Annotated in this window: 59 protein-coding genes, 1 tRNA gene, 2 pseudogenes and 1 riboswitch (2 of these 63 running past the window's edge); of the genes and pseudogenes, 25 read left to right on the forward strand and 37 right to left on the reverse strand. The window is 67.2% G+C overall.

Translation table 11 applies throughout. From position 1 onward, the window contains the following. From dnaK to CFB52_RS03620, 3 genes are all read left to right on the forward strand, one after another. Window positions 1-524: the final stretch of a molecular chaperone DnaK gene (gene dnaK / locus CFB52_RS03610; RefSeq protein WP_059574284.1), read on the forward strand. Its footprint begins 1,429 nt before the window's first position; the window shows 524 of its 1,953 coding nt (coding positions 1,430-1,953); the start codon falls outside the window, past its left edge; its stop codon occupies window positions 522-524. Window positions 525-791: 267 nt separating this feature from the next. Continuing rightward, a complete protein-coding gene (dnaJ, locus tag CFB52_RS03615; protein ID WP_006476837.1) occupies window positions 792-1,928 on the forward strand; it encodes a molecular chaperone DnaJ in 1,137 nt (378 codons plus the stop codon). 5 nt (window positions 1,929-1,933) lie between these two features. Next, window positions 1,934-3,916: a chorismate-binding protein gene (locus CFB52_RS03620; RefSeq protein ID WP_099316090.1), complete on the forward strand. Its 1,983-nt coding sequence runs from the start codon at window positions 1,934-1,936 to the stop codon at window positions 3,914-3,916. A 5-nt stretch (window positions 3,917-3,921) separates the two neighbouring features. Here the strand turns inward: CFB52_RS03620 and CFB52_RS34115 are convergent, their stop codons facing one another. The 10 genes from CFB52_RS34115 to hda form a co-directional block, all read right to left on the reverse strand. Further along, a complete protein-coding gene (locus CFB52_RS34115; RefSeq protein WP_306532394.1) occupies window positions 3,922-4,359 on the reverse strand; it encodes an STY0301 family protein in 438 nt (145 codons plus the stop codon). After that, window positions 4,284-4,457, reverse strand: coding sequence for a BPSL0067 family protein (locus CFB52_RS34975; RefSeq protein ID WP_226224193.1), 174 nt, complete (start codon window positions 4,455-4,457; stop codon window positions 4,284-4,286). The genes CFB52_RS34115 and CFB52_RS34975 overlap by 76 nt, the downstream gene beginning before the upstream one ends. 23 nt (window positions 4,458-4,480) lie before the next feature. After that, entirely contained in the window at window positions 4,481-4,927 is a 447-nt protein-coding gene (locus CFB52_RS34125) for an STY0301 family protein (RefSeq protein WP_144029716.1), read from the reverse strand. Beyond that, window positions 4,924-5,304, reverse strand: a complete 381-nt coding sequence (locus tag CFB52_RS03630; protein WP_099316092.1) for a BPSL0067 family protein — start codon at window positions 5,302-5,304, stop codon at window positions 4,924-4,926. The genes CFB52_RS34125 and CFB52_RS03630 overlap by 4 nt, the downstream gene beginning before the upstream one ends. 158 nt (window positions 5,305-5,462) lie before the next feature. After that, window positions 5,463-6,278: a 3-methyl-2-oxobutanoate hydroxymethyltransferase gene (gene panB, locus CFB52_RS03635; protein ID WP_059642131.1), complete on the reverse strand. Its 816-nt coding sequence runs from the start codon at window positions 6,276-6,278 to the stop codon at window positions 5,463-5,465. A gap of 43 nt (window positions 6,279-6,321) precedes the next feature. Next, window positions 6,322-7,008 (reverse strand): deoxynucleoside kinase, encoded by a 687-nt coding sequence (locus CFB52_RS03640; protein ID WP_059642128.1) that lies wholly within the window; start codon window positions 7,006-7,008, stop codon window positions 6,322-6,324. Beyond that, complete coding sequence (folK, locus tag CFB52_RS03645; protein ID WP_060011420.1) at window positions 7,005-7,547, reverse strand: 2-amino-4-hydroxy-6-hydroxymethyldihydropteridine diphosphokinase; 543 nt, start codon at window positions 7,545-7,547, stop codon at window positions 7,005-7,007. The genes CFB52_RS03640 and folK overlap by 4 nt, the downstream gene beginning before the upstream one ends. A 35-nt stretch (window positions 7,548-7,582) precedes the next feature. After that, window positions 7,583-9,124 carry a polynucleotide adenylyltransferase PcnB gene (gene pcnB / locus CFB52_RS03650; RefSeq protein WP_059642124.1) on the reverse strand — a complete coding sequence of 514 codons (1,542 nt, stop codon included), beginning with the start codon at window positions 9,122-9,124 and terminating at the stop codon, window positions 7,583-7,585. 5 nt (window positions 9,125-9,129) lie between these two features. Then, window positions 9,130-9,807: an HAD family phosphatase gene (locus CFB52_RS03655; RefSeq protein ID WP_011656045.1), complete on the reverse strand. Its 678-nt coding sequence runs from the start codon at window positions 9,805-9,807 to the stop codon at window positions 9,130-9,132. An 11-nt stretch (window positions 9,808-9,818) separates the two neighbouring features. Then, window positions 9,819-10,553, reverse strand: a complete 735-nt coding sequence (hda, locus tag CFB52_RS03660; protein WP_059574276.1) for a DnaA regulatory inactivator Hda — start codon at window positions 10,551-10,553, stop codon at window positions 9,819-9,821. A gap of 253 nt (window positions 10,554-10,806) precedes the next feature. On the opposite strand from hda, the gene purM reads away from it, so the two are divergent. Next, entirely contained in the window at window positions 10,807-11,862 is a 1,056-nt protein-coding gene (gene purM / locus CFB52_RS03665) for a phosphoribosylformylglycinamidine cyclo-ligase (protein ID WP_059574275.1), read from the forward strand. Window positions 11,863-11,969: 107 nt separating this feature from the next. Here purM and tet read toward each other — a convergent pair whose 3' ends face one another. Next, entirely contained in the window at window positions 11,970-13,169 is a 1,200-nt protein-coding gene (gene tet, locus CFB52_RS03670; protein WP_060011421.1) for a Tet(A)/Tet(B)/Tet(C) family tetracycline efflux MFS transporter, read from the reverse strand. 56 nt (window positions 13,170-13,225) lie between these two features. Here tet and tetR point away from each other — a divergent pair, with 56 nt between their 5' ends. Beyond that, complete coding sequence (gene tetR, locus CFB52_RS03675; protein ID WP_060011424.1) at window positions 13,226-13,858, forward strand: tetracycline resistance transcriptional repressor TetR; 633 nt, start codon at window positions 13,226-13,228, stop codon at window positions 13,856-13,858. A gap of 4 nt (window positions 13,859-13,862) precedes the next feature. Here tetR and miaA read toward each other — a convergent pair whose 3' ends face one another. Both miaA and mutL read right to left on the reverse strand, forming a co-directional pair. Continuing rightward, window positions 13,863-14,837, reverse strand: a complete 975-nt coding sequence (gene miaA, locus CFB52_RS03680; RefSeq protein WP_060011425.1) for a tRNA (adenosine(37)-N6)-dimethylallyltransferase MiaA — start codon at window positions 14,835-14,837, stop codon at window positions 13,863-13,865. Continuing rightward, window positions 14,834-16,819 (reverse strand): DNA mismatch repair endonuclease MutL, encoded by a 1,986-nt coding sequence (mutL, locus tag CFB52_RS03685; protein WP_059574271.1) that lies wholly within the window; start codon window positions 16,817-16,819, stop codon window positions 14,834-14,836. The genes miaA and mutL overlap by 4 nt, the downstream gene beginning before the upstream one ends. Before the next feature lie 183 nt (window positions 16,820-17,002). Between mutL and CFB52_RS03690 the strand changes: the two genes are divergently transcribed. Then, window positions 17,003-17,686 carry a DedA family protein gene (locus tag CFB52_RS03690; RefSeq protein WP_059574270.1) on the forward strand — a complete coding sequence of 228 codons (684 nt, stop codon included), beginning with the start codon at window positions 17,003-17,005 and terminating at the stop codon, window positions 17,684-17,686. 90 nt (window positions 17,687-17,776) lie between these two features. Here the strand turns inward: CFB52_RS03690 and CFB52_RS03695 are convergent, their stop codons facing one another. The 5 genes and pseudogenes from CFB52_RS03695 to CFB52_RS03720 form a co-directional block, all read right to left on the reverse strand. Next, window positions 17,777-18,589, reverse strand: coding sequence for a mechanosensitive ion channel family protein (locus CFB52_RS03695; protein ID WP_060011429.1), 813 nt, complete (start codon window positions 18,587-18,589; stop codon window positions 17,777-17,779). 13 nt (window positions 18,590-18,602) lie between these two features. After that, window positions 18,603-18,938: pseudogene (locus CFB52_RS35360) on the reverse strand (mannose-1-phosphate guanylyltransferase/mannose-6-phosphate isomerase); the annotation flags it as partial. Window positions 18,939-19,023: 85 nt separating this feature from the next. After that, window positions 19,024-19,554 (reverse strand): adenylyl-sulfate kinase, encoded by a 531-nt coding sequence (cysC, locus tag CFB52_RS03710; protein WP_060011431.1) that lies wholly within the window; start codon window positions 19,552-19,554, stop codon window positions 19,024-19,026. A gap of 601 nt (window positions 19,555-20,155) precedes the next feature. After that, complete coding sequence (locus tag CFB52_RS03715) at window positions 20,156-20,989, reverse strand: class II glutamine amidotransferase (protein WP_011544669.1); 834 nt, start codon at window positions 20,987-20,989, stop codon at window positions 20,156-20,158. Window positions 20,990-21,190: 201 nt separating this feature from the next. Next, a complete protein-coding gene (locus CFB52_RS03720; protein ID WP_059574266.1) occupies window positions 21,191-21,520 on the reverse strand; it encodes a carboxymuconolactone decarboxylase family protein in 330 nt (109 codons plus the stop codon). 130 nt (window positions 21,521-21,650) lie between these two features. Between CFB52_RS03720 and CFB52_RS34985 the strand changes: the two are divergent. The 3 genes and pseudogenes from CFB52_RS34985 to CFB52_RS34990 form a co-directional block, all read left to right on the forward strand. After that, window positions 21,651-21,874, forward strand: a pseudogene (locus CFB52_RS34985) (AraC family transcriptional regulator); the annotation flags it as partial. A gap of 189 nt (window positions 21,875-22,063) precedes the next feature. Further along, on the forward strand, window positions 22,064-22,507 hold the full coding sequence (gene yiaA, locus CFB52_RS03730; protein ID WP_059642197.1) for an inner membrane protein YiaA: 444 nt from the start codon (window positions 22,064-22,066) through the stop codon (window positions 22,505-22,507). A gap of 37 nt (window positions 22,508-22,544) precedes the next feature. Beyond that, on the forward strand, window positions 22,545-22,922 hold the full coding sequence (locus CFB52_RS34990; RefSeq protein WP_230971919.1) for a glycosyltransferase family 2 protein: 378 nt from the start codon (window positions 22,545-22,547) through the stop codon (window positions 22,920-22,922). A gap of 242 nt (window positions 22,923-23,164) precedes the next feature. Here CFB52_RS34990 and CFB52_RS03740 read toward each other — a convergent pair. The 9 genes from CFB52_RS03740 to CFB52_RS03780 form a co-directional block, all read right to left on the reverse strand. After that, window positions 23,165-23,241 (reverse strand) — tRNA-Lys (locus CFB52_RS03740). Between the two features lie 108 nt (window positions 23,242-23,349). Then, window positions 23,350-24,099 (reverse strand): tol-pal system protein YbgF, encoded by a 750-nt coding sequence (gene ybgF, locus CFB52_RS03745; protein WP_006484965.1) that lies wholly within the window; start codon window positions 24,097-24,099, stop codon window positions 23,350-23,352. 19 nt (window positions 24,100-24,118) lie between these two features. Beyond that, window positions 24,119-24,631: a peptidoglycan-associated lipoprotein Pal gene (gene pal, locus CFB52_RS03750; protein WP_006484980.1), complete on the reverse strand. Its 513-nt coding sequence runs from the start codon at window positions 24,629-24,631 to the stop codon at window positions 24,119-24,121. Window positions 24,632-24,648: 17 nt separating this feature from the next. Further along, a complete protein-coding gene (tolB, locus tag CFB52_RS03755) occupies window positions 24,649-25,944 on the reverse strand; it encodes a Tol-Pal system beta propeller repeat protein TolB (protein ID WP_059574261.1) in 1,296 nt (431 codons plus the stop codon). A gap of 109 nt (window positions 25,945-26,053) precedes the next feature. Continuing rightward, complete coding sequence (gene tolA, locus CFB52_RS03760) at window positions 26,054-27,109, reverse strand: cell envelope integrity protein TolA (RefSeq protein ID WP_059574260.1); 1,056 nt, start codon at window positions 27,107-27,109, stop codon at window positions 26,054-26,056. Then, window positions 27,106-27,555 (reverse strand): protein TolR, encoded by a 450-nt coding sequence (gene tolR / locus CFB52_RS03765; protein ID WP_006484943.1) that lies wholly within the window; start codon window positions 27,553-27,555, stop codon window positions 27,106-27,108. Before tolR ends, tolA begins: the two co-directional genes overlap by 4 nt. Before the next feature lie 10 nt (window positions 27,556-27,565). Continuing rightward, window positions 27,566-28,243, reverse strand: a complete 678-nt coding sequence (gene tolQ / locus CFB52_RS03770; protein ID WP_059574259.1) for a protein TolQ — start codon at window positions 28,241-28,243, stop codon at window positions 27,566-27,568. Window positions 28,244-28,387: 144 nt separating this feature from the next. Next, entirely contained in the window at window positions 28,388-28,873 is a 486-nt protein-coding gene (gene ybgC / locus CFB52_RS03775; protein ID WP_059574258.1) for a tol-pal system-associated acyl-CoA thioesterase, read from the reverse strand. Between the two features lie 121 nt (window positions 28,874-28,994). Continuing rightward, the gene (locus tag CFB52_RS03780; RefSeq protein WP_060011433.1) at window positions 28,995-29,741 is read right to left on the reverse strand and encodes an SDR family NAD(P)-dependent oxidoreductase; all 747 of its coding nucleotides are present in this window, start codon (window positions 29,739-29,741) and stop codon (window positions 28,995-28,997) included. Between the two features lie 180 nt (window positions 29,742-29,921). Next, a riboswitch (ZMP/ZTP riboswitch) is annotated at window positions 29,922-30,022 on the forward strand. Between the two features lie 137 nt (window positions 30,023-30,159). On the opposite strand from CFB52_RS03780, the gene glyA reads away from it, so the two are divergent. From glyA to CFB52_RS03820, 7 genes are all read left to right on the forward strand, one after another. Beyond that, complete coding sequence (gene glyA, locus CFB52_RS03790) at window positions 30,160-31,407, forward strand: serine hydroxymethyltransferase (RefSeq protein ID WP_059574256.1); 1,248 nt, start codon at window positions 30,160-30,162, stop codon at window positions 31,405-31,407. 6 nt (window positions 31,408-31,413) lie between these two features. Then, a complete protein-coding gene (nrdR, locus tag CFB52_RS03795) occupies window positions 31,414-31,893 on the forward strand; it encodes a transcriptional regulator NrdR (protein WP_050011738.1) in 480 nt (159 codons plus the stop codon). Window positions 31,894-32,046: 153 nt separating this feature from the next. Further along, window positions 32,047-32,610: a GspH/FimT family pseudopilin gene (locus tag CFB52_RS03800; protein ID WP_059574255.1), complete on the forward strand. Its 564-nt coding sequence runs from the start codon at window positions 32,047-32,049 to the stop codon at window positions 32,608-32,610. Further along, window positions 32,607-33,020, forward strand: a complete 414-nt coding sequence (locus CFB52_RS03805) for a hypothetical protein (RefSeq protein WP_099316608.1) — start codon at window positions 32,607-32,609, stop codon at window positions 33,018-33,020. Before CFB52_RS03800 ends, CFB52_RS03805 begins: the two co-directional genes overlap by 4 nt. After that, window positions 33,010-33,843 carry a PilW family protein gene (locus tag CFB52_RS03810; RefSeq protein WP_099316094.1) on the forward strand — a complete coding sequence of 278 codons (834 nt, stop codon included), beginning with the start codon at window positions 33,010-33,012 and terminating at the stop codon, window positions 33,841-33,843. Before CFB52_RS03805 ends, CFB52_RS03810 begins: the two co-directional genes overlap by 11 nt. Window positions 33,844-33,986: 143 nt before the next feature. After that, window positions 33,987-34,514 (forward strand): hypothetical protein, encoded by a 528-nt coding sequence (locus tag CFB52_RS03815; protein WP_180278187.1) that lies wholly within the window; start codon window positions 33,987-33,989, stop codon window positions 34,512-34,514. Further along, complete coding sequence (locus tag CFB52_RS03820; RefSeq protein ID WP_180278188.1) at window positions 34,511-34,957, forward strand: type IV pilin protein; 447 nt, start codon at window positions 34,511-34,513, stop codon at window positions 34,955-34,957. Before CFB52_RS03815 ends, CFB52_RS03820 begins: the two co-directional genes overlap by 4 nt. Before the next feature lie 65 nt (window positions 34,958-35,022). Here the strand turns inward: CFB52_RS03820 and CFB52_RS03825 are convergent, their stop codons facing one another. The 3 genes from CFB52_RS03825 to CFB52_RS03835 all read right to left on the reverse strand — a co-directional run bounded on the left by CFB52_RS03825 (window position 35,023) and on the right by CFB52_RS03835 (window position 36,324). Beyond that, window positions 35,023-35,466 carry a DUF3318 domain-containing protein gene (locus tag CFB52_RS03825; protein ID WP_059574252.1) on the reverse strand — a complete coding sequence of 148 codons (444 nt, stop codon included), beginning with the start codon at window positions 35,464-35,466 and terminating at the stop codon, window positions 35,023-35,025. A 43-nt stretch (window positions 35,467-35,509) separates the two neighbouring features. Continuing rightward, window positions 35,510-35,899, reverse strand: a complete 390-nt coding sequence (locus CFB52_RS03830) for a phage holin family protein (RefSeq protein WP_059574251.1) — start codon at window positions 35,897-35,899, stop codon at window positions 35,510-35,512. 122 nt (window positions 35,900-36,021) lie between these two features. Then, a complete protein-coding gene (locus CFB52_RS03835) occupies window positions 36,022-36,324 on the reverse strand; it encodes a YqjD family protein (RefSeq protein ID WP_006494044.1) in 303 nt (100 codons plus the stop codon). 317 nt (window positions 36,325-36,641) lie between these two features. On the opposite strand from CFB52_RS03835, the gene CFB52_RS03840 reads away from it, so the two are divergent. Then, complete coding sequence (locus CFB52_RS03840) at window positions 36,642-37,280, forward strand: peroxiredoxin (RefSeq protein WP_006476788.1); 639 nt, start codon at window positions 36,642-36,644, stop codon at window positions 37,278-37,280. Between the two features lie 130 nt (window positions 37,281-37,410). Here CFB52_RS03840 and CFB52_RS03845 read toward each other — a convergent pair whose 3' ends face one another. Then, window positions 37,411-38,598, reverse strand: a complete 1,188-nt coding sequence (locus CFB52_RS03845) for an acyl-CoA dehydrogenase (RefSeq protein ID WP_060011435.1) — start codon at window positions 38,596-38,598, stop codon at window positions 37,411-37,413. 113 nt (window positions 38,599-38,711) lie between these two features. Between CFB52_RS03845 and CFB52_RS03850 the strand changes: the two genes are divergently transcribed. Together CFB52_RS03850 and CFB52_RS03855 are read left to right on the forward strand one after the other, a co-directional pair. Next, window positions 38,712-39,503, forward strand: a complete 792-nt coding sequence (locus tag CFB52_RS03850; protein WP_099316095.1) for an IclR family transcriptional regulator — start codon at window positions 38,712-38,714, stop codon at window positions 39,501-39,503. A gap of 152 nt (window positions 39,504-39,655) precedes the next feature. Next, on the forward strand, window positions 39,656-40,066 hold the full coding sequence (locus CFB52_RS03855) for a GFA family protein (protein ID WP_059574248.1): 411 nt from the start codon (window positions 39,656-39,658) through the stop codon (window positions 40,064-40,066). Between the two features lie 218 nt (window positions 40,067-40,284). On the opposite strand, the gene CFB52_RS03860 is transcribed toward CFB52_RS03855, so the two are convergent. Then, the gene (locus CFB52_RS03860; RefSeq protein WP_059574247.1) at window positions 40,285-41,088 is read right to left on the reverse strand and encodes an EAL domain-containing protein; all 804 of its coding nucleotides are present in this window, start codon (window positions 41,086-41,088) and stop codon (window positions 40,285-40,287) included. 354 nt (window positions 41,089-41,442) lie between these two features. Between CFB52_RS03860 and CFB52_RS03870 the strand changes: the two genes are divergently transcribed. Genes CFB52_RS03870 through fahA form a run of 5 tightly spaced genes read left to right on the forward strand, consistent with a single transcriptional unit; the run spans window position 41,443 to window position 47,399 of the window. Continuing rightward, a complete protein-coding gene (locus tag CFB52_RS03870; RefSeq protein WP_089464567.1) occupies window positions 41,443-43,104 on the forward strand; it encodes an FAD-dependent oxidoreductase in 1,662 nt (553 codons plus the stop codon). 28 nt (window positions 43,105-43,132) lie between these two features. Continuing rightward, on the forward strand, window positions 43,133-43,363 hold the full coding sequence (locus CFB52_RS03875) for a DUF2783 domain-containing protein (protein ID WP_059574246.1): 231 nt from the start codon (window positions 43,133-43,135) through the stop codon (window positions 43,361-43,363). Next, entirely contained in the window at window positions 43,360-44,721 is a 1,362-nt protein-coding gene (locus tag CFB52_RS03880; RefSeq protein WP_099316096.1) for an MFS transporter, read from the forward strand. Before CFB52_RS03875 ends, CFB52_RS03880 begins: the two co-directional genes overlap by 4 nt. Window positions 44,722-44,736: 15 nt before the next feature. Beyond that, window positions 44,737-46,071, forward strand: a complete 1,335-nt coding sequence (gene hmgA / locus CFB52_RS03885) for a homogentisate 1,2-dioxygenase (RefSeq protein WP_059574244.1) — start codon at window positions 44,737-44,739, stop codon at window positions 46,069-46,071. Continuing rightward, on the forward strand, window positions 46,068-47,399 hold the full coding sequence (fahA, locus tag CFB52_RS03890; RefSeq protein ID WP_099316097.1) for a fumarylacetoacetase: 1,332 nt from the start codon (window positions 46,068-46,070) through the stop codon (window positions 47,397-47,399). The genes hmgA and fahA overlap by 4 nt, the downstream gene beginning before the upstream one ends. 214 nt (window positions 47,400-47,613) lie before the next feature. Here fahA and CFB52_RS03895 read toward each other — a convergent pair whose 3' ends face one another. The 5 genes from CFB52_RS03895 to CFB52_RS03915 all read right to left on the reverse strand — a co-directional run bounded on the left by CFB52_RS03895 (window position 47,614) and on the right by CFB52_RS03915 (window position 53,193). Further along, window positions 47,614-48,774 carry an MFS transporter gene (locus CFB52_RS03895; protein ID WP_099316098.1) on the reverse strand — a complete coding sequence of 387 codons (1,161 nt, stop codon included), beginning with the start codon at window positions 48,772-48,774 and terminating at the stop codon, window positions 47,614-47,616. Between the two features lie 93 nt (window positions 48,775-48,867). Then, a complete protein-coding gene (locus CFB52_RS03900) occupies window positions 48,868-50,037 on the reverse strand; it encodes an MFS transporter (RefSeq protein ID WP_099316099.1) in 1,170 nt (389 codons plus the stop codon). Between the two features lie 222 nt (window positions 50,038-50,259). Next, window positions 50,260-50,997 (reverse strand): 5,6-dimethylbenzimidazole synthase, encoded by a 738-nt coding sequence (gene bluB / locus CFB52_RS03905; RefSeq protein ID WP_099316100.1) that lies wholly within the window; start codon window positions 50,995-50,997, stop codon window positions 50,260-50,262. A gap of 183 nt (window positions 50,998-51,180) precedes the next feature. Then, window positions 51,181-52,179: a 2-hydroxyacid dehydrogenase gene (locus tag CFB52_RS03910; RefSeq protein WP_059574239.1), complete on the reverse strand. Its 999-nt coding sequence runs from the start codon at window positions 52,177-52,179 to the stop codon at window positions 51,181-51,183. Window positions 52,180-52,209: 30 nt separating this feature from the next. Then, window positions 52,210-53,193, reverse strand: coding sequence for a LysR family transcriptional regulator (locus CFB52_RS03915; protein WP_060011437.1), 984 nt, complete (start codon window positions 53,191-53,193; stop codon window positions 52,210-52,212). Between the two features lie 813 nt (window positions 53,194-54,006). On the opposite strand from CFB52_RS03915, the gene CFB52_RS03925 reads away from it, so the two are divergent. Continuing rightward, window positions 54,007-54,119, forward strand: the beginning of a protein-coding gene (locus CFB52_RS03925) for an alanine--glyoxylate aminotransferase family protein (protein WP_059574237.1). It continues 1,099 nt past the right edge of the window; the window shows 113 of its 1,212 coding nt (coding positions 1-113); the start codon lies at window positions 54,007-54,009; its stop codon lies beyond the right edge, outside the window.

The raw sequence follows: 54,119 nt of genomic DNA on the forward strand, positions 1-54,119 counted from the left end.
TCGACATCGACGCGAACGGCATCCTGCACGTCGGCGCGAAGGACAAGGCGACCGGCAAGGAAAACAAGATCACGATCAAGGCGAACTCGGGCCTGTCCGAGGCTGAAATCGATCAGATGATCAAGGACGCGGAAGCGAACGCAGCGGAAGACCACAAGCTGCGCGAGCTGGCCGATTCGCGCAACCAGGGCGACGCGCTGGTTCACAGCACGAAGAAGGCGCTGACCGAGTACGGCGACAAGCTGGACGCGGGCGAGAAGGAAGCGATCGAAGCGGCGCTGAAGTCGCTCGAGGACGTGCTGAAGGACACGTCGGCCGACAAGGCCGCGATCGACGCGAAGGTCGAGGAGCTCGGCAAGGTCTCGCAGAAGCTCGGCGAGAAGATGTACGCCGACATGCAGGCCCAGCAGGCTGGTGCGGCCGGCGCGGCCGGTGCGGCGGAAGGCGCGGCCCACGCAGGCGGTGCGCAACAGGCTGCCGACGACGTCGTCGACGCCGAGTTCAAGGAAGTGAAGAAGGACTAAGCCAGGTTGCAATGGCACCGCATGCCGCGCGCGCAAAAACGCGCGCGGCGCGACTGACCAGCGGCTGAAAAGCGGTCTGTCTTTCCTTCCGGATGGCCGGATCGACTCCACGCCTGGCGGGCCTTGCGGCCCTCCGGGCACATTTGTTTTTTGGCGGGTGCTGCGCGAGCCGTCCGCGGACGGTGCAGCGCCAGACGAGTCGAGAGACTTTACTGCGGGCGAAAGGAGCCGCCGCGTGCGCGATGCGTGGCGGCACAGTGAATCGATATGGCGAAACGGGATTACTACGAGGTTCTGGGCGTCGCGAAGAATGCGAGCGACGACGAAATCAAGAAGGCATATCGCAAGCTTGCGATGAAGTATCACCCTGACCGCAATCCGGACAGCAAGGATGCGGAAGAGCATTTCAAGGAGGCGAAGGAGGCCTATGAAATGCTGTCGGACGGCCAGAAGCGGGCCGCGTACGACCAGTACGGCCACGCGGGCGTCGATCCGAACATGGGCGGTGCGGGCGCGCAGGGCTTCGGCGGCTTCGCGGATGCGTTCGGCGACATCTTCGGCGACATCTTCGGCCAGGCCGCGGGCGGCGCCGCGCGCGGCGGCCGCGGCGGCCCGCAGGTGTATCGCGGCGCCGACCTGCGCTACAGCATGGAAATCACGCTCGAGCAGGCCGCGCACGGCTACGACACGCAGATCCGCGTGCCGAGCTGGGTGTCGTGCGAAGTCTGCCACGGCTCGGGTGCGAAGCCCGGCACGAAGCCGGAAACCTGCCCGACCTGTCACGGCCAGGGCACGGTGCGCATGTCGCAGGGCTTCTTCAGCATCCAGCAGACCTGCCCGAAGTGTCATGGCACCGGCACCTACATCCCCGAGCCGTGCGCGCATTGCCACGGGTCGGGCAAGGTGAAGGAAACCAAGACGCTCGAAGTGAAGATTCCGGCCGGGATCGACGACGGGATGCGGATCCGCTCGGCCGGCAACGGCGAGCCGGGCATCAACGGCGGGCCGCCGGGCGACCTGTACGTCGAGATCCACATCAAGCCGCACTCGGTGTTCGAGCGCGACGGCGACGATCTCCATTGCCAGATGCCGATTCCGTTCACGACCGCCGCACTCGGCGGCGAGATCGAGGTGCCGACGCTGGCCGGCCGTGCATCGTTCCCGGTGCCGGAAGGCACGCAGTCGGGCAAGACGTTCCGCCTGCGCGGCAAGGGCATCAAGGGGCTGCGTTCGAGCATCGCGGGCGATCTGTACGTGCACGTGCAGGTCGAGACGCCCGTGAAGCTGACCGACCAGCAGCGCGACCTGCTCAAGCAGTTCGAGAAGTCGCTGGCCGAAGGCGGCGCGCGTCACAGCCCGCAGAGCAAGAGCTGGTTCGACCGGGTGAAGAGCTTCTTCGAGTAACGGGCATGACTGAAGGCAACGAGAGCGCGTCGTTCGCGCTCTTGGACGATTGCGACTCGACCGCGTCCGCGCGGTCGAGTCGTTTGTATTCGGGCTTCGTGCGCGAACGCGTGTGCACGGACCCGGCGCAGCTCGACGCCATCGATGCGGCGCTCGCGCGGGATCTGCGCGACGGGCTGCATGCGGTCGTCGTCGGCGATTACGAATTCGGACGCAACCTGCAAAAGGCGCAGCCGGGCGATGCCCCGCTGCGCTTTTTGCTGTATGCGCGCTGCGAGCGGCTGTCGCGCGACGAAGTCGACGCGTGGCTCGCACAGCAGGATGGCGGCGGCCCGCCGTCGATCGCCGGTGTCGCGCACGTCGCGAAGAGCGTGTCGCGCGACGCGTTCGACGCGGCGATCGGCGCGGTGCAGGACGCGCTGCGCGCAGGCGATTCGTATCAGGTCAACTACACGTACCGGCTGAATTTCGACGTGTTCGGCACGCCGCTCGCGCTGTACCGGCGGCTGCGCGCGCGCCAGCCCGTGCGGTACGGCGCGCTGATCGCGCTGCCCGGCGGCGCGTGGGTCGTATCGTGCTCGCCCGAGCTGTTCGTCGAGAAGCAGGGCGACGTGCTGCGCGCGCGGCCGATGAAGGGCACCGCGCCGCGTTCGGCCGATCCGCGCGACGATGCGGCGGCCGCCGCGTTCCTCGCGAGCGATCCGAAGAACCGCGCGGAAAACGTGATGATCGTCGACCTGCTGCGCAACGACGTGTCGCGGATCGCGCGCACGGGCAGCGTCAAGGTGCCGGCGCTGTTCTCCGTCGAGCCGTATGCGTCGGTGTGGCAGATGACGTCGACGGTCGAAGCCGGCTGGCGCGACGGCACGACGTTCGCGCAGATGCTGCGCGCGCTGTTTCCGTGCGGGTCGATCACCGGTGCGCCGAAGTACAAGACGATGGAATTGATCGACGCGCTCGAGTCGACGCCGCGCGGGCTCTATACGGGCGCGATCGGGTGGCTCGATGCGCCGCGGGACGGCGCCGTGGAGGACGCCGCGCAAGACGTTCCGTCGGCGCGCCACGGCGCCGCGCGACAGGTTGACGGGCCCGGTGCGTCGCCGGGCCGTGCGGCGTCCTGCGGCGATTTCTGCCTGTCGGTCGCGATCCGGACGCTGACGCTCGATGCGGCTGGCGTCGATAATGACGCGGACGGCACGGGCATCGCCGCGGCCGGCCGGCGGCGCGGCACGATGGGCGTCGGCGCGGGCATCGTGCTCGACAGCGTCGCGGCCGACGAATATGCGGAGTGCGAATTGAAAGCGCGATTCCTGACCGATGCCGACCCCGGCTTCCAGTTGTTCGAAACGACCGCCGCGACGCGCGCGGGCGGCATCCGGCATCTGGAGCGCCATCTCGCGCGGCTGCAGCGCAGTGCCGATGCGTTCGGCTTCCGCTTCGACGCCGACACGTTGCATCGCGAGATCGATGCACGCTGCGCGGCGCTCGACGGTGACAGTCCATACCGGATGAAGCTCGCGCTCGCGAAGGACGGCGCGTTCGACATCACGGCCGCACCGCTGAAGGCGCTGCCCACCGGGCCGGTTAGCGTGATGTTCGCGTCCGAGCACGGCTTTGCGCCGACCTGCGCGAGCGACGCGCTGCTGCTGCACAAGACCACGCGCCGTGCCGAATACGACCGCGCGTGGCAGGCGGCCGAAGCACTCGGCGGATTCGACATGCTGTTCGTCAACGAGCGCGGCGAGGTGACGGAAGGCGGGCGCTCGAACCTGTTCGTGAAGCTCGACGGGCAATGGGTGACGCCGCCGCTCGCGAGCGGTGTGCTGCCGGGCGTGATGCGCGGCGTGCTGCTGGACGATCCGGCGCTAAACGCAACGGAGCGCGCGCTGACGCTCGACGATGTGCTGAACGCAGACGCGTTGATGATCTGCAATGCGTTGCGCGGGCCGATGACGGCGCGGCTGATTCGCGACTGCGCATCGGCCTGAACGGATTATTTTCGTGGCGTACATTGCCAGGTTTGTACGATGGCGTGCCCTCGTTTATAGCGCGCAACGCAAGTTTGCGCATGTTTGCCGAGTGGCCGTGCGATCACGACGCTCGTATTGCCGTAGTCACACGAGACCCAGTAGTCTTCACGGGCTTCGGCCAGCGAGGTGACACCGGCAAGCGGATAGGTGCGTTGCGTGTCGAAGTTTTTCCAGCCATCGGGTGGTTGACCGTCGAGCTGCTGGGTGACGGCAATGCGTGCGGGGCAATCTGACGTGGCAGCGGACACCGGTAAGGCAGTGAGCGAACTGAATGCGAGCGCGGTAACAGTGAGCAGCCGGTACGGCGTTTGGCGGATGAACGTCATCATTTCACCACCGAAAATGCATCGGCATTGTTGCTCGGATCGATGTAACGGCCATTTTTGTCCTTGCCCTTGAATGGAATACATCGTCTCTTGATTGCCGTGCGAATATGGGACGCGTATGGAATTGCGATGTGTACGACGCGTGATAGATGTTCTCGAGCGGGCGTCGACATTGTCTTCACCTTCCGCTGCACCCTCACCCGCAGTGCCAGTCGATCATCTTCGGCGGCGTCCGCTTCGCGTCGTAGCGGACCGTGCAGGTTCGCGCGGCAGTACCCAGCGGACGGGCAATGATCGCGGCCGTGTCGAAATACTCGCAACTCACCCAGTAATCGGTTTCGGCTTCCGCGAGTGGCCACGTGTTGACGAGCATATCGCGCCGTTTGACGCCGCTCGATGGGGCGAGCATGGCGAGTTGATCGGGCGGCCCGGACCAAAACGACACGCCGATCAGCGGATGTGCCTTCTGTGAATCGTAAGGGCGCCAGCCGTCGGGCGCGGGACCTGTGACCGTCTGTGAAACCGACAGGCGGGCCGGACACTGAACAGGCGCCGAAGTGGCGTACGCCGACGAGATGCAACTAGCTGTCAGCAACGCGGCGAGCGCCGCATTGGCTGGAAAACAGGCGAGTGCCATCGTCATCGCACCACCGAGAACGCATCGGCGTTGTTGCTCGGATCGATATAGCGACCGTTTCTGTCCTTGCCCTGGAACCGGATGTGCCGTTTCCGGATTTTCGACAGACTGCGCCATTGTTCGATGACGTAGATGCCTTTCGAATCCTGACTCAGATAGAACGCCGCATGGTTGCCGTACGATTTGTTCGGATAACGCTCGTTCTCGAAAGTCGCGATGACCGTGCCCGGACGAATGGTCGAATCGCCCTTTACCGTCTTTTCCGGTCGCCAGCCCGAGGTCGCGCCCACTTTGGTATGGACCTTCACGAGCGCAACGCACTCACCATCGCCTTGTAGTGGTTCGCCGGCCAATTCGGCTGCGCGTTCGTATACGTGGGACATTTCGCCTCCGTGGAATGATGGAAGCGCAATGGTCTCCGCAACGAAGGCCTACGGATATAGGACGTGTTTGAAAATGCAGTGCTGCCAAATCGAACGACGGGTGTCGTCGAGGAGGTGGCGGCCTTTGCCTTCGCATCGAGCCGCCATCTCGTCCGAAATCAGAACGAATGCTCCGGGCCCGGGAACGTGCCGTCCTTCACGGCGCGCACGTACGCTTCGACGGCCGCCTGAATGTTCGGCTGCCCCTGCATGAAATCCTTCACGAAACGCGGCCGCTTGCCGGGGAACACGCCGAGCATGTCGTGCAGCACGAGCACTTGCCCCGAGCAGTCGACGCCCGCGCCGATGCCGATCGTCGGAATCTTCAGCATGTGCGTGACTTCGGCCGCGACGAGCGTCGGCACGGCTTCGAGCACGACGAGCTGCGCGCCGGCATCCTCGATCGCGCGCGCGTCGCGCAGCAGTTGCGCGGCGCCGGCTTCCGTCTTGCCCTGGACCTTGAAGCCGCCGAACGCATGCACCGATTGCGGCGTGAGGCCGAGGTGCGCGCACACGGGCACCGAGCGTTCGACGAGGAAGCGGATCGTATCGGCGAGCCATTCGCCGCCTTCGAGCTTCACCATCTGCGCGCCCGCGCGCATCAGCTTGACCGCGTTCGCGAACGCGTCGGCCGGCGTTCCGTACGTGCCGAACGGCAGATCGGCGACGACCAGCGCGCGCGGTTGAGCCCGCGCGACACAGGCGGTGTGGTACGCGATGTCGTCGGGCGACACGGGCAGCGTGGTCGTGTGGCCCTGCAGCACGTTGCCGAGCGAATCGCCGATCAGCAGCACGTCGGTGCCGGCGCGATCCAGCAGCGCGGAAAAGCTCGCGTCGTAGCAGGTCAGCATCGCGATCTTCTCGCCGGCGTCGCGCATTGCCTGCAGCTTGGGTACGGTCACGGCAGGCCGGCTCGATTCCTGGAGATAGGTCATGGGAAATCCGGGTCGGTGGGGAAGAACGACGGGCGATGACGCGTCAGCGCGTCGTCTCGCCCTTGACGAAGAATTCCTTGCGGCCGCGCATCGTCTCGATGCGCTCGACCAGCAGGGCAAGGTCTTCGGGGGAATCCAGCGGGTTCAGGTGCTCGGCTGCGACCGTCAGCACCGGCGTGCGGTCGTAGTGGTAGAAGAATTCGTTGTACGCGTCGACGAGCGAGCGCAGGTACGCATCGCTGATCTGCAGCTCCATCGGCAGCCCGCGCTTCTGGATGCGCGAGAACAGCACTTCGGGGCTGGCTTGCAGATAGACGACGAGGTCGGGCGACGGCGCCTGCGGCACGTCGACGTGCGTGGCGACCGAGCGATACAGTTGCCATTCGTCTTCCGGCAGGTTCAGCCGCGCGAAGATGTCGTTCTTCTGCGGCATGAAATCGGCGATGACCGGGCGGCCCGTGTCGAGCGCGCCGATCAGCTCGCGTGCCTGCTGCGCGCGCTGCAGCGCGAACGACAACTGGACGGGCAGCGCGTAGCGCGCGGTGTCGCGGTAGAAGCGTTCGAGGAACGGGTTGTCCTGCGGGCGCTCGAGCAGCGCCTGCATCGACCAGCGCTCGCCGAGCAGGCGCGCGAGCGTCGTCTTGCCGACGCCGATCGGGCCTTCGATCACGAGATAGCGGTGCGGGGCGCGCAGGTCGGGCGCGGTGACGGTCAGCGGAGTCGAGTTCATCGGCAGCGGGTCTTGTCGGCGTCTGCGCCGGCCGCGAGCGCTTTCTGCATCGGGCACTGGCAGGTCTGCACCTTTTCGACGCGCTGATCGGCGACGGCGGCGAGAAAGGCGTCGGCACGGCCGCGCGCGGGGATGTCGAGCGCCGGCTCGATCTCGACGAGCGGCACGAGCGCGAACGCGCGGTCGGTAAGGCGCGGGTGGGGGATGATCAGGTCGGGTTCGTCGATCGAATCGGCGCCGAACAGCAGGATGTCGAGGTCGAGCGTGCGCGGCGCATTGCGATACGGACGCTCGCGGCCGAAGTGATGCTCGATCTTCTGGCAAAGCGCGAGCAGCTCGCGGGCCGACAGCGTCGTGTCGAGCTTGACGACGCAGTTGTAGTAGTCGTCGCCGCCCGCTTCGAACGGCGCCGTGCGATACAGGCTCGATTTGCCGAGGATCGAGATGGTGCGCTGCTGCGCGAGGCACACCACCGCGTCCTTCAAGGTCTGGCGCGCATCGCCGAGATTCGCCCCCAGTCCGATATATGCAACCGTCATGGCATCACTTCCTACGTCGTTCGCCGGCGGGCGCGTCAGTCGTCGGACCCGCCCGCGGTATCCGGCGCCTGCTCGGCGGCACCTTCACCCGGCTTGCGGTTTCGCGCACCGCCGCGGCGGCGCCGCTTGCGGGGCGATTTTTCCTTCGAGCCGCCCTGCGTGAGCAATGCCTCGCGAGCGGCCGCGTCGCCTTCGATGAAATCCGTCCACCACTGTCCGACTTCCGCATCGAGCTCGCCGGATTCGCAGCGTAACAGGAGGAAATCATACCCCGCTCTAAACCTTTGGTGTTCCAGCAGCCGCATCGCGCTGCGGCCCGAGCGTTTCTCGAGGCGCAGTTGGAGGCCCCAGATCTCGCGCATGTCGGCCGAGTAGCGCTTGTGGATCGCGAGTTTCTCGGTCTGCATGTCGAGCACGTCGTCCATCGCGCGATGCAGCGCCGGCACCGGGATTTCGCCCTCGGCCGTGTATTGCTCGAAGCGCTGGCGCATGTCGTGCCACAGCAGCGTCGCGAACAGGAAGCCCGGCGACACCGGCTTGCCGGCGCGCACGCGCGCGTCGGTGTTGTTCAGCGCGAGCGTGATGAACTTCTCGCCCTGCGGCTGTTCGAGCACGACGTCGAGCAGCGGCAGCAGCCCGTGATGCAGGCCTTCCTTGCGCAGCTTCTTCAGGCACGCGAGCGCATGGCCCGACAGCAGCAGCTTCAGCATTTCGTCGAACAGGCGTGCGGCCGGCACGTTGTTGATCAGGTCGGCGAGCGCGTGGATCGGCTCGCGCGTATGCGGCTCGATCTCGAAATCGAGCTTCGCCGCGAAGCGTACGACGCGCAGCATCCGCACCGGGTCCTCGCGAAAGCGCGTGGCCGGATCGCCGATCATCCGCAACAGGCGGGCGCGTACGTCGGCCATCCCGTCGTGGTAGTCGAGCACCGTCTGCGTCGACGGGTCGTAGTACATCGCGTTGATCGTGAAGTCGCGGCGCGCGGCGTCCTCGTGCTGCTCGCCCCACACGTTGTCGCGCAGTACGCGGCCGCTCGCGTCGACCGCGTGCGTGCGGCGATCGAGTTCGTCGCGCTTCAGGCGCCTCGGCGGCTCGGCCGCAGCCGCGGCCGCCTCGGGCGGCGCGTCGACCAGCGCGCGGAACGTCGACACCTCGATCAGCTCCTGGCCGAACTGCACGTGCACGATCTGGAAGCGGCGGCCGATCAGGCGCGCGCGGCGGAACAGGCGCTGCACCTCGGTCGGCGTCGCGTCGGTCGCGACGTCGAAGTCCTTCGGCGCGATGCCGAGCAGCAGGTCGCGCACCGCGCCGCCGACGATGAATGCACGAAAGCCCGCCTGCTGCAGCGTGTCGGTCACGCGCACCGCGTTCTTCGAGATCAGCGCCGGGTTGATGCCGTGCACGCTGGCCGGCACGACGGTCGGCTCATGGTTGCTGCGCGGTTTCTTCGCGCCGCCGCGGGCGCCCTTCGGGGCGCGCGGGGCGGCTGGGGCCGCTTCGTCGGCCGGGGCCGCGGCGGGAGGCGTTTGCTCGGTTTCGTCCTGGCCGAGCAGCTTGCGGATGAATTTTTTGATCACGACGTTCAGAAGAGATCGAGGATACGCCAGCCGCGGTTGCTTGCATGCGCGCGCAGCGTGTCGTCAGGGTTGGTCGCGATCGGGTCGGTGACTTTCTCGAGCAGCGGGATGTCGTTGTGCGAGTCGCTGTAGAAGTAGCTATGTTCGAAGTCGTCCCAGTGCTTGCCGAGCGATGCGAGCCATGCTTCGGTGCGCACGATCTTGCCTTCGCGATAGCTCGGCGTGCCGGTCGGCCGGCCCGTGTACGGCGAGTCGGGATGCCCGTCGGTCGTTTCGACCTCGCACGCGATCAGCGTGTCGACGCCGAACGCGGTCGCGATCGGACGCGTGATGAATTCGTTGGTGGCCGTCACGACGCAGCACAGGTCGCCGGCATCGACGTGCTTGCGCACGAGTTCGAGCGCGGCGGGCGTCATCGCGGGGCGGATCACCTCGTGCATGTACTGCTCGTGCCATTCGGCCAGCTGCGCGCGCGAATACTTCGCGAGCGGCGTGAGCATCGCGCACAGGTACGCGTGGATGTCGAGCTTGCCGGCCTTGTAGTCGGCGAAGAACTGGTCGTTCTGACGCGAGAAGCTTTCCGCGTCGACGATGCCGAGCTTCACCATGAAGCGACCCCATTCGTGGTCGCTATCGGTGGGGATCAGCGTGTGATCGAGGTCAAAGAGTGCCAGATTAGTCATGGAAGCGCATTTTACTCGAAGCGGTTCGGGCCCGTGCCCGGTGGTGTGATGTCGTCGCCGGGACGCGCGAGCATCCGGCGCAGCAGCGGCAGCGTGACCGCGCGTTTCTGCTCGAGCGAGAAGCGGTCGAGCGCGTCGAGCAAGGCCATCAGGCTCGGCATGTCGCGCCGGAAATGGGTCAGCAGGTACGCGGCGATGTCGTCGGTGAGCGCGATCCCGCGCTCCTTCGCCGCGAGCTTGAGCACGGCGATCTTGCCGGCGTCGGACGGCGGCGACAGGTGGAACACGAGCCCCCAGCCGAGGCGCGTGCGCAGATCCTCGCGCACGTCGAGCGCGAGCGGCGCCGCCGGGCCCGCCGCGACGAACGCGCTCGACGGGTGCGCGCGCACTTCGTTGAACAGGTTGAACAGCGCGACCTGCTGCGTGTCGCTCATCCGGTCGCAGTCGTCGATCGCATAGATGCCGATGCGCGGGTCGAACGTGAACGCGCCGAGCGGGCTCTGCGGGCTCAGGTAGCGCGCATAGCCGTACGACGCGTCGCTCACGAGCGCCTGCAGCAGGTGGGTGCGGCCGCTGCCGGGCTCGCCCCAGATATAGAACGACCGGTCCGGCACGGGGCCGGCCGCGAGCGCGAGATCGAGCTTCTGCAGGCGCGTGACGAGCTCGTCGTTCTCCTCGCTCATGATGAAGTTGTCGAACGTGGCGGGCGGCGGCGTGCCGAGATCGAGCGTCAGTTGACGGGACACAGCAGTCACAGTGCGGATCGGTTGAAAAAACGCGTGCCGTACGCCGGGCGCGCGCGCGGGAAGGCGCCTCGGCCGGCTTCACGCGCGACCGTATGCACGGCGGCGCGGCGCGGGCTTCGGCGCGCTTCGCCCGGCGATGAAAACGGGGACGTGTTGACCAAGATGCAATCCCTGACGATTCGGTGCTGGGAATTCCGGCCAACGGGCCGGCTTCGGGTAAAATCGCATTTTACCGACCTTCTCGCATTCCCCCATGAATCCTCCGAAATCCGCTCCCGACGCTCAGGGTCTGTCCTATCGCGACGCAGGTGTCGACATCGACGCCGGCGACGCGCTCATCGACAAGATCAAGCCTTTTGCGAAGAAAACCCTGCGCGACGGCGTGCTCGGCGGCATCGGCGGGTTCGGCGCGCTGTTCGAAGTGCCGAAGAAGTACAAGGAGCCCGTGCTCGTGTCGGGCACCGACGGGGTGGGCACCAAGCTCAAGCTGGCCTTTCATCTGAACAAGCACGACACCGTCGGCCAGGACCTCGTCGCGATGAGCGTGAACGACATCCTCGTGCAGGGCGCCGAGCCGCTGTTCTTCCTCGACTACTTCGCGTGCGGCAAGCTGGACGTCGACACGGCCGCCACCGTCGTCAAGGGCATCGCGCAGGGCTGCGAACTGTCGGGCTGCGCGCTGATCGGCGGTGAAACGGCCGAAATGCCGGGCATGTACCCGGACGGCGAATACGACCTGGCCGGCTTCGCGGTCGGCGCGGTCGAGAAGAGCAAGATCATCGACGGCAGCACGATCGCCGAAGGCGACGTCGTGCTCGGCCTCGCATCGAGCGGCATTCACTCGAACGGCTTCTCGCTCGTGCGCAAGATCATCGAGCGCGCGAACCCGGATCTGTCCGCCGATTTCCACGGCCGCTCGCTCGCCGACGCGCTGATGGCGCCGACGCGCATCTACGTGAAGCCGCTGCTCGCGCTGATGCAGAAGCTGACGGTCAAGGGCATGGCGCACATCACCGGCGGCGGCCTTGTCGAGAATATTCCGCGCGTGCTGCGCGAAGGTCTCACCGCGGAGCTCGACCAGAAGGCATGGCCGCTGCCGCCGCTGTTCAAGTGGCTGCAGGAGCACGGCGGCGTCGCCGATGCGGAAATGCACCGCGTGTTCAACTGCGGGATCGGCATGGCCGTGATCGTCTCGGCGGCCGATGCCGACGCAGCGATTGCCGACCTGACCGCCGCCGGCGAACAGGTGTGGAAGATCGGCACCGTGCGTGCGACCCGCGAAGGCGAGGCGCAGACGGTCGTGGTCTGACGCATTGCCGCAGCAGATGCGGCAAGGAAAGCCGCCCGGGATCGATCCGGGCGGCTTTTTTTTCGGCCGCTCGAGCGCTCAGTATGGCCGGCGCCCCCCCCCGACGCTCAAGCGGACGCTCGCGGCGCATTCGCCGGGCGCGCGCCGGCCAGCAACGGCGGCACGAACAGGTACAGCAGCGCGGCCGCGGCCCACACGAGCCCCGGCCACGTCGTGCGCGTCGACGCGTAGGTCGCGGTGACGACCAGCGGCCCCGCGACGCCGATCAGGCTCGCCACGCTCGCCAGCGTGCCTTGCAGTTCGCCCTGGCGCGTATCGTCCACCTGCCGCGCGAGCATCGCCTGCAACGCCGGCAGCGTCATGCCGCCGGCCGCGAACAGCGGCAGCAGTGCAAACGGCACCCATGAGGCCGTGGCGAACGCGATGACCGCAAGCCCGAGCGCATCGCCTGCCAGCCCCAGTGCGAGCGCGCGCCGCTCGCCGAGCCGCGCGATCAGCGGCCCGATCGCGAACGCCTGCGCGAGCGCGTGGCATGCGCCGTAGCCGGCGAGCGACAGTCCGGCGACCGGCGTCGACCAGCCGAAATGCTCCTGGCCGTACAGGATCCACAGCGTCGCGGGCGCCTGCGACACGAGTGCCACGATCACGTAGATGCCGACCAGCGGCGCGAGCGCGGGCGCGCCGCTCAGCCGGCGCAGGCTCGCGAACGGGTTGAGCGTGCCGGCCGTCCGGCCTTCCCGGGCCGCGCGCGGCCGCGATTCCGGCAACGCACGCCACACGAGCACGAGATTCAGCGCGTTGAGCAACGCGGCCGCGACGAACGGCGCACGCAGGTGCAGCGCGCCGAGCAGCCCGCCGATCAGCGGGCCGGCGATGAAGCCGATGCCCATCATCGCGCCGAGCTGGCCGAAGCGCCGCGCACGGTCGGGTTCGGCCGTCACGTCGGTCACGTACGCGGTCGCGACCGCGACGTTCGCGCCGGTGATGCCGGCGATCAGCCGCCCGACGTAAAGCCACGCGAGCGTCGGCGCGAGCGCCATCAGCAGATAGTCGAGCGCGGCGCCCGCGAGCGACGCGAGCAGCACCGGGCGGCGGCCGAGACGGTCGCTCAGCGCGCCGAGCAGCGGCGCGCACAGGAACTGCGCGAACGCGTACAGCGCCAGCAGATTGCCGTAGTGGGTGTCGGTGCTGCCCGCGCCGGCGAGCGCGCGCAGTAGCCCGGGCAGGATCGGCATCACGATCCCGACGCCGATCGCGTCGAGCAGGACCGTGGCAAGAATGGCAATCAGGGACGGATTCAAGGGCATTACTCTATCGATGATAGAGTGAGGATTATTCCACAGTTTCCCTATCGGTGATAGAGATGAAGGACACAGGCGCGCGGCTGACGCGCGACACGGTATTGCGCGCGGCGCTCGAACTGCTGAACGAAGTGGGCATCGACGCGCTATCGACGCGGCGGCTCGCCGAACGGCTCGGCGTGCAGTCGCCGACGCTGTACTGGCATTTCAGGAACAAGGCCGAGCTGCTCGACGCGATGGCCGAGGCGATCATGCTCGAGCGCCACGGCGCGTCGCTGCCGAAGCCGGGCGACGTGTGGGACGCGTGGCTGGCGGAGAATGCGCGCAGTTTCCGCCGTGCGCTGCTGGCTTATCGCGACGGGGCGCGCCTGCACGCCGGCACGCGGCCGCGCGCGCTGCATTTCAGCTCGATCGAACGCAAGATCGCGCTGCTCGGCGACGCGGGGTTCACGCCGGACGAAGCGGTCGACGTGATGGTCGCGATCGGCCGCTTCGTGGTCGGATGGGTGCTGGAAGAGCAGGCGGCGCCGGACGCGGACGCCGATGCGTCGCTGCCGGACGCGGCCGACTATCCGTTGTTCGCGAAAGGCTGGGCCGTGCTGCGCGAGCGCGGCGGCGACGAAGCGTTCGAGCGCGGCATCGCATGGATCGTCGACGGCGCCCGCGCGCGCCTGGCGGCGCGTCGGGCGGATTGAGCGGTCAGCGCGGCGTGCGGCCGTCGAGCACGCGTTCGAGCGCATCGAGCGCGCGAGCCGTCGAATCCGGCGCGATGCAATCGACGACGATCCGCTCCGGCATCGCGCGCAGCCACGTGATCTGGCGCTTGCACAGCTGGCGGGTCGCGAAGATGCCCTTGTCGCGCATCGTCCGGTAGTCGGTATCGCCGTCGAGGAATTCCCACGCCTGCCGATAGCCGACGCAACGCATCGACGGCAGATCGGGATGGAGATCGTCGCGGCGCCGCAGCCGCTCGACTTCGTCGATGAAACCCGCATCGAGCATCGCGTCGAAGCGCTGCGCGATCCGTGCGTGCAGCACCGCGCGATCCGACGGCTCGAGCGCGACCGGCACGAAGCGGTACGCGGCGGCCGCATCATCCGTGCGGCGCGGCGCGGCGAGCAGCGCCGACATCGGCTGCCCGCTCAGCATGAAGACTTCGAGCGCCCGCTGGATCCGCTGCGAATCGTTCGGCGCGAGCCGCGCGGCCGTGTCGGGATCGACCTGCGCGAGCCGCGCGTGCAGCGCGGGCCAGCCGTCGCGCGCGGCGTCGGCGTCGAGTGTCGCGCGGATCTCCGGGTCGGCACCGGGCAGGTCGTTGAGCCCTTGCGTCAACGCCTTGTAGTACAGCATCGTGCCGCCGGCGAGCAACGGCGTGCGGCCGCGCGCGACGATCTCGCGGATCAGCCGCAGCGTGTCCGTGCGGAATTCCGCGGCCGAATACGCATCGGCCGGGTCGATGATGTCGATCAGGTGATGCGGCACGCTCGCGCGCTCGTCGCGCGACGGTTTCGCGGTGCCGATATCCATGTCGCGATAGACGAGCGCCGAATCGACGCTGACGATCTCGATCGGGCGGCGCGCGGCGAGCGCCAGCGCCGCGGCGGTCTTGCCCGAGGCGGTGGGGCCGAGCAGGCAGGCGATCGTCGTCGGAGTGGGCTGCGAGGAAGCGCTCATTGCCCGCGCATGAAGAGACGGTCGAGATCGTTCAGCGTGAGCTGGTACCAGGTCGGCCGGCCGTGATTGCACTGGTCCGCGCGTTCGGTCGCCTCCATCTGGCGCAGCAGCGCGTTCATCTCGTCGAGCGTCAGGCGCCGGTTCGCGCGCACCGCGTGATGGCACGCGAGCGTGCCGAGCAGCTCGTGCTGGCGCTCGGTGAGCACACGCGAGCCGCCGAACGCGTGCAGGTCGGCGAGCACCGCGCGCGCGAGCGATTGCAGGTCGGCATCCTTCAGCAGCGCCGGCACCGCCCGGATCGCGAGCGTCGTCGGCGACAGCACCGCGAGGTCGAAGCCGAGCGATTCGAGCGTGTCGCGCTCTTCCTCGACCGTGCCGATTTCGACCGGCGTGGCCGTCATCGAGATCGGCAGCAACAGCGACTGCACGGCGACCGAGCGATCGGCGAGCGCGTTCTTGAACTGCTCGTACAGGATTCGCTCGTGCGCCGCGTGCATGTCGACGATCACGAGGCCGTACGCATTCTGCGCGAGCACGTAGATGCCGTGGATCTGGCCGAGCGCGAAGCCGAGCGGCTGCTCGTCGTGCGCGCCGGCGGCGAGCGGCGCCGCGGCGAAGCCCGGCAGCGGCGCGACCGGCGCGTCGGCCGTATCGCGGGCGACGAGCGTCGTGCCGTCCGGCGTGCCCGCGCCAATGTCCTTGCGGCCGAACAGCGCATCGTAGAGCGCGAGCGGCTGCGCGACGGGCAGCGTGCCCTGCGTCATCCGCGCCTGGCGCATCCAGGTGTTGCCCGCCGACGATGAAGACGACGGCGACGAGAAGCCGCTGCCGCCTGCCGCGTGGCCCTGGCTTTGGCCGAGCGGCGTGTCGACGAACGACGCCGGCCCGCGCGGCGCCGGGGAGAGTTGCGCGGCATGGCCGCCCGCGGTGGTTTCCGGCGACGCGCCCGCATGGCGGGCAAGCGCACGCTGCACCGCATGGAACACGTACTGGTGGATCGAGCGCGAATCGCGGAACCGCACCTCGATCTTCGACGGATGCACGTTCACGTCGACGGCTTCGGGCGGCAGGTCGAGGAACAGCACGTACGACGGGTAGCGGTCGCCGTGCAGCACGTCCTCGTAGGCCGCCCGCACCGCGTGCGTCAGCAGCTTGTCGCGCACGAAACGGCCGTTCACGAAGAAATACTGCTGGTCGGCGCGCCCGCGGCTCGCGGTCGGCAGGCCGGCGCAACCGTACACGGCGAGCGGGCCCGCCCGCTCGTCGAGCGGCAGGTGCGCGGTCGCGAAGCCGTCGCCGAGGATCTTCGCGACGCGCTGCGCGGGCTCGGTCGCGTTCCAGTGCTCGACGGCCTTGCCGTTGTGCAGCACCGAGATCGCGACGTCCGGCCGCGCGAGCGCCGCGCGGCGGATCATTTCGAGGCAGTGGCCGAATTCGGTCTGCTCGCTCTTCAGGAACTTGCGCCGCGCGGGCGTGTTGAAGTACAGCTCGCGCACCTCGATCGTCGTGCCGATCGAGCCGGCGGCGGGCGACAGCACGCCCGTCTGCGCATCGATCTTCATCGCATGCGCGGCATCGGCCGTGCGGCTCGTGATCGACATCTCGGCGACCGATGCGATCGATGCGAGCGCTTCGCCGCGAAAACCCAGCGTCGCGACCGCCTCGAGCTCCTCGAGCGAGCGGATCTTGCTGGTCGCGTGACGCATCAACGCGAGCGCCAGTTCGTCCGGCGGAATGCCGCAGCCGTCGTCGGTGATCGAGATGCGCTTGACGCCGCCTTCCTCCAGCACGATGCGCAGCGTCGTCGCGCCGGCGTCCATCGCGTTCTCGAGCAGCTCCTTGACGACCGACGCCGGGCGTTCGACGACCTCGCCGGCGGCGATCTGGCTGATCAGCTGGTCGGGCAGGGGCTGGATCGCGCGCAGCGGGCGCGCGGCGGGGGTGGGCGCGGCGCCCGCGGCCGTTTCGGTGATATCGGACATGGCCGAATTATAGCGAGGCGGCGAACGCGTGCCGGCGCGAGCGGCCGTTACGTTTTTTCACGGAGCCTTAAGGGAGTTTCGGTATCATCACCCCGTTGCACGCGCCGCCCTGGCCGGCAGGCGCGTCGGCCATCTCTGGCCTGTCCCGGCCGTTCCGGCCCCATCGCCTTCGAGGAATCGCATTTGGATACGCTGCTTCATTTCGTCAACCTTGTCCTGCATATCGACGCTTTCCTCGGCGATTTCATTCGGCAATACGGCGCGTGGGTCTATCTCGTCCTGTTCCTGATCGTGTTCTGCGAGACGGGGCTCGTCGTCTTCCCGTTCCTGCCCGGCGATTCGTTGCTGTTCATCGGCGGCGCGTTCGCGGCGACGGGTGAAATGAACGTCGGCCTGCTGATCGTGCTGCTGCTCGTCGCGGCGATTACCGGCAACACCGTGAACTACCTGATCGGCCGCTGGGTCGGCCCGAAGGTGTTCAATACGCATATCCCGGTGCTCGAGCGCTTCCTCGATCGCGCCGCGCTGCAGAAGACCCACTCGTTCTACGACAAGCACGGCGGCAAGACGATCGTGCTCGCGCGCTTCATTCCGGTCGTGCGCACGTTCGCGCCGTTCGTCGCGGGGGCGTCGTCGATGAGCGTCGCGCGCTTTCAGTTGTTCAACGTGATCGGCGCGCTGGTGTGGGTGCTGCTGCTCGTGCTGCTCGGCTATTTCTTCGGCAACATCCCGTTCGTCCGCCAGTACCTGAACGTGATCGTGCTGGTCGGGATCGGCGCGGCGATCGTGCCGGTCGCGCTCGGCGCGGTGTGGAAGCTCGTGCGCGGGCGGCGCTCGAACGGGGCGCCGAAGGCGGGCGGGCGCTGACGCTACGCGCTTCGACGCAATAAAAAAGCGTGGCGGCGGCCACGCTTTTTTTTCGTCCGCGCGGTTCGCCGTGCGGTTCGGCTGCTGCCGTCACGCGTTGCGTTGCGAGACCGGCGTTTCGGGCGTCGGATAGCCGGCTTCGCGGAACGTCTCCAGGATCACGCGGTTGGTGTCGCAGTACACCTGCCAGTAGTTCTCCGGTTGAGTCGACGGGCGCACGAACAGCAGCGGGCCTTCCGGCGTGAACTGCAGCACGCCGACATCCGGTGCCGGCACTTTCAGCACGTTCGGCACCAGTTGGATCTGCGTCTTCAGGCGGTTGATCGCATCGGCCGCATCGACGCTGTTCGCGATCTTCGCGGTCAGGTCGACGCGGCGGTGCGGCGTCGCGCTGTAGTTCGCGATGTTGTCCGAGAAGATCTTGTTGTTGCCGACGATCGTCACGATGTTGTCGGCGGTGATGATCGTCGTGCCGAACAGGCCGAGCTCCTTCACCGTGCCCGTGACGCCGCCCGCGCTGATCACGTCGCCGATCTTGAACGGGCGCAGCACCTGCATGAACACGCCGGCGGCGAAATGCGCGAGCAGGCCGCCCCAGGCCGTGCCGATCGCGAGGCCGAGGCCGGCGAGCAGCGCGGCGAACGAGGTCGTCTGTACGCCGAAGATCTGCAGGATCGCGAGGATCAGCAGGATCGTCAGCAACACGCCGACGACGGAGGTCAGGTAGTCGGTGAGCGTCGGGTCGACCTTGCCGCTGCGGCGCACGACCTTGCCGAGCACGCGCGTGCCGATGCGGATGGCCCAGCGGCCGACGAACCATAGGACGATCGCGGCGAGGAGGTTGAGGCCGAAGTCGAGGCCACGGGTCATCAGGAATTGCTGGGCGGTGGCGAGATCGATCATGCGTTCTCCGAAGTCAAGGGTAAAAGGGCGGCGCATGCACCGGAATGGGTGCGCTTTTATAACCTGACCGGCGAGCGGCCGGCAACCGGGCTGACATTGCTTGACGTAGTGAAAAACGGGCGGGACGTGGATGCGTGCGGCCCGTTTGAGGACGGCCTGTCGTGGCGCGCGGCGGGCGTCGAGTCGCTTGTCGTGCTGCGCGGCCGTAGGTGCCGTCGAGGCGGGCGGTGTCGTCCTCGCCGAGATGCGTGCCCGACTGCACTTCGATCGGTTCGAGCGGAATCTTGCGGGGGTTCGCCGGACGGTGCGTCGTGCCGAGCGGGATGTCGGTCGGCTGGTTTTCAGTCAGATCGCGCCGCGGTGGCCGACGATGGCACGGTGCTCGCGGTGAGGGCGATGCACGACGGGCGGCGGACGACGTTCGACGATGGGCATCAGCCGTTCAACGGCAATTTCCGCATGATCGCGTGCACGCATTCCAGCGGACCTGCCTCGCCCGTGCGCACATGCACGTCGGGCGATACCGGCTGCTCGTAGATCGATTCGATGCCGGTGAACTGCCGAAGGGTCCCTTGCCTTGCCCGCGCGTAGAGCCCTTTGGGGTCGCGCGCTTCCGCCACGTCCAGCGCGACGTCGACGAAGACTTCGAAGAACATGCCCTGCGGAAAACGTGCGCGCGCTTTGGCGCGTGCCTCGCGAAACGGCGAGATCTGGGCAACGATGACGACGAGCCCGGCATCCACCATCAGGCGCGCGACCTCGGCTGTCCGACGAATGTTCTCGTGGCGGTCTGCGTCGCTGAATCCGAGGTCCTGATTCAATCCTTCGCGAAGCCGATCGCCGTCCAGCAGAAAAGTCCGCAGGCCGCGCGCATCGAGTTGCTGCTTCAGCAGGTTCGAGAGGGTCGATTTGCCGGCGCCGGAGATACCGGTGAGCCATACCACGAAGGCATGGTCCTGCTTCATGCTGGAAAGCACGGATGGATCGCGCGTGAGCGTGACAGGGGGAGAACGGGGGAGATCTTGAGCCATCTCGGATTCGATGTGCCGGTAACGGCCTCGTACTTTAATTGTGAAGCGGATTCATCCGTCGGCGAATTGTAGCGGTGCTTTTCAAAATTGGTAACTTGAATATTTTAATCAGGAATAAACGTTCGCCTTCAGTCGGCGTGACGGCGTGCGAGCATCGCCCGCACGGTAATGATTGCCGATCCACCGTAATAATTCGAAATGAATGCGTGTCGCTGACAGGGTTCTCGACCGTGTGTCGATTATTGCCGTGGTTCCCGGTCGGGATGAATCGCAAGGGCATCGATTTTTTTATTCAGCGAAAACTGTGCTAGTGCGCAGCATCCGCTTTCGCCATGCGACTCCGTCGCTCATTATCGAATTGGGGAATTATCCGAGGCGTTTGCCCGATCGTATTCGTCGAGCGACGATTCGTATCGCTTTCGATTGATCTGGCAGTACCGGGCGTCGGCCCGGCGCAACCGGATCGGCGAAACGGCCGTATCGCACCGAAGTACTCGCCACCTGGACGCGCTCGATTCGTCAGGACTGCGGCATGTCACTTGTGCCGCGGCCCGAACGGCCGCTGCTGCACGTCGGCGCCGTGCGCGACGATCGCCATCCCCTCCGGCACTTCCTCCCACGCGCCGCGCAGGTCGACGAGCGGTTCCGACACGACCATGAATGCGTCGTCGCCGGCTTCGGCGATGCGCGGGTTATGTGGATACAGCTCGTGCAGATGCTTGAACGACGTGCTGTGGAACAGCGAGCGCGATTGCCGTTCGCTCGAATAGCGCACCGCGACGATCCGTTCGCCGTCGGTCGCGCAGATCGTCATGTTCAGCGGGTCGGCGACGCGATGCCGCGCGGCGGTTTCCTCGACCACGCCGACCATCCGTTCGAGCGCCGGCAGCGGCGCCTGCTCGAGACCGTACGTGAGCGCGAGGCGGAACATCAGCTCGGAGTCGGTCGAGCCTTCGAGCGTCGGGAACAGCGCGGGATCGACCTTCATCGTCAGGTCGCGGCGCAACTTGTGGAAGTCGCGGATCAGCCCGTTGTGCGCGAACAGCCAGCGGCCGTGGCGGAACGGATGGCAGTTGGTTTCCTGCACGGGCGTATCGGTCGCCGCGCGAATGTGCGCGATGAACATCCGCGAGCGGATCGCACGCGCGGCTTCGCGCAGGTTGCGATCGTTCCATGCGGGATGCACGGAGCGATAGCGGAACGGGAGTTCGTCGGGATGCCCGTACCAGCCGATGCCGAAGCCGTCGCCGTTGGTGGTCGTGGCGCCCAGCTCCGAATGCAGGCTCTGGTCGATCAGCGAATGCTTCGCGCGGAACAACACGGTTTCCAGATGGATCGGATTACCCGTATAGGCGAGCCAGCGGCACATGGAGCGCTCCTTCACGATGTATCGTTCGCGCATGGTAGCCGACTGAGCGGCGTTGCCGCATCGAGGCGAGTCACCGGCAATCGTCATACATGGCGGCCGCATACGCGCGATGGACCACCGTGCGGCCACACTGCCGGCGTGTTGCACCGCAGCCGTTCGACGCTGCGGTGCGGCACGACGGCAGTGCCGCACCGCGTCGGCTCAGTCGCCGAGCGCGTCCATCACACGCGCCGAATAGACGAGCGCCGCGCCGGCATTCAACGCAATCGCGACGCCGAGCGCTTCCGCCACTTCCTCCCGGGTCGCGCCATGCTTGGCCGCTTCGGCCGTGTGCACGGCGATACAGCCATCGCAGCGCGTCGTGACGGCCACCGCGAGCGCGATCAGCTCGCGCGTTTTCGCGTCGAGATGGCCGGTTTTGGCCCCGGCGCCGGACAGCGCCTGGTAGCCGGCCAGCGTGTCGGGCGACAGCTTGGCGATGTCGCCGATACGCGTCGAGAGCTCCTTCCGGTATTCGTTCCAGTTCAGCATGATGCGTCCTTTTTCGAGAAGAGTGACGAGCGCGGCGGCTGCCGCGATCTCGGGCGATGCAAGGCTATTCTGATCGCTCTCGATGAGGGTTTCGATAGGCGGGAGTGTCAATTTTCAGCGCAGTCGTTTCGTGGATGCATGGGGTCGGCTGTTGTCGCCGGGGCGCAGCCATGTCGAGCTCGACATGCACTGCTTGCTCGACGGCCCCGTTCGCGATGCCGCACGGCCCGCTGCCGCCCGGCGAGGCGGCGTTCCATCTGGCGCCGGCCGGAACCTGCCGGCTGCGTGCCGCCGACGCACGCACGCTGCAACGCTCTGACGGCGATTTCGTGCTGTTTCCCGGCGCGTACGACGTATTCATGCTCGCGTGCCGGTGCGCGGCTCGGCCCGCCGGGCCAGGCCGTGCTGCAGCCGCCGGCGCAATCGTGGACGGTCGAATCGCTCGGCGCCGCGGCCGCGATGCCGCGCGCCAAAGCTGCTACCATGCGCAAAACGCAGTTCAACGACAACGATTTCGAACAACAAGAAAGAGAGGGCAAAGCAATGAACCAGACCACCATCCAGCAACCGTCGTTCGCATTCGTGGCCGCGTCGTGGGCCGCGCTGCTCGCCGGTTTCGCGGCATTCCTGATCGGGCTCTGGAACGCCGGCATGCAGCTCAACGAGAAGGGTTACTACTTCACCGTGCTGGTGTTCGGCCTCTATGCGGCGATCTCGCTGCAGAAGAGCGTGCGCGACCGCGCGGAAGGCATTCCCGTCACCGGCATCTACTACGGCCTCAGCTGGATCGCGCTGCTGCTGTCGATCGCGCTGCTGATCGTCGGCCTTTTCAACGCGACGCTGCAACTGAGCGAGAAGGGCTTCTACGCGATGTCGTTCGTGCTCGCGCTGTTCGGCTCGGTGGCCGTGCAGAAGAACACGCGCGACTTGCAGAACGCGAAGCCGCGCTATACCGACGCGGATTCCGCGCCGTCGATCCAGGAATAACGGCGCGCGCGGCGGGCGCCGGATCGACTTCGTCGAGATCGGCGCGAACACCGGCTACGACGAGGAGAGGAACGACGGCTTCGATCGCGTCGATGCGTCGCGTTGCGACATCGTCGGATTCTGCGATGCCGATTGCCGGCCGGCCCGCGACTGGCTCGAGCACCTGCTCGCGCCGTTCGCGCGCGACGCGATCACCTGTCGCGGTGGCGGGGCGGACCGGCCATGCACCCAACGTGTACGCGATCGACCGCGGCAACCATACCGTGTTGTGGAGCGACGCCCGGGGCGATGCGGCGGTGGTCGCTGGACGGCTCGATTCACGCGGCAATCGGCCGGGCGCGTTGCGGGATGCGCTGAATCGTCCGGCGGGGATGGTCGTCGCGCCGAACGGCGATCTGCTGGTCGAAGTCGGTGACGACGGAATCGTGCGATGGCGCGCGTCGGGTGCGCCGTGGCGCAGGTGCCGGTTGCGGCGGCGACGTCCGAAGGGGCCGTGGAGGCAAACTTGCGGCAGCCGTGAGGGGCAGCGCGATCGAGGTTTGCGGGGGGCTTCATCGGCGCGCTCGCGGGTCTCAGCGAAGGGCGTCCAACGCGGCAAAGGCGACAGACGCAAAAAAGCCTCCGCGAGGGAGGCTTTTTTGCACTATCGAAGATAGTTGGTAGGGTGGGAGGGACTCGAACCCTCGACTCTCTGATTAAAAGTCAGATACTCTAACCAACTGAGTTACCACCCCACGTTCTTGAAACCTGCTGGTTCGTTGCCTCGACAACTTGGGCAGCGACCTAAAGAGCAAAAGATTATAGCGACGGGTTGATGGACTGTCAACAACGCGCCACGATAATTATTTGATCGTTTCGAGCTTGCCCTGCGCCGTCTGTGCCGCGTTCGACCCGGCGTATTGCGACACGACCTGCTCGAACGTCTTCTTCGCGGCCGCCTTCTGGCCTTGTTCGAGCTGGTTCGTGCCGATCGCCACGAGAGCGTCGGCCGCGCGCGGATGTTGCGGGAACTTGCTGACGATCCCTTGCCACGTCGCGGTCGAACCACGGTAGTCGCGCAGCGCGTATTGCGCGTTGCCGTACCAGTACTGCGCGGTCGGCTGATAGGGGCTCTGCGGATACTTCGCGATGAACGCGCGGAACGAAGCCGCCGCCGCCTTGAAGTTGCCGTTGCGGAACTGCTGCTGCGCCGCGCTGAGCGCATCCGTTTCACCCGGCTGCACGGTGCCTTCGACACCATCGATCGTCGCCTGCTGCGGCTCGAACTTCTTGAGCCGCGTGTCGAGATCCTGGTAGTACTCCTTCTGCTGCCGCTCGAGCGTCGTCAGCCGGTTCGTCAGATCCTCGTTCTCGCCGCGCAGCGTCGCGACCTGCTGGTTCAGCTGGTCGATACGGCCGGATTGATCGAGGATCGTACGCTGGGCGGCCGACAACTGGCTCGACAGGTTGTCGCTCTTGCTGCGCAGATCGAGCACGGCGCGGCGCGCCTCGTTGTCGTCGAACATGCCGGCGTGCGCCGGCGCGGCCGACCACGCCGCGCCCGCGACGCAGAATGCTGCGGCAACGCGCAGCCAGGTTGAACGGTGCGTCATACGGCGATTCTTCCGTTACTTACTGTTGGTAGACGAGGTCGGCGCGACGGTTCTGCGCCCACGATGCTTCGTCGTGGCCCGTTGCCTGCGGCTTTTCCTTGCCGAGGCTCACGGCTTCCATCTGCGAATCGTTCACGCCGAGCAGCGCCATCGCACGGCGGACGGCTTCCGCACGCTTCTGGCCCAGCGCGAGGTTGTACTCGCTCGTGCCGCGTTCGTCGGTGTTGCCCTGGATCAGCACGTGACGCTGCGGATGGCTCTTCAGGTACTGCGCGTGCTGCTGCATCAGCGGCTGGTACTCGTCCTTCACCGAATAGCTGTCGAAGTCGAAGTAGATGCTGCGCTTCGCGAGCGGGCTGTTCGGGTCGTTCAGCGGATCGACGTTTACTTGCGCGACGTTGTCGGCGCTCGGCTGCGTGCTGACTGCGCCCGCGTTGTTCGCCTTGTCGTCGAGCTTCACACCCGACTTGCACGCGGCGAGCGCGCTGATCATCATCACGGCCAGGGCCAGACGAGCTTTATTCGACATCATGGTTACTCTCCTTGTGGTCATTGCATGAAGGGCCCCCACGACGGCTCGCGAACGGAGCCGCCCTGGACGGACAGGATCTGCGGCGGCGCGCTGCCGTCGGAAGGCACGGCGGCCAGAACGTTGCGGCCACCCGACTGGGTAGCGTACAGAAGGTACTGGCCGTTTGCCGCGAAGCTCGGCGATTCGTCGCGATTGGTATTCGTGATGGCGTTCGCCGCGCCAGTCTGCAGATCCTGAACGTACAGCTTGAAGCCCCCACCCGTGCGGGAGATGTAAGCGAGCAGCTTGCCGTCCGGGCTCACGCGCGGGCTCGTGTTGTAGCTGCCGGTGAAGGTCACGCGCTGCGCGGCACCGGCGCTTTCACCCTGGGCGGGCATCCGGTAGATCTGCGGCGCACCGCCCCGATCGCTCGTGAAGTAGATCCAGCGGCCGTCCGGCGAGTAGAACGGCTCGGTATCGATCGAACTGCTCTGCGTGAGACGGCGCAGGCCGCCCCCGTTCGCGTTGACCGTATAGATTTGCGTATTGCCCGTCAGCGACAGCGCGACGGCGAGCGTGTTGCTGTCCGGCGACCACGCCGGCGCGCTGTTGTTGCCCTTCTGGTCGGACACCATGTAGCGGCGGCCGGTCGGCAGGTCGTGGATGTAGACGATCGGCTTCTTGCGCTCGAACGATACGTACGCGACCTTCGTGCCGCTCGGCGACCACGCCGGCGAGATGATCGGTTCGGTGCTCGACAGCGCGATGCGCGCGTTCTGGCCGTCCGAATCCGAAATCTGCAGCTGGTAGCGATTACCGGTCTTGATCACGTACGACAGGCGCGTGGCGAACACGCCGCGCACGCCGAGCAGCTTCTGGTAGATGTAGTCGGCGATCTTGTGGCCGGCCGTGCGCAGCGTGGTGTCGGTGGCCGTCAGCGACAGGCCGCCAAGGCTTTGCTGCTTCACGGTGTCGTACAGGATGAAGTTGACCTTGTACTGGCCGTTCGCGTCGCGGTTCACGCTGCCGGCGACGAACGCGTTCGCGCCCTTTGCCTTCCATGCGCCGAGATCGACCGAGGCGGTCTCGGGCACGGGCGTGCTGCCTGCGTCGATGTTGGTGAACTTGCCGCTGCGGGCGAGGTCGGCGCGCACGATCGACGTGACCTGCTGCGGCAGGTTCGCCTCGTTCGTGAAATTCGCGGTGGCAATGGGGAACTGGGTCGACCCGACACCGGTGATCAGCACGTTGACCTGGGCGTTAGCGGCGCTGCCCGCCGTAATCAGACACGAGGCCACGAGTGCCCTGAAACCTAGCTTTGTCATCAAACTCATGCTTCTTGCTTCCCGTATGGCTTGGATCGCTGCGCAACCGCAGAGACAGTAAAAATACCCGATTCGTTCCCATCCGACAGCGACGCCCGGAGTGTAAGCGCATTTCGTTTCACTCCGCCGCCTTGAAGGTAATCGTAATGTCGGACGGGGTACGGCCGTTAGAATCGGGCGGCAACGGGACCGACGCGTGGATCGCATTCACCACGGCTTGATCCCACCCCGAATTCCCGCTCGAGCGGGAGACCGATGCGCTCAATACGTCACCGGACGGCGTGCACCGAATCTTGACGACGGTGGTCAGGCCTGCCCGCTCGCCGCCCCAAACGATGTTCGGCTTGACGCGGCGGCGCACCTTGTCGGCATAGCCGGGCGTCGCGGCATTGCCGCCGGAGCCCGTGCCGGTGCCGCTTTTCGCCAGGCCGTCGCCGCCGCCTTCGCCGGCGCCGGACAGGCCTTGTAGTTGCGCGAGTCGCGCGCTGCGCTCGCGGTCGAGCTTCGCGTTCGCCGCCGCATTGGCCTTCGCGCGCGCCGCGGCTTCGGCCTTCGCCTTGGCCTGGGCTTCCGCCTTGGCCTTCGCGGCTGCGTCGGCCTTCGCCTTCGCCGCCTGCTGTGCTTCGAGTTGCGCCTGCTTTTGCTGCTGGAGCTTCTGTTGTTCGAGTTTCTGCTGCTCGGCGAGCTGCTGTTGCCTGAGCTTCTCGGCCTGCTTCTGTTTGTCGCGTTCCGCGGCCTTCTGGGCGGCGAGGGCGGCGGCCTGCTGCGCGGCGAGCTGCGCACGCCGGGCTTCCTCTTCCTGCTGGGCCTTCAGTTGCTGGGCGCGGCGCTGCTGCTCGAGTTGCGCTTCGCGCGCGGCTGCTTCCTGCTGACGCTTCTTCTGCTGCAGCGCGATGTCGGCCTGTTCGTCGCGCACCGGGGCAGGGGGCGGCGCGACCTTCGCGGGCGGCGCGGGCGTGACCACCGGCCGCGGCGCGGGGACGTCGGGCACTTCGGTCCACAGCTCGGCCTCGGCGCCGGCCGGCGTGCTGTTCTGCCACTGCACGCCGTGATAGAGGAACAGCGCGAGCAGCACGTGCATCAGCGCGGCGAGCGCGAACGCGCGCCACGTCCCGCGCTCGCGGGGAGGCTGGAGCGGGTACGCGGATCTGCGCGTGGATTGCTGCCGGTTCATTGCGATTTGACGAGGAGGCCGACGCGCTTGACGCCGCGCGCCTTCAGATCGGACATCACGGTCATGACGGCATCGTACTGCACGGTCTTGTCGGCTGCGATCACGACCGGCTGGTCAGGGTGATCGGCCTGCCGGGCCGAGATGAAGCTGTCGAGCTCGGCCTTCGTCATCGTGTCTTCCTGGGTCGCACCCGAGTCGCCCTTGTACTTGACGCTCATCGTGCGGTCGGCCTTGATGTTGACGACGACGGGCGGCGTCTGCTCTTGCGGCGCGGCATTGCCGACGGTGGGCAGGTTGATGATCGACGGGGCGACGAGCGGTGCGGTGACCATGAAGATCACGAGCAGCACCAGCATCACGTCGATGTACGGCACGACGTTGATGTCGGCCATTGCGCGGCGCGAGCGGCCGCCGCGCATGCTGGATCGGATGGGGCTTCCTGCCATGGCGCGCTCCTTACTGGGCCTGACGCTGCAGGATGTTCGAGAACTCTTCGATGAAGGTCTCGAAGCGGATCGCGAGGCGATCGATGTCGTGCGCGTAGCGGTTGTACGCGACCACCGCCGGAATCGCGGCGAACAGGCCGATCGCGGTGGCGACGAGCGCCTCGGCGATGCCCGGCGCGACGTTCGCGAGCGTGGCCTGCTGCACGTTCGCGAGGCCGCGGAACGAGTTCATGATCCCCCAGACCGTGCCGAACAGACCGATGTACGGGCTGACCGAGCCGACCGACGCGAGGAACGCGAGGTTCGCCTCGAGCACGTCCATTTCACGCTGGAACGACGCGCGCATCGCGCGGCGCGCACCGTCGAGCACGAGGCCCGGGTCGCTCAGGCGCTTTTCCTTTCCCTTCAGGAATTCGCGCATCCCCGATTCGAAGATCCGCTCGAGTGCGCCGATCGTATGGCGGTTGTTGGCTGCGCTCTGATACAGCGCCTGCAGGTCGCCGCCCGACCAGAAGTCCTTTTCGAAGCGTTCGGTCTGCGCGCGCGCGCGGCGGATGGCAAACCATTTGCGGAAGATGAAGGTCCACGACATCAGCGACAGCAGCAGCAGCAGCCCCATCACGGCCTGGGCCAGCACGCTCGCGTTGAGGACGAGGGAAATGATCGACAGGTCTTGAACAGTATTCATAGAGGTTTGAGTAACGTCCCTTCGGGGGTGCCCGGCAAGGGCGTCCGGCGTGCGTGCGGCGCGGCGCGCCGGCCATGCCTGACGCCGAACCTTGCTTAGTATCGAATCAGAACGGCAAGTTCATAGGCTGTGTCTAAACGGCGCTCATGCGAGCTTCGTTGACAAACCAGTCTGCCCGGCGTCGATGACGGGCCCGCGTTGCAGCGCGTCGAGCACGGCCGGCGGGATGGCCGCGGGCCGGATGCCGTGACGGTCGACGCAGCCGAGGCGGATGTGCCCGACCACGAGCAGCGTGTCGCCACACCAGGCTTCCTGCGTGAATTCCACCGACGCGCGGCCGATGCGTCCGGGCCGGCTCGTGATCGTCAACGTGTCGTCGAGTCGCGCCGGCGCGCGGTAGTCGAGCGACGTGTTGCGCACGATGAAGATCGCACCGGTATCGTCGGCGAGCCGACGCTGGTCGACGCCGCAGGCGCGAAGCCACTCGGTTCGGGCGCGTTCGAAGAACTTCAGGTAGTTGGCATAGAAGACGATGCCGCCTGCGTCGGTATCCTCGTAGTACACGCGCACCGGCCAGGTAAAGCCGGACGGCGCTTCCGGGGAGCGGGTGGGCTGAGTCATGGCGCGCATTCTACCGGAAGGCAAAGACCGGATTCGTAACCGATTCGTAACGGAATGTAGTGCGTCGTGGCACACCGTCATGGCACACCGCGGGCCGGCCGGAGGCCGGCCCGCGGCTGCGGGCGACGTGTCAGCCGCGATGGACCGTGAGGCCGGCCGGGGCTTGCGCGACCGGCATCATTTCGATCGTGTTGATGTTGACGTGCGCGGGGCGCGTCGCAATCCAGTAGATCGTGTCGGCGATGTCCTCGGCGGTGAGCGGCTGGACGTTCTGGTAGACGTTCGCCGCCTTTGCATCGTCGCCGCGGAAGCGGACGTTCGAGAACTCCGTGCCGCCGCACAGGCCCGGCTCGATGTCGGTGACGCGCAACGGCGTGCCGATCAGGTCGGTGCGCAGGTTCAGGCTGAATTGTCTGACGAAGGCCTTGGTCGCGCCGTACACGTTCCCGCCCGGATACGGATAGGTGCCGGCCACCGAGCCCAGGTTGAAGACATGGCCGCGACCGCGCGCGATCATGCCGGGCAGCAATGCGTGCGTGACGGTCACGAGGCCCGAGCAATTCGTGTCGATCATGGTCTGCCACTCGTCGAGGCTCGCCTTCTGGGCCGGCTCGACGCCGAGTGCGAGGCCGGCATTGTTGACGAGTACGTCGAGCGCCGCGAATTCGGCGGGAAGGGCGGCCGGCACGGCCTCGACGGCGGCGCGGTCGCGCACGTCGAGCTCGAGCGGCAGCAGGGCGTCGCCGAGTTCGGCGGCGAGCGCGTCGAGACGGTCCTTGCGGCGTGCGGTCGCGACGACGCGATGGCCGCCCTTGACGAAGGCACGGGAGATGGCGGCGCCGAAGCCGGCGGACGCGCCTGTGACGAACACGATCATTGCTGCTCCTGGTCGGTAACGGAATAGCGGGTGGAATCCCCCAAGCCTACTGAGAATGCCGCACCGCGGCAAGGCGGCAAAGCGTGTCGGCACGGGCGCGTAGAGTCCGGCCCCAATTGATTCGGGCGCCCTGCCGCGCGGTTGCCTATTCATGACGCATCCAATACACTAATGCGCTCATCACCCCTGCGTGACTGGCGATAGAACCCTTCGGGTTCAAGGTGGAGCATCCCACCGTGAAGCGCGGGGCGCCGTTTTTGCCGTTCGCCTGGGCAGCCGTTGTGCGCCGTCGCGTGCATCGCCGGTGGCTGTCCTGCCTCGCGTCATACGGATTCTTCCGCCACGTCGAGCTGGTCTCGCCAGCAGCGCACCGTACTCGGCCACTCCGGTCAACCTGTACACACTTAACGGAAACCGTATGTTTGACAGAGCCCAAAGCACCATCGCGAACGTCGATCCCGAAATCTTCGCAGCGATCGAGCAGGAAAACCGCCGCCAGGAAGATCACATCGAGCTGATCGCGTCGGAAAACTACACGAGCCCGGCCGTGATGGCCGCGCAGGGCTCGCAGCTCACGAACAAGTACGCGGAAGGGTATCCGGGCAAGCGCTACTACGGCGGTTGCGAGTACGTCGACGTGGTCGAGCAGCTGGCGATCGACCGTGTGAAGCAGCTGTTCGGCGCGGAAGCCGCGAACGTGCAGCCTAACTCGGGTTCGCAGGCGAACCAGGGCGTGTTCTTCGCGATGCTCAAGCCGGGCGACACGATCATGGGCATGAGCCTCGCGCATGGCGGCCACCTGACGCACGGCTCGCCGGTGAACATGTCGGGCAAGTGGTTCAACGTGGTGAGCTACGGCCTGAACGAAAACGAAGACATCGACTACGACGCGGCCGAGAAGCTGGCGAACGAACACAAGCCGAAGCTGATCGTCGCGGGTGCGTCGGCGTTCGCGCTGAAGATCGATTTCGAGCGTCTGGCGAAGATCGCGAAGTCGGTCGGTGCCTACCTGATGGTCGACATGGCGCACTACGCGGGCCTCATCGCCGCGGGCGTCTACCCGAACCCGGTGCCGCACGCGGATTTCGTGACGACGACGACGCACAAGAGCCTGCGCGGCCCGCGCGGCGGCGTGATCCTGATGAAGGCCGAGTACGAGAAGCCGATCAACTCGGCGATCTTCCCGGGGATCCAGGGCGGCCCGCTGATGCACGTGATCGCGGCGAAGGCCGTGGCGTTCAAGGAAGCGCTGTCGCCGGAGTTCAAGGCATATCAGCAGAAGGTGGTCGAGAACGCGCGCGTGCTGGCCGAAACGCTGGTCAAGCGCGGGCTGCGGATCGTGTCGGGCCGCACGGAAAGCCACGTGATGCTGGTGGACCTGCGTGCGAAGAACATCACCGGCAAGGCAGCGGAAGCGGCACTCGGCGCGGCGCACATCACGGTGAACAAGAACGCGATCCCGAACGACCCGGAAAAGCCGTTCGTGACGAGCGGCATCCGTCTCGGCTCGCCGGCGATGACGACGCGCGGCTTCGGGCCGGCGGAAGCCGAGCAGGTCGGCAACCTGATCGCCGACGTGCTGGAGAACCCGGAAGATGCGGCGACGATCGAGCGCGTGCGCGCGCAGGTCGCCGAGCTGACCAAGCGTTTCCCGGTCTATCGCTGATCGCCGATGCGCTGCCCGTTCTGCCGGCATGACGACACGCAGGTCGTCGACTCGCGCGTGTCCGAAGATGGCGCCGCGATTCGGCGGCGCCGCCGCTGCTCGGCTTGCGACAAGCGCTTCACGACGTACGAGCGGGTCGAGTTGTCGCTGCCGTTCGTCGTGAAGAAGGACGGCAGCCGCACGGAATTCGACCGTCGCAAGATCGTCGCCAGCATGCAACTCGCGCTGCGCAAGCGGCCGGTTGCCGCCGACGCGATCGATGCGGCGGTCGCCCGCATCGAATATCAACTGCTCGCGACTGGCGAGCGTGAAGTGCGTAGCGAGAAGCTGGGCGAGCTCGTGATGAACGAGTTGCGCGGCCTCGATACGATTGCCTATGTGCGCTTCGCATCGGTGTATCGCCAGTTCGAGGATGTCTCCGAATTTGCCGACGTGATCGAAGAGTTCCGTCGCGCCTCTCCCGCCAAGACCCCGCGTAAGCGCTGACGCGCTGCGTTCGTTCATCGTCTGCTCCGTTGGTTCGATTCGCGCCGATTGTGTCGGTCGCGATCGCATGTCGCCAGTCGGCCGTTCGGCCAATGGCGTGCGTCCGCACGCGCCGCTACAGTCGTCGCATCACCGTGGCGGAGGACGATTGCGATGGAACCGGGCGCTCAATCCTTGAAGAATGTGGTGCAACGATCGGGCGGATTCACGCTCGTCGAGCTGATGGTCGCCCTGTCGCTGGCGGCGGGGCTGGCGCTCTATGCGGTGCCCACGTTCGACCAGTGGCGCATGCGTGAACGCGTGGATGCCCGCTCGCGCGCGCTGCTCGGTGCGCTGTCGTTTGCGCGTACCGAGGCAACGCGCCTCGGTACGCGCGTCACGCTGTGCCGCGCCGGGCGCGACGGCGCCTGCCTGCGTGCCGGAGAGCGGTGCGATCCGGCCGAATGGTCGTGCGACTGGATCGTCAGCGGGCAGGTCGACGGGTACTCGCGTGTGCTGCGACGCTATCCGCGCGATGCGGAAGTGGCCGTCGTGGGCGCCGCGCATGAGCTCGCGTTCGCACCGCCGGCCGGCCAGTCGATCGGCGGGATTCGGCGTTTCGAGTTGCGTCCGAGGCGCGGCGTGTCCGATGCCGACGACGCGCGCGCATCGCGTTGCGTGCGCATCGCGGCCGGCGGCCGCGCGCGGATGGTCGCCGGTCGCTGCGACGCGGCATGATCGCCATGCGCCATGCCATGCGCGGGACGTCGTTGCTCGAGGCGACGCTCGCCATCGCGCTGCTCGCCACCGTGATGTTGGCGGTCGCCGGCAGCCAGCTCGCGATGGCGCGTACGCAGCGCGCGACGATCTGGCGCGAGCGCGCGCTGTGGCTGGCCGATGCACGTATCGAGCGTCTGCATGCCGCGGCGGCGGTCGACGACGGCCTCGCGGCGTCGGCGGCGACCTCGTTGCCCGGTGGCGCGATGGCGCTCGACGGCGGGCCGGGCGGCGTCCGCTACGCGGTCGTCGGCTGGCGGGGCGGCAACGGGGGCGCGTCGCCGCGCTGCGATGCGGCAGGGGCGTCGTCAGCGCAGCCGCGATCGTGTGTCCGGATACCGTTTCGGGAGAGGGCACGCGATGAGCGCTAATCGCCGTACGTGTGGCCATACGCTGCTCGAAGTGCTGATTGCGATGACCGTCGGGCTGCTCGTGCTCGCGGCGGCCGGTGCGCTGTACCACGCGCAGCGCATTGCGCAGCGTCGCGCGGAAGACGGGTTCAGGATGCGCGACGCGGCGGCGGCCGCGCTGATGCTGATCGGTCAGCAGATCCAGATGGCGGGTTTCCGGCCGCTCGATGCCGAAGCGGCATCGCCGTTGCCGCCGGTGTTCGGCTGTTCGACGGCACGCGTGCGCGGTAGCGGCGCACAGGTGCGCTGCGAGCCCGCGCGTTCGGCGTCGGACGCGTTGCTGGTCCGGTATGTCGGCGATGCCGTGTCCACGTGGACGACGGTGAGCGGCCAGGCGTCGGATTGCCTCGGGCAGGGTGTCGGCGAGCCGGGCGAGCCGGCGCCGGTGGAGAATCGCTTCGATGCGCATGTCAGCCCGTCGACGGGCGAGCCCGAACTGTATTGCGAAGGAAGCGGCCGTCCGGGCACGCCGCAGCCCGTCGTGGCGGGGATCGATCAGTTGCGCATCCGTTATTTGCGTCGCGGCGCCATGCGGTTCGTCGACGCCGACGCGATGCGTGCCGACGACTGGCGCGAGGTCGTGGCCGTGCATGTCTGCGTCAGGGCGCGCGGCGAGCCGATGCGCGAACCGGCGCGTCAGGTCGACTGCGACGGCCGCGTTGCCGTGCCATCGGACGGCCGCGCCCGTTTGACGCTCGATCGCATCGTCGCGTTGCGCAACGTCACGCTCGCCGCCGACGCTGCGTCGCATGATGCGATTCGAGCAAGCGAGGTGGCGCGATGAGCAGAGCATCGCGATACACGCGGGATGGCATCTCGCGACGCGGCGAGGCTGGCCAGGCGCACAAGCGCAGCGTCGCGAGCGGCGGCGATCGGCAGCACGCCGTACGTGCTCGCGTTCCAGCGGCGACTCCGCGCGAGCCGAACATGCGTTTCCGGCCCGGTCGCCGTGCGTGGCGGCGCGATGCGGGCCTTGCGTTGCCTGCGGTGATCGCCATCGGCGCAGCGGTCGCGGCACTGACCGGTACATGGTTCGACGCCGCGCTGACGGAGTCGCGCCGCACACGCGCATTGTCCGATCGGCTGATTGCATTCCACGCGGCCGATGCCGCGCTTGCCGCGTGTACCGCGCGATTGCTGCGCGGCTCGGCGCCGTATGTGTACGAAAGCGAATCGCATGCGGAGCCCGACGCATGGCGACGCATGCCGCCGCTGGCGGCTGCCGAAGCGTTCACGCCATTCGCCGAATGGCCGATGGCCGAGCAGCCGCCGCGATGCCTGATCGAGGCGTGGCGGCGTCCGGCAGGGCAGGCACGCGACCGCGCTTATCTTGTGACCGCGCGCGGTGTCGGCGCGCACGCGTCGAGTGCCGTATGGTTGCAGCAGCAGGTTGCGATACGGGACGGCCATATCGTCGTGCTGCGCTGGCGTCGTGTCGCGGCGGTGCTTCGATGAACGGCCGCCTGTTCATGGTTCGAGCGGTGGGGTTCACGCTGATCGAACTGATGATCGTGCTCGCGATCGTCGCGGTGCTGGCCGGGTGGGGTATCCCGTCGTATCGCGAGCATGTCGTGCGGGTTCACCGCGTGTCGGCGGTGTCCGCGCTGTACCGTGCGGCCCAGTATCTCGAAACGCTCGACGGTGCACCGCCTGCGGCATTGCCGGACGCGCTCGCGCAGGCGCCGCCGGACGGGCCGGCCGTGTATCGATTGACGCTCGGGCGGCCGGACGGCGACGAGTCGCCGGTGAGCTATGAACTGGCAGCGACGCCGCTCGACACGGGGCCGATGCGCGACGATGCATGCGGCACGTTCACGCTGCGCTCGGACGGGACGAAAGGCAATGCGGGAAGCGGGGGCGCCGACGAACCAGGCGCTGCCTGCTGGGGCGTGCGCTGAGTTCGCAACGAACGCGCAACGAACGCGCGCGGCGGCGCATGGCCGTGCGCGCGGGAGGCCCGCGGTCAGTCGTCGCGTGCGTCGAGCCCGCGCTCGTCGCGGGACTGCTTCCAGATCCGGTAGACCTCCCATGCGGCGAAGCCGAGCGTGCCCCACTTCAACGCGGGGCCCGCGCTTGCGCGCAGCAGCGAGCGAACGGGTTTCGCGAGCACGAGCGATGCGAGCGAACTCAGCATCGGATACTGGTTGACGAGGTGGCCGAGGCTTGCGTTCAGGTTCCTGGCCGACTGGCCGAACTTGCCGGTCGACAGCCCCGGGATGAACACCTTGAGCCAGCTGAAGCGCGTGACGGCCTGGCGCATTTCGGCGGCGGCTTCCGCGAGTTCGAGCCGCTCGACTTCGGATCGCAGGATCAGCAGTTCCTTGCGCAGCGCGCGGTGCTGCGACGCGCTCCAGTTCGATCGCGACGAATGGGAGCGGGATGGATTGCCCGTGATGTTCTGGCTCATGGCGCGTCGGCGAAGTAGGTGGAAGGGATGAGCGCGAGGGCGTTCACGGCTTGCCGCGGAACAGGTCGCGGTCTTTCTCGAGTTCGGCGAGCGTCGCCTCGAACACGGTTGGCGCGCCCCGCAGGCCCGAGCGCGCCTTCAGCCCGCATACGATGCCGCCAACGGCATACAGCGCGGTGATCGCGGCGAGCGACTGCCAGCGGTAGGTATCCCAGAACGCGATCGCGATCAGCACGGTCAGGCTGATGAGTGCCATCGTCGCGAGCATCATCGCGGCGAGGCCGAGGAACAGCACGCCCATCAGGCGCTCCTTCTCCTCGGCAAGCTCGATGCCCACCAGTTCGAGGCGCGTTTGCAGGAGGCCGATGGCCGAGCCGACGAGGCGGCGCAGCGGTCCTTGACCGGACGGCTGCGAGGGGGTGTCTGTCGTCATGGATGCGGTGCTTGCGCGTACAGTGAGCAGCTAGGACAAAGCCGCCGGCGCAGGCCGGCCGGCTTCGACGCCCGCGCGCCGCGTCATCATGCGGCCCGCGGGACGAAACGGCGCAAAGCGCTTTACTTGCGGTTGATCAGCAGGCCGATCAGCACGCCAACGCCGGCAGCCACGCCGATCGACGTCCACGGATGCTCATGCACGTAGTCGTCGGTCGCGCGCGCGGCCTTCTTGCCTTTCTCGACCACCACGACCTGGACGTCGGCTGCCTTTTCCTTGGCCTGCTTCAGGCGCGACATGGCTTTCTCGCGCAGCTCGGCCGCACGGTCGCCCGTGCTGCTCGCAGCTTGCTTGAGCAGGTCTTCGGCGTCCGAGAGAACGGTTTTGATATCCGACATCAGTTTCTCCTTGTTGATTTCCGACATTGCAACTCCCTTCGTGCTGTCATGCTGCAGGTTCACATCGTAGCGAAACCCGTGCCTGCTGGCGAGCCGGGAAGACGCACGGCGGCAGCGCAAGACTGCATGGTAAACGACTTGTAATGATGAACAGAGCGGCAAAGGGATTGAAAAGTTTCCCCGCTGCCGTCCGTTCTCCCACGACGCCGGGTAAAAATGACAAAAAAGTATGAATATCAAACGGAATAATCGTTCGCACGGCCCATTGCTTCCCGTAAGCTGATGGACTGCCCCGCGCTGTCCGGCGCGCGGTTTCAACCAGCATCGTTCGAGGAGGGAACATCATGAGTCTGCGTCTTGGCGACATCGCACCGGATTTCGAGCAGGAATCGAGCCTGGGCACCATCAAGTTTCACGAGTGGCTCGGCAACAGCTGGGGTGTCCTGTTCTCGCACCCGGCCGACTACACGCCGGTGTGCACGACCGAACTCGGGCTGACCTCGAAGCTGAAGGGCGAATTCGAGAAACGCAACGTGAAGGTGATCGCGCTGTCGGTCGACGGCGTCGAATCGCACAAGGGCTGGATCAACGACATCAACGAGACGCAGTCGACGGTCGTGGGCTTCCCGATCATCGCCGACGCGGACCGCAAGGTGTCGCAGCTGTACGACATGATTCATCCGAACGCGAACGAAACGCTGACGGTGCGTTCGCTGTTCGTGATCGACCCGAACAAGAAGGTGCGGCTCACGATCACCTATCCGGCCAGCACGGGGCGCAATTTCGACGAAGTGCTGCGCGTGATCGATTCGCTGCAGTTGACCGACAATTACAAGGTCGCGACGCCCGGCAACTGGAAGGACGGCGACGACGTCGTGATCGTGCCGTCGCTGCAGGATCCGGAAGAACTGAAAAAGCGCTTCCCGAAGGGCTTCAACGCGGTGCGTCCGTATCTGCGCCTGACGCCGCAGCCGAACAAGTAAGCATCGACGCAGCCCCTGCCCGCGGCTGCGATGACAAAGGCCCGTCCGGCAGCGATGCCGGGCGGGCCTTTTACGTGGCGGCGCTCGCGGGCGCGGCATCGCCGCCGCCGCGTGCGTCATGGCCGAATCATTAGAAGAACGCCTGGATGCCCGTCTGCGCGCGGCCGAGGATCAGCGCGTGGATGTCGTGCGTGCCTTCGTACGTGTTGACCACTTCGAGGTTCACGAGATGGCGCGCGACGCCGAATTCGTCGGAGATGCCGTTGCCGCCGAGCATGTCGCGTGCGAGCCGCGCGATGTCGAGCGCCTTGCCGCACGAGTTGCGCTTCATGATCGACGTGATCTCGACGGCGGCCGTGCCTTCGTCCTTCATCCGGCCGAGGCGCAGCACGCCTTGCAGGCCGAGCGTGATTTCGGTCTGCATGTCGGCGAGCTTCTTCTGGATCAACTGGTTCGCGGCGAGCGGCCGGCCGAACTGCTGGCGGTCGAGCACGTACTGGCGTGCGGTGTGCCAGCACGACTCGGCGGCGCCGAGCGCGCCCCACGCGATCCCGTAGCGCGCCGAGTTCAGGCAGGTGAACGGGCCGCGCAGGCCGCTCACGTTCGGCATCAGGTTCTCTTCGGGCACGAACACCTCGTCGAGCACGATCTCGCCGGTGATCGACGCGCGCAGCCCGACCTTGCCGTGGATCGCCGGCGCCGACAGGCCCTTCCAGCCCTTCTCGAGGATGAAGCCGCGGATCGCGTCCTTGCCGTTTTCTTCCAGTTTCGCCCACACGACGAACACGTCGGCGATCGGCGAGTTGGTGATCCACATCTTCGCGCCGGACAGCGCGTAGCCGCCCGGCACCTTCTTCGCACGCGTGACCATGCTGCCCGGGTCGGAGCCGTGGTTCGGCTCGGTCAGCCCGAAGCAGCCGATCCATTCGCCGGTCGCGAGCTTCGGCAGGTATTTCCGCTTCTGCGCGTCGGAGCCGAATTCGAAGATCGGCACCATCACGAGCGACGACTGCACGGACATCATCGACCGGTAGCCCGAATCGACGCGCTCGACTTCGCGCGCGATCAGCCCGTAGCTCACGTAGTTGAGGCCGGGGCCGCCATATTCCTCGGGAATCGTCGGGCCGAGCAGGCCGAGTTCGCCCATCTCGCGAAAGATGGCCGCGTCGGTGCGTTCGTGGCGGAACGCTTCGGTGACGCGCGGCGCGAGCTTGTCCTGTGCGTAGGCCTGCGCGGCGTCGCGCACCATCCGCTCGTCCTCGGTCAGTTGCTGGTCGAGCAGCAGCGGATCGTCCCAATGAAAAGTTGCAGCACTCATCGTCTCATCTCCTGTTGGTCCGGTCTTCCAGCCGGCCCCATGCCAAAGTTCGCTTGACTATGGTTCCGCTGTGCGGAACAATGTTTTGCAAATTGAACTCAGTGTAGCACCGGATGACGCTTTCAACCACCGACGACACCACGATCGACGAGCGCAAGTTCGTCGTCGCGCTCGCACGCGGGCTCGACCTGCTGCGCGCCTTTCGGCCCGGCGAGACGATGCTAGGCAATCGCGATTTCGCGGAACGCACCGGCCTGCCGAAGGCGACGGTGAACCGGCTCGCCTATACGCTGACCGTGCTCGGCTATCTGCGCTACGACGAGACGCTCGGCAAGTATGCGCTGGACGCCGGCGTGCTGTCGCTCGGCTACGCGTTGCTGTCGGGCTCGGGGACGATCGATCTCGCGCGGCCGCACATGCAGGCGCTCGCGCGCGAGATTGGCGCGGCCGTATCGCTCGGCTGCCGCGACGGGCTCGACATGATCTATCTGGAGACGATCCGCAGCGAGACCGCGCTGACGCTCGGGCTCGCGCCCGGTTCGCGGCTGTCGATGCTGACGAGCTCGATGGGGCGCGCGTACCTGGCCGTGCAGCCGGAGGACGTGCGCGGCGCGCTCTATGCCGAGCTGCACCGCGCGGCCGGCGGCGCGGCCGATGCCGATGCGCTCGTCGCCGCCGCGCAGCACGCGGTGGCCGAGTTCTCGGCGAGCGGTTGCTGCTATTCGTTCCGCGCGTGGCACACGGACGTGAATGCGGCAGCCGTGCCGTTTCGCGAGCCGCGCGAGGGGCGCTGGTTGATCCTGAGCTGCAGCGGCCCCGCATCGTCGATGGACGAGGGCGTGTTCCGCACGCAAGTCGGGCCGAAGCTGAAGGCGCTCGCGCAACGGCTCGGGCAGACGGTCTGAGCAACGAGCGCGCGCGCAGGTCGCCGTCGCCCGGCAACGGGTTCGTTGGTCGCGGGGGCGGAAGCGGAAGGGGCGGCGCGGTTGCGTATTGTGCGACGGGCGAACCGCGCTCATCATCGTTCGCCTGTGTCCTGACGATCACGAGGTTCGCGATGCCGCACCCCGAAACGATGGAAGGCGGATGCGCATGCGGCGCGATTCGCTACCGGATCGCCGGCCTGCCGGCCGATGCCGGCTTCTGCCACTGCCGGCTCTGCCAGCGTACGACGGGCGCGGCGGTCGTCGCATCGGCATCGGTGCCGATCGACGCATTCGAATACCTGCAGGGCGAACCGACCGTCTATGCGTCGAGCGCGTGGGGCGAGCGGCGTTTCTGCGGCCGCTGCGGCGCGCAGCTCGAATACCGGCGCTCCGTGGCGCCGCGGACGGTCGAGATCAATTACGCGACGCTCGACGAGCCGTCGCGGCTGCGTCCGGCGTGGCATGTCTGGTACGGAGATCGTTTCCCGGGCATCGAGATCGACGACGATCTGCCGAAGTACGACGACGGTGGAAGAGAATAAGAATAGGCGGCTGGTTCACGCCGACGCGCCGGTGTGGATCTCGCGCGCAAGCAGGTCCGACCTTTCCGCGTAAAGAACAAGAAACCGGCCGGCGTCGAGCGACGCCGGGTGCGGAAACCTGAAACCTGAAACCTGCAACCCGACTCCCGAAGCGGCACGACACGCCGTCATCCAGCGTGCCACGTCCCGCGCGCGGCGCGCACCTTCCGCCGCGCCGCTCAGGCCGTCACGACTTTCGCGAACACCGGCCCCTGCATGAACCGCACGTCGTGCTGGCGCAGCAGCTCGCACTGCGTCTCGTCGACCACACCGTCGAAGATCAGCGGAATCCGCACGCGCTGCGCATAGGCGACGAGCGCCTTGACCATCCCGTCGCGCAGCGCGATGCCCGCATCCATCTTGATGTAGTCGGGGCGCGCCATGTCCGATTCGACCGCGAGGATGCGGCCCGGGTCGGGCAGCTTGTCCGCGACCTTGAAGCCGTGATGCTGGTAGCTGCGCGTCAGGTAGCCGAGGAACGTCTTGTGGGCGACCGCGACCGCCGGCAGCTCGATCACGATCCGCTCGGGCGGCAGCCCGAAGCGCTGCAGCACCGACGAGAAATGCTTGCCGTGGTCGTATTTCACGCTCTTGAGCAGCCGCTCGTGCACGCGCAGGAACAGCAGACCGTGACGCTGCGCACCGAAGAAATTGATCGCGTGCAGCGCGCGCGACAGGCGGTCGATCGCGACGAGCGTCTGGTCGTCGACGGCCGCGTCGACCGGATCGTGCTGCGCGCCCGTGACCAGCGTGACGGCCTGGAAGCCGAGCTCGTCGCCGTAGCGCTCGATCGCGTCGGCGAACGACGTCGATTGCGGCGCGCCGGGCATCGTCACGTCGTAGATCGGCTCGTACGCACTGGCGAGCGTGCGCTCGGGCAGATTCGCGCACGCGGTGCCGCCTTCGGCAAGCGCGAGGTGTTCCCGCAGATACGGCAGTTGCCCGGCACGGGCGACCAGCTCGGGGATGGTAGGCGGAATCATCGGCGTGAAAAGGAAAAATGGCGGCCGATAGGGCCGCCTCGTTGTCTTGATATTAGCAGCGCGCGCCGCGCTCGGCTCGGCGTTTCGCTCATATGGTTATCCCGTCTCCGAGCGAACGATTAGGGTTTACGTTGTTTTCACTATTCGTAATTGGTTTTACTATTCGTAAATCCAAAGATTTGTCGCCGATCAAGAAATGCGGCAGGCAGGCGCCGCGAAACGGCGCCGTTCACGAATCAACAGGAAGCAAGGAGCGAGACGTGGCGGTTGACAGGACAGGCGGGCACACGCGCCGGCAGGAGACGGACGCGACGACGGGCGCGGCGGTGCGCGCGCGGCGGGATTGAGGAGCGGATGGCGACCATGAGCATCGATTACCAGACGCTGAAGTTCGAGTACCGCGCCCGCGCGCACGACGCGGCCGTCCACCCGGTGATCGTCGTCGGCGCGGGGCCCGTGGGCCTCGCGGCCGCGATCGACCTCGCGCAGCAGGGCGTGCCGATCGTGCTGCTCGACGACGACGACACGCTGTCGACGGGCTCGCGCGCGATCTGCTTCGCGAAGCGCACGCTCGAGATCTTCGACCGGCTCGGCTGCGGCGAGCGCTTCGTCGACAAGGGCGTGAGTTGGCACGTCGGCAAGGTGTTCCTGCAGGACGAGCAACTGTACGCGTTCGACCTGCTGCCCGAGGAAGGGCATGCGCGCCCCGCGTTCATCAACCTGCAGCAGTACTACGTCGAAGGCTATCTGGCCGATCGCGCGTTCGAGCTGCCGAACATCGACATCCGCTGGAAGCACAAGGTGACGGGCGTCGCGCAGTCGGCCGAACACGCGGTGCTGACGGTCGAGACGCCGGACGGCGTCGCGACGCTGCACGCGCAGTACGTGATCGCGGCCGACGGCTCGCGCAGCTCGATGCGCACGATGATGGGCCTGGAGAGCCGCGGCCGTACGTTCAAGGATCGCTTCCTGATCGCCGACGTGAAGATGAAGGCGGAGTTTCCGACCGAGCGCTGGTTCTGGTTCGATCCGCCGTTTCATCGCAACCAGTCGGTGCTGCTGCACCGCCAGCCCGACAACGTGTGGCGCATCGACTTCCAGCTCGGCTGGGATGCCGATCCCGTCGCCGAGAAGCAGCCGGAGCGCGTGATCCCGCGCGTGCGCGCACTGCTCGGGCCGGACGTCGAGTTCGAGCTCGAGTGGGTGAGCGTCTATACGTTCCGCTGCCAGCGGATGGACACGTTCCGGCACGGCCGCGTGCTGTTCGCCGGCGATTCCGCGCACGGCGTGTCGCCGTTCGGCGCGCGCGGCGCGAACAGCGGCGTGCAGGACGCGGACAATCTCGCGTGGAAGCTGAAGCTGGTGCTCGACGGCCACGCGCACGACCGCCTGCTCGACACCTACGCGAGCGAGCGCGAGTTCGCGGCGGACGAGAACATCCGCCACTCGACGCGCTCGACCGATTTCATCACGCCGAAGAGCGCGGTGTCGCGCGTGTTCCGCGATGCGACGCTGAAGCTCGCGCGCGACTGCGAATTCGCGCGCAGGCTGGTGAACAGCGGGCGCCTGTCGGTACCGGCCGTGCTGGCCGATTCGCCGCTGAACACGCCGGACCGCGGCGGCGACGCATTCGCATGCGCGATGCGCCCAGGCGCGGCGGCGGCCGATGCGCCGGTACGTGCGCATGGTGCGTCGGGCTGGCTGCTGCAGCATCTGCGTGGCGGCTTCACCGGCGTGCTGTTCGGATTGCCGGGCGACGCGGCAGCGCTCGCGCAGGCCGTCAGTGGTCTCGCGCCGACGGTGCGGCCGGTGCTCGTCGTGCCGGCCGGGCACGCGCGGCCGGCAGCCGGCGTCGACGTCGTGGAGGACGTCGACGGCCTCGCGGCGCAGCGCTACGACGCGCAGCCCGGCACGTTCTACCTGCTGCGTCCCGACCAGCACGTGTGCGCACGCACGCGCACGCTCGACCGTCAGGCGATCGCCGACGCACTGGCGCGCGCGACCTGCGCACGCTGACTACGATAAAGACACCGGAGACACCGTCATGCCCTCACTCGATACCCGCCCGCGCCTGGCCGATCCGGACGCGTTCTACGAAGCGCTGATCGACATGCATCGCGACCTGTCGGACGCCGACAGCCAGCTCGTCAACGCGAAGCTGATCCTGCTGCTCGCGAACCAGGTCGGCGACGCCGACGTACTGCGCGAAGCGATGGCGCTCGCGCGCCAGGGCGTGACGCCGCCCGTGCATCCGTCCGCCGAGGTGCCGCGATGAGCGGGGCGCCGGCCGATACGCGCGTGCTCGAAGTCGAGCGCGTGATCGACGAGACCCATCGCCCGGGTTTTCACTGGATGCTGCTCGCGCTGTGCGGGCTGTGCCTCGTGATCGACGGTTTCGATGCGCAGGCGATGGGCTACGTCGCGCCGAGCGTGATCGCCGAATGGGGCGTGCCGAAGCAGGCGCTCGGGCCGGTGTTCAGCGCGAGCCTGTTCGGGATGCTGCTCGGCGCGCTCGGGCTGTCGGTGCTGGCCGACCGGATCGGCCGGCGTCCGGTGCTGATCGGCTCGACGCTGTTCTTCTCGGTGACGATGCTCGCGACGCCGTTCGCGAGCTCGATCCCCGTGCTGATGGCGCTGCGCTTCGTCACGGGCCTCGGCCTCGGCTGCATCATGCCGAACGCGATGGCGCTGGTCGGCGAATTCAGCCCGGCCGCGCATCGCGTGAAGCGGATGATGATCGTGTCGTGCGGCTTCACGCTCGGCGCGGCGCTCGGCGGCTTCATCAGCGCGGCGCTGATTCCGGCGCTCGGCTGGCGCTCGGTGTTCTTCGTCGGCGGCGCGGTGCCGCTCGTGCTGACGATCGCGATGGTCGCGCGGCTGCCGGAGTCGCTGCAGTTCCTGGTGCTGAAAGGGCGTGTCGCGCAGGCGCGCGACTGGCTCGCGCGCTTCGCGCCGGCCGCCGGCATCGATGCGAACACGCGGCTCGTCGTGCGCGAACGCGCGGCGAGCGGCGCGCCGGTCGCCGAGCTGTTCCGCCATGGCCGCCTGCCGGTCACGCTGCTGCTGTGGTCGATCAGCTTCATGAACCTGATCGACCTGTACTTCCTGTCGAACTGGCTGCCGACCGTGATGCGCGATGCCGGTTATTCGCCGGGCACGGCGGTGATCGTCGGCACGGTGCTGCAGACGGGCGGCGTGATCGGCACGCTGTCGCTCGGCTGGTTCATCGAACGTTACGGCTTCGTGCGCGTGCTGTTCGCGTGCTTCGCGTGCGCGGCCGTGTCGGTGGGACTGATCGGCTCGGTCGCGCATGCGCTGCCGTGGCTGCTGGTCGTCGTGTTCGCGGGCGGGTTCTGCGTGGTCGGCGGACAGCCGGCCGTGAACGCGCTCGCGGGCCAGTATTACCCGACGTCGCTGCGCTCGACGGGCATCGGCTGGAGCCTCGGCATCGGCCGGATCGGCTCGGTGCTCGGGCCGCTCGTCGGCGGGCAACTGATTGCGCTCAACTGGTCGAACGGCGCGCTGTTCCACGCGGCCGCGGTGCCCGTGCTGTGCTCGGCGCTATTCGTCCTCGGGCTGGCCGGTGTGTCGCGGCGCAACGGCGCGCAGGCGCCGAACGCCGCCCTGAATTGATGGAGAAAGGAAACGATGACGCTTGACCTGTCGACACCGGCGACCGCCGGCTACCTCAGCGGTTTCGCGAACGAGTTCGCGACCGAGGCGCTGCCCGGCGCGCTGCCGCACGGCCGCAACTCGCCGCAGCGCGCGCCGTACGGGCTGTACGCGGAGCAGTTGTCGGGCACCGCGTTTACCGCACCGCGCGGCCACAACCGCCGCTCGTGGCTGTACCGGATTCGCCCCGCCGCCGTGCACCGGCCGTTCGAGCCGTATGCGGGCGCGCAGCGGCTCGTGTCGGAGTTCGGCGATTCGGCCGACGTGCCGCCGACGCCGCCGAACCAGTTGCGCTGGGATCCGCTGCCGATGCCGGTCGAGCCGACCGATTTCGTCGACGGCCTCGTGACGATGGCCGGCAACGGTTCGGCCGCCGCGATGAACGGCTGCGCGATCCATCTGTATGCGGCGAACCGGTCGATGCAGGACCGCTTCTTCTACAGCGCGGACGGTGAACTGCTGATCGTGCCGCAGCAGGGGCGCCTGTTCATCGCGACGGAATTGGGCCGGCTCGACGTCGAGCCGTTCGAGATCGCGGTGATCCCGCGCGGCGTGCGTTTTTCGGTCGCGCTGCCGGACGGCGACGCGCGCGGCTACATCTGCGAAAACTTCGGCGCGCTGCTGCGCCTGCCGGATCTCGGCCCGATCGGCTCGAACGGGCTCGCGAACCCGCGCGACTTCCTGACGCCGCAGGCCGCGTACGAAGACCGCGAAGGCGCGTTCGAGCTGATCGCGAAACTGAACGGGCGCCTGTGGCGCGCGGACATCGGCCATTCGCCGCTCGACGTCGTCGCGTGGCACGGCAACTACGCGCCGTACAAATACGATCTGCGCCTGTTCAACACGATCGGCTCGATCAGCTTCGACCATCCCGATCCGTCGATCTTCCTCGTGCTGCAGGCGCAGAGCGACACGCCGGGCGTCGATACGATCGACTTCGTGATCTTCCCGCCGCGCTGGCTCGCGGCCGAGGATACGTTCCGCCCGCCGTGGTTCCACCGCAACGTCGCGAGCGAGTTCATGGGGCTCGTGCACGGCGCGTACGACGCGAAGGCCGAAGGCTTCGTGCCGGGCGGCGCGAGCCTGCACAACTGCATGTCGGGCCACGGGCCCGACGCGGACACGTTCGAGAAGGCGTCCGCGAGCGACACGACGAAGCCGCACAAGGTCGACGCGACGATGGCGTTCATGTTCGAAACCCGCACGCTGATCCGGCCGACGCGCTACGCGCTCGATACCGCACAGCTGCAGGCCGATTACTTCGAATGCTGGCAAGGCATCAAGAAACACTTCAATCCGGAGCAAAAGTGAGCGATACCCAAGACTGGCGCGCGACGCTCGACCCGGCTCGCAGGAGCTGGGTCGATACCGCGAACGATCCCGCCTGCGATTTCCCGATCCAGAACCTGCCGTTCGGAATCTTCAGCGATGCGAAGCAGACGGCGCGCCGCGCGGGCGTCGCGCTTGGCGACCAGATCGTCGACCTGGCCGAACTGAAGCGAGCCGGGCTGCTGACGTTGCCGCTGTCGAGCCCCGAGGATTTTGTCGAGATGCGCGATCGCGCGTTCGAGCAGCCGACGCTGAATGATTTCATCGCGCTTGGCCGCGATGCATGGCGCAGCGTGCGCGTGCAACTGTCCGACCTGTTCTCGCGCGACAACGCACGGCTGCGCGACGACGCGGCGCTGCGCGCGAAGGTGCTGGTGCCGCAGCGCGACGCGACGCTGCATCTGCCGGTCGAGATTCCCGGCTACACCGATTTCTATTCGTCGAAGGAGCACGCGACCAACGTCGGCTCGATGTTTCGCGATCCGAAGAATGCGCTGCTGCCGAACTGGTCGGAGATGCCGATCGGCTACAACGGCCGCGCGTCGTCGGTGGTCGTGAGCGGCACGCCGGTGCGGCGCCCGAACGGGCAGCTGAAGCTGCCCGACCAGGAGCGTCCGGTGTTCGGCGCGTGCCGCAAGCTCGATATCGAACTGGAAACGGGCTTCATCGTCGGCCGCGGCAACGCGCTCGGCGAGCCGATCGCATGCGAGGACGCGGAAGCGCATATCTTCGGGATGGTGCTGCTGAACGACTGGAGCGCACGCGATATCCAGCAGTGGGAGTACGTGCCGCTGGGGCCATTCAATTCGAAGGGCTTCGCGACGACGATCTCGCCGTGGATCGTCACGCTCGACGCGCTCGAACCGTTTCGCGTCGCGCAGCCCGAGCAGTCGCCGCCGCCGCTCGCGTATCTGCGGCATGCGGGCAAGCATGCGTTCGACATCGCGCTGGAAGTGACGCTGCGCGCCGAAGGTGCGGCCGAGGCCACGTCGATCTGCCGCACGAACTTCAAGCACATGTACTGGACGATGGCGCAGCAGCTCGCGCATCACACGGTCGCGGGCTGCAACACGCGCGTGGGCGACCTGATGGGTTCGGGCACGATCAGCGGACCGACGAAGGACTCGTTCGGCAGCCTGCTCGAACTGACGTGGAACGGCAAGGAGCCGCTCGCGCTGAACGGCGGCGGCAGCCGTACGTTCATCGAGGACGGCGACGAGCTGACGCTCGCCGGCTGGTGCCAGGGCGACGGCTATCGCGTCGGCTTCGGCACGTGTGCGGGCAAGATCTTGCCGGCGCGGAGCGCGTGACGGATCGCGGCGACGGAACGTCACGCGCAGGTCACGTGTAGATCACGCGTAGTCTGGAAGGACAGGGCGGCCCGCATTGCGCGGGCCGTTTCCGTTTACCGGAGAGTGGGCGCGAGCGGGCCGATGCGTACCGGTGCATGATGCTGCGCGCCAACGCCAACGCCAACGCCAACGCCAACGCCAACGCCAACGCCAACGCCAACGCCAATCTGCATCAGATCGCGCGTTGCACCGCGGCGCGTCGTTCCCACAACGCGGCCGCGACGAACGCGGCGACACAGGCGACCAGCACGCCGACCAGCGCATGGCTGCCCAACTGCTCCATCAACGCGCCGGCAACCAGCGGCCCGCCAAAGCTCGCGGCGCTCCACGACGCCGACACGAGCGAGCTCGCGGTGACGAGCGCGGCGCCGCGGAAACGTTCGCCGCACGCGACGAGCGACAGCGTATAGATGCTGCCGGCCGCCGCGCCGAGCACGAACAGCAGCGGCCAGCACAGCCACGGATTGGCGATGACGAACGGCAGCAGCGGCAGGCCGCCCAGCACGATCCAGCCCGCGCCGAGGTGTACGCGTTCGCGGCCGAGCTTGTCCGCGAGCCAGCCGATCGGGAACTGCATCGCGGTATCGCCGAACAGCATGATCGACGCGAGCAGCACGGCGGTCGCGCTCGCGACGCCGTGATCCATCGCGTAGAGCGGCAGCAGCGACAACGCGAGCGTGTCGAACAGCGCGAAGAAGCCGGTGCCGATGATCAGCGCGGGCATGCGCGGCAGCACGTCGAGCCAGCGGCCGTGCGCTTCGTGATGCGCGTCGTCGCCGGCGAGCGGCGCGCGGCGGATCGTCGCGAGCGTCGGCAGCGCGAGCAGGAACAGCGCGCCGCACAGCGCGAAGCGAATGCGCGTCGCGCCGGCGATCTGGCTGACCAGCACGGGGCCGGCCATCTGGAACAGCGTGAAATTGGTCGCATAGATCGCGACCACGCGGCCGCGTGTCGAATCGTCGGCGAGCTGGTTGACCCATGCTTCGCCGATCGTGAACAGCAGCATCAGCGCGGCGCCGCACAGCACGCGCAGCACGCCCCACAGGATCAGGTTCGACGTGAACTGCATCAGCGCGGTGGCGGCCGCGAGCAGCACGACCGACACGACGATCGCGCGGCGCGCACCGATGTGCCGCGCGAGCGCGGTGACGAACGGCACGATCGCGAGGCCGCCGAGGGCCTGCGCGGCCGTCAGCATGCCGACGACGTTGGTGCCGTGTCCGGCTTCGGTCAGCGCGAGCGCGGTGAGGGGAAGCGTGGCGCCGGTGCCGAGGCCGACGACCGCGACGCTCAGGATCAGCGCGAGGAAATCGCGATTGAGAATGGCTTTCATCGGCCGGGATGCTACACCGCGGCCCTTCAAAGGTCCATGAAGGCCGTCACGTTTGAATGGCGTTGCGCACGCAACGATTACCGCAGGGTTGCGTCATACGTACTCGGTCGGCACGACTACGGGCCGGCGTTCGAGCGACGCCGACCACAGCGTGAGCGCGAGCGCCGCGACGGCCATCGCGACGCCGACCCACGGCAGGTTCACGAGCGATACGCCCGAGCCGATCGCCATCCCGCCGAGCCACGCGCCGGTCGCGTTGCCGAGGTTGAACGCGCCCTGGTTCAGCGTCGACGCGAGGTTCGGCGCGTCGCTCGCGCGATCGACGATCATGATCTGCAGCGGCGGCACGATCGCGAACGCGAGGATGCCCCACACGAAAATCGTCGCGAGCGCGGCGAACGGCAGATGCATCGTGCCCGCGAACAGCGCGAGGACGATGCCGATCAGCGCGAGCGTCGCGATCAGCGACGGCATCCGGCGCCAGTCGGCGAGCTTGCCGCCGAGCGTGCCGCCGACCGTCAGGCCGAGGCCGAACAGCAACAGCACGTAGGTGACCTGACGCGGCGAGAAGCCCGTCACGTCCTCGAGGATCGGCGTGATGTACGTGAACACGCTGAACAGGCTCGCGGACGCGAGCACGCTGATGCCGAGCACCATCAGCACCTGCGGGTGCTTCAGCACGCTGAATTCGCGCGTGATGCTGGTGTCGGGCATCGCGAGGTTTTTCGGCAGGCACACCGCGAGCGCGGCGGCCGCGGCGATGCCGATGCCGGTGACGGCCCAGAACGTCGCGCGCCAACCGAACGCCTGGCCGAGCGCGGTGCCGAGCGGCACGCCGAGCACGTTCGCGAGCGTGAGGCCGGTGAACATCAGCGCGATCGCCTGCGCGCGGCGGTTCGGCGCGACGAGGTTGCTCGCGACCACCGAGCCGATGCCGAAGAATGCACCGTGGCAGAACGCGGTGACGACGCGCGCGGCCATCAGCACCGCATAGCCGGGCGCGATCGCGCAAAACAGGTTGCCGGCGATGAACAGGCCGATCAGGCCCATCAGCGCGCGCTTGCGCGGCATCTTCGCGGTGACGATCGCGAGGATCGGCGCGCCGATCGTCACGCCGAACGCGTAGCCGGACACGAGCATCCCGGCGGCCGGGATCGACACGCCGAGATCGCGCGCGACATTGGGCAGCAGCCCCATGATCACGAATTCGGTGGTACCGATTCCAAATGCGGCGACGGCAAGGGCGAAAAGAGGCAGGGGCATCGCGGTAGGCTCGGGAAAGAGGCCGCTCGAGCCCAAGCGCGGGAGACGCGGGGCGGGCGGTCGGTGAGGCGAACGTCAGCCGCGATTCTACTTCAGTGAAAACCCTTATGTTTGGGGTCAAAATGGATGTTGCCGGCGTGCGACGGGGCGGCAAGCGGGAAGTTCATATTGTGGGATTTTCGGCGATTCGGTCGCGAGCGACGGCGGTTGCCCGACCGTGGATCAGGCGATGGGTTCGGACAATCCACCGGGCATCGTGTCCGACGTTTCTTTCATTTCAGTCTCTATTGACGACGCAGCCGATCCGGCCCCGTCGGTCGCCGCCGGATCGTCCCAGCCGTTCTCGAACAGGCAGGCTTCGATCGGCATCCGCGCGGCCCAGCGTTCTTGTTCCAGCATCGGCTTCGCATAGAACGCATCGACGTGCCCGACGCACAACACGGCGATCGGCTTCGCGCCGTCGGGCATCCGCAGCAGCGTGCGCAGCGCATCGACGTCGAACAACGACACCCAGCCCATCCCGAGCCCTTCCGCGCGCGCCGCGAGCCACATGTTCTGGATCGCGCACGCGGCGGACGCCAGGTCCATCTCCGGCAGCGTGCGGCGGCCGAACACGTGGCGCTCGCGGCCGTCGGCGAGCGCGACGATCAGCAACTCGCCGCATTCGCGCACGCCTTCGACCTTCAGCCGCATGAATTCGTCCTGGCGTTCGCCGAGCGCGTCGGCGGTCGCGCGGCGCTCGGCCTCGACCAGTGCGTGGACCGACGTGCGCAATGCGGGATCGGTGATGCGGATGAAGCGCCACGGCTGCATGAAGCCGACGCTCGGTGCGTGGTGCGCCGCGCGCAGCAGGCGCGCGAGCACGGCCGGATCGACGGGCGCCGGCGTGAAATGGCGCATGTCGCGCCGTTCGAAGATGGCACGGTAGACGGCGGCGATGTCGGAATCGTCGAAACGCATGAGCGGCAAAGGCAGGGATGACGTCGACGCAACGATAGCAGACGGCGCGCGCGGGAATCGTTACGTCACCTGAAACAATGCGCGTAATTGTGGATGATGGCGAGTGCAGTGTGCGGCAACCGGCACAAGCAAACGATTGCGAATGCGCTGCCGGCCGTCAAACGGGCCGTTTTTCGTGGTTTCTCAGCGGTTTGCCGTCACGACGTTCCGCGGCGCGCCCGCATGCCACGCCTCGATGTTCAGCAGCGTCGTGTGCGCGATCTCGGCCAGCGCCTCGCGCGTGAAGAACGCCTGGTGCGACGTGACGATCACGTTCGGGAACGTCAGCAGGCGCGCGAGCACGTCGTCCTGCAGCGGCAGGTCGGAGTGATCCTCGAAGAAGAGCCCGCTTTCCTCCTCGTACACGTCGAGCCCGAGATGACCGAGCTGGCCGCTCTTGAGCGCGTCGACCAGCGCCTGCGCGTCGACGAGCCCGCCGCGCCCGGTGTTGATCAGCATCGCGCCATGCTTCATCCGCGCGAGCGTCCGTTCGTTGATCAGGTGGTGGGTCGACGGCAGCAGCGGGCAATGCAGGCTGACGACGTCGGCGCGATGCAGCAGCTCGTCGAGCTCGACGTAGCGCGCGCCGAACGCGATCAGTTCGTCGTTGTACGGCGGCACCGAGTGCGCGAGCACGTGCATCCCGAAGCCCATCATGATCTTCGCGAACACGCTGCCGATGATGCCGGTGCCGATCACGCCGACGGTCTTGCCGTGCAGGTCGAAGCCGAGCAGGCCGTTCAGCGAGAAGTCGCCTTCGCGGGTGCGGGCGACGGCGCGCGGCAGGCGGCGGTTGAGCGCGAGGATCAGCGCGACCGCATGCTCGGCGACCGCGTGCGGCGAATACGCGGGCACGCGCACGACCGTGACGCCGAGCCGTTCGGCGGCGGCCAGGTCGACATGGTTGAAGCCCGCCGAGCGCAGCGCGATCAGCCGCGTGCCGCCGTCGGCGAGCCGTTCGAGCACGGCCGCGTCGACGGTGTCGTTGACGAACGGGCAGACGACGTCATAGCCGTGCGCGAGGATCGCGGTTTCCGCGTCGAGGTGCGACGGCTGGAAGTGCAGCCGATAGCCGAACTGCCGGTTGGCGGCGGTAAACGAATCGTCGTCGTACTGCCGGCTGCTGAACAGGATCACGCGCACGCTGCACCTCCGAGGGCTGACGCGCGCAGTTTACTGCAGGCCCGTGACGATGTCGGAGCGGTCGGGGCCGCGCACCGGCCGCAGGAAGCCGTAGTCGGTCCGCTCGCGGCCGGACGGCGCGCCGAAGTGCTCGAGCGCGTGCTCGACGAAGCTGCGCGTGCGGGCCGGCACGTACTGGCGGTTCGGATAGACGAGCGACAATTGCGCGTCGGGATCGTCGATCCGGTAGCCGGCCATCAGCCGCACGAGCGTGCCGTGGTTGAGCGCGTCGGCGACGCACGGCTCGGGCAGCACCGCGATGCCGGCGCCGGCCACCGCCGCCGCCTGGACGAGCGCGAGCTGGTTGACCGTGCAGGCCGGGCGTACCGTGACCGAATGGACGACGCCGTCGTGGCCGACCAGTTGCCACGTCGGCGCGTGCTGGTGCGGCGCGAGCGTGACCCAGTCGTGGCCCGGCAGGTCGTCGGGCACGCGCGGCTCGCCGCGGCGGTCGAGATAGGCGGGCGCCGCGCACGCGACGAACGGGTTCGGCGCAAGGGTGTGGCCGATCAGCGACGGGTTGCCGTCGAGCCGGGTGCCCGTGACGATGCCGACGTCATAGCCTGAATCGAGCACGTCGAGCGGCCCTTCGGCGACGGTCAGCTGCACCCGCAGCTCGGGATAGCGGTGCCGGAAGCTGCTGACGAGCGGCGTCAGCGCGAGCGGCGACAGCAGCCCCGACGCGACGACGCGCAGCGTGCCGGCCGGTTCGCGCACGGCATGCGCGACGGACGATTCGAGGTGGTCGAATTCCTCGAGCAGCGCGCGGCAACCGTCGAGGTAGCGCACGCCGGCCTCGGTGAGCGACAGGTTGCGCGTGGTGCGATGGATCAGCCGGGTGTTCAGATGGCCCTCGAGCATCGCGATGGAACGCGTGACGAGCGCATTGGACACGCCGAGATGGTGCGCCGCGCGCCGGAAGCTTTGCTGCTCGGCGACGCAGACGAATACACGCATGGTCTGAATCTGGTTCATGGCTTGCGTATTTCTGGCCCGGTTGATTGATTTTGGTTGTGATTTATCGCCGCGCAACGCCGAAAGCGCATCGCGCGGCCCCTAGCGCTCCCTCGTATCGAAAATGGAATTTCGATTCCGCAGACGATTGTTCAATAAAGAACCGATATCCGTCAACCTGCGAAAACGGGCGGGTTGCGTAAAATCGAAATCGCGAGTAATGGTTTAATGCTGCGGTGCAGCAAGAGCGTACGGGGTAAAACCAGTGCGGTATTGGTGGATTCGTCGGTTTGGAGAATATTTCCCATTCAATCAACGGGTTGTGTGAAATGTGAGCACGCCGTGGCAGCGCCTTTCGGAGTCGTTCCCCAATACATGCAACCGTAATGGATGTTTTTTCCACGTTCGGATTTTGTGTATCGAATTCGCTCCGCGATTTGTATCAGGTAACCGGTGTATTCGTACGGTCCGCCAATGGGGGGCTGAACTGTCAGTTTCGACGAATAGTCTCGATATTGGCGGAGAAAATCGCGCCCGCGGAACGCGAATGGAACCGTTTCTCGACCGGCTCGCACGCCCCTTTTCAATCCGGACGGCCGTCGCGCGAGCGGTGCGCGGCCGGCTGGCCCGGTCCGGCGACCGGGCCACCGTCGTGCTGTCCGAACGGGGGTGCCTCTTGCGCAAGGCGGCGGAACACGGAATGATCGTTCAGTTCGCTGCGCGTGCAACGGGCGCGTGCAACGGGCGCGTGCGGGCGCCGTGCTTACGGGCGCCGTGCATACGGGCGCCGTCCCGCGGGCGTTCGTGCACTTCCTTTCCTCACTTTTTCCAGCCATGTCCATCGATCATTCGCCGATTCCCTGTCCCGTCGTCGTGCCGCTCGACGCGATCCTGCCCGAAGAACCGCTGCTGATGATGGGGGCCGGCCCGGTCCCGATCCCGGCCGC

The organism is Burkholderia sp. AU18528, assembly GCF_002223215.2.
Taxonomy (GTDB): Bacteria; Pseudomonadota; Gammaproteobacteria; order Burkholderiales; family Burkholderiaceae; genus Burkholderia; species Burkholderia semiarida.

Excerpts from the sequence above, each read along its gene's own strand:
- dnaJ (WP_006476837.1), top strand. The coding sequence starts at position 792 with ATGGCGAAACGGGATTACTACGAGGTTCTGGGCGTCGCGAAGAATGCG.
- CFB52_RS03620 (WP_099316090.1), top strand. The coding sequence starts at position 1,934 with ATGACTGAAGGCAACGAGAGCGCGTCGTTCGCGCTCTTGGACGATTGC.
- CFB52_RS34975 (WP_226224193.1), bottom strand. The coding sequence starts at position 4,457 with ATGTCGACGCCCGCTCGAGAACATCTATCACGCGTCGTACACATCGCA.
- CFB52_RS34125 (WP_144029716.1), bottom strand. The coding sequence starts at position 4,927 with ATGACGATGGCACTCGCCTGTTTTCCAGCCAATGCGGCGCTCGCCGCG.
- CFB52_RS03630 (WP_099316092.1), bottom strand. The coding sequence starts at position 5,304 with ATGTCCCACGTATACGAACGCGCAGCCGAATTGGCCGGCGAACCACTA.
- panB (WP_059642131.1), bottom strand. The coding sequence starts at position 6,278 with ATGACCTATCTCCAGGAATCGAGCCGGCCTGCCGTGACCGTACCCAAG.
- CFB52_RS03640 (WP_059642128.1), bottom strand. The coding sequence starts at position 7,008 with ATGAACTCGACTCCGCTGACCGTCACCGCGCCCGACCTGCGCGCCCCG.
- folK (WP_060011420.1), bottom strand. The coding sequence starts at position 7,547 with ATGACGGTTGCATATATCGGACTGGGGGCGAATCTCGGCGATGCGCGC.
- CFB52_RS03655 (WP_011656045.1), bottom strand. The coding sequence starts at position 9,807 with ATGACTAATCTGGCACTCTTTGACCTCGATCACACGCTGATCCCCACC.
- purM (WP_059574275.1), top strand. The coding sequence starts at position 10,807 with ATGAATCCTCCGAAATCCGCTCCCGACGCTCAGGGTCTGTCCTATCGC.
- tet (WP_060011421.1), bottom strand. The coding sequence starts at position 13,169 with ATGCCCTTGAATCCGTCCCTGATTGCCATTCTTGCCACGGTCCTGCTC.
- tetR (WP_060011424.1), top strand. The coding sequence starts at position 13,226 with ATGAAGGACACAGGCGCGCGGCTGACGCGCGACACGGTATTGCGCGCG.
- miaA (WP_060011425.1), bottom strand. The coding sequence starts at position 14,837 with ATGAGCGCTTCCTCGCAGCCCACTCCGACGACGATCGCCTGCCTGCTC.
- mutL (WP_059574271.1), bottom strand. The coding sequence starts at position 16,819 with ATGTCCGATATCACCGAAACGGCCGCGGGCGCCGCGCCCACCCCCGCC.
- CFB52_RS03695 (WP_060011429.1), bottom strand. The coding sequence starts at position 18,589 with ATGATCGATCTCGCCACCGCCCAGCAATTCCTGATGACCCGTGGCCTC.
- cysC (WP_060011431.1), bottom strand. The coding sequence starts at position 19,554 with ATGAAGCAGGACCATGCCTTCGTGGTATGGCTCACCGGTATCTCCGGC.
- CFB52_RS03715 (WP_011544669.1), bottom strand. The coding sequence starts at position 20,989 with ATGTGCCGCTGGCTCGCCTATACGGGTAATCCGATCCATCTGGAAACC.
- CFB52_RS03720 (WP_059574266.1), bottom strand. The coding sequence starts at position 21,520 with ATGCTGAACTGGAACGAATACCGGAAGGAGCTCTCGACGCGTATCGGC.
- yiaA (WP_059642197.1), top strand. The coding sequence starts at position 22,064 with ATGAACCAGACCACCATCCAGCAACCGTCGTTCGCATTCGTGGCCGCG.
- ybgF (WP_006484965.1), bottom strand. The coding sequence starts at position 24,099 with ATGACGCACCGTTCAACCTGGCTGCGCGTTGCCGCAGCATTCTGCGTC.
- pal (WP_006484980.1), bottom strand. The coding sequence starts at position 24,631 with ATGATGTCGAATAAAGCTCGTCTGGCCCTGGCCGTGATGATGATCAGC.
- tolB (WP_059574261.1), bottom strand. The coding sequence starts at position 25,944 with ATGAGTTTGATGACAAAGCTAGGTTTCAGGGCACTCGTGGCCTCGTGT.
- tolA (WP_059574260.1), bottom strand. The coding sequence starts at position 27,109 with ATGAACCGGCAGCAATCCACGCGCAGATCCGCGTACCCGCTCCAGCCT.
- tolR (WP_006484943.1), bottom strand. The coding sequence starts at position 27,555 with ATGGCAGGAAGCCCCATCCGATCCAGCATGCGCGGCGGCCGCTCGCGC.
- tolQ (WP_059574259.1), bottom strand. The coding sequence starts at position 28,243 with ATGAATACTGTTCAAGACCTGTCGATCATTTCCCTCGTCCTCAACGCG.
- ybgC (WP_059574258.1), bottom strand. The coding sequence starts at position 28,873 with ATGCGCGCCATGACTCAGCCCACCCGCTCCCCGGAAGCGCCGTCCGGC.
- CFB52_RS03780 (WP_060011433.1), bottom strand. The coding sequence starts at position 29,741 with ATGATCGTGTTCGTCACAGGCGCGTCCGCCGGCTTCGGCGCCGCCATC.
- glyA (WP_059574256.1), top strand. The coding sequence starts at position 30,160 with ATGTTTGACAGAGCCCAAAGCACCATCGCGAACGTCGATCCCGAAATC.
- nrdR (WP_050011738.1), top strand. The coding sequence starts at position 31,414 with ATGCGCTGCCCGTTCTGCCGGCATGACGACACGCAGGTCGTCGACTCG.
- CFB52_RS03800 (WP_059574255.1), top strand. The coding sequence starts at position 32,047 with ATGGAACCGGGCGCTCAATCCTTGAAGAATGTGGTGCAACGATCGGGC.
- CFB52_RS03805 (WP_099316608.1), top strand. The coding sequence starts at position 32,607 with ATGATCGCCATGCGCCATGCCATGCGCGGGACGTCGTTGCTCGAGGCG.
- CFB52_RS03810 (WP_099316094.1), top strand. The coding sequence starts at position 33,010 with ATGAGCGCTAATCGCCGTACGTGTGGCCATACGCTGCTCGAAGTGCTG.
- CFB52_RS03815 (WP_180278187.1), top strand. The coding sequence starts at position 33,987 with ATGCGTTTCCGGCCCGGTCGCCGTGCGTGGCGGCGCGATGCGGGCCTT.
- CFB52_RS03820 (WP_180278188.1), top strand. The coding sequence starts at position 34,511 with ATGAACGGCCGCCTGTTCATGGTTCGAGCGGTGGGGTTCACGCTGATC.
- CFB52_RS03825 (WP_059574252.1), bottom strand. The coding sequence starts at position 35,466 with ATGAGCCAGAACATCACGGGCAATCCATCCCGCTCCCATTCGTCGCGA.
- CFB52_RS03830 (WP_059574251.1), bottom strand. The coding sequence starts at position 35,899 with ATGACGACAGACACCCCCTCGCAGCCGTCCGGTCAAGGACCGCTGCGC.
- CFB52_RS03835 (WP_006494044.1), bottom strand. The coding sequence starts at position 36,324 with ATGTCGGAAATCAACAAGGAGAAACTGATGTCGGATATCAAAACCGTT.
- CFB52_RS03840 (WP_006476788.1), top strand. The coding sequence starts at position 36,642 with ATGAGTCTGCGTCTTGGCGACATCGCACCGGATTTCGAGCAGGAATCG.
- CFB52_RS03845 (WP_060011435.1), bottom strand. The coding sequence starts at position 38,598 with ATGAGTGCTGCAACTTTTCATTGGGACGATCCGCTGCTGCTCGACCAG.
- CFB52_RS03850 (WP_099316095.1), top strand. The coding sequence starts at position 38,712 with ATGACGCTTTCAACCACCGACGACACCACGATCGACGAGCGCAAGTTC.
- CFB52_RS03855 (WP_059574248.1), top strand. The coding sequence starts at position 39,656 with ATGCCGCACCCCGAAACGATGGAAGGCGGATGCGCATGCGGCGCGATT.
- CFB52_RS03860 (WP_059574247.1), bottom strand. The coding sequence starts at position 41,088 with ATGATTCCGCCTACCATCCCCGAGCTGGTCGCCCGTGCCGGGCAACTG.
- CFB52_RS03870 (WP_089464567.1), top strand. The coding sequence starts at position 41,443 with ATGGCGACCATGAGCATCGATTACCAGACGCTGAAGTTCGAGTACCGC.
- CFB52_RS03875 (WP_059574246.1), top strand. The coding sequence starts at position 43,133 with ATGCCCTCACTCGATACCCGCCCGCGCCTGGCCGATCCGGACGCGTTC.
- CFB52_RS03880 (WP_099316096.1), top strand. The coding sequence starts at position 43,360 with ATGAGCGGGGCGCCGGCCGATACGCGCGTGCTCGAAGTCGAGCGCGTG.
- hmgA (WP_059574244.1), top strand. The coding sequence starts at position 44,737 with ATGACGCTTGACCTGTCGACACCGGCGACCGCCGGCTACCTCAGCGGT.
- CFB52_RS03895 (WP_099316098.1), bottom strand. The coding sequence starts at position 48,774 with ATGAAAGCCATTCTCAATCGCGATTTCCTCGCGCTGATCCTGAGCGTC.
- CFB52_RS03900 (WP_099316099.1), bottom strand. The coding sequence starts at position 50,037 with ATGCCCCTGCCTCTTTTCGCCCTTGCCGTCGCCGCATTTGGAATCGGT.
- bluB (WP_099316100.1), bottom strand. The coding sequence starts at position 50,997 with ATGCGTTTCGACGATTCCGACATCGCCGCCGTCTACCGTGCCATCTTC.
- CFB52_RS03915 (WP_060011437.1), bottom strand. The coding sequence starts at position 53,193 with ATGAACCAGATTCAGACCATGCGTGTATTCGTCTGCGTCGCCGAGCAG.